Annotated in this window: 43 protein-coding genes, 1 tRNA gene and 1 pseudogene (2 of these 45 cut by a window edge); 16 read left to right on the top strand and 29 right to left on the bottom strand. The window is 67.0% G+C overall.

The genetic code is table 11. The annotated features are described in order from the left end of the window. Together BSF38_RS10760 and BSF38_RS10755 are read right to left on the bottom strand one after the other, a co-directional pair. Window positions 1–3,049: the 5' portion of an efflux RND transporter permease subunit gene (locus BSF38_RS10760; RefSeq protein WP_076345472.1), read on the bottom strand. It extends 836 nt beyond the left edge of the window; 3,049 of the gene's 3,885 nt are visible here — the first part of the coding sequence; its start codon is at window positions 3,047–3,049; the stop codon falls past the left edge of the window. Continuing rightward, window positions 3,046–4,365 carry an efflux RND transporter periplasmic adaptor subunit gene (locus tag BSF38_RS10755; RefSeq protein ID WP_076345470.1) on the bottom strand — a complete coding sequence of 440 codons (1,320 nt, stop codon included), beginning with the start codon at window positions 4,363–4,365 and terminating at the stop codon, window positions 3,046–3,048. Before BSF38_RS10755 ends, BSF38_RS10760 begins: the two co-directional genes overlap by 4 nt. Before the next feature lie 460 nt (window positions 4,366–4,825). Here BSF38_RS10755 and BSF38_RS30340 point away from each other — a divergent pair, with 460 nt between their 5' ends. The 3 genes from BSF38_RS30340 (at window position 4,826) to fabF (ending at window position 8,485) form a co-directional block, all read left to right on the top strand. Next, entirely contained in the window at window positions 4,826–6,799 is a 1,974-nt protein-coding gene (locus BSF38_RS30340) for a S53 family peptidase (RefSeq protein ID WP_145952066.1), read from the top strand. A gap of 114 nt (window positions 6,800–6,913) precedes the next feature. Continuing rightward, window positions 6,914–7,096, top strand: a complete 183-nt coding sequence (locus BSF38_RS10745; RefSeq protein ID WP_076345466.1) for a carbon storage regulator — start codon at window positions 6,914–6,916, stop codon at window positions 7,094–7,096. Between the two features lie 105 nt (window positions 7,097–7,201). Next, window positions 7,202–8,485, top strand: a complete 1,284-nt coding sequence (gene fabF, locus BSF38_RS10740) for a beta-ketoacyl-ACP synthase II (RefSeq protein ID WP_076345464.1) — start codon at window positions 7,202–7,204, stop codon at window positions 8,483–8,485. On the opposite strand, the gene BSF38_RS10735 is transcribed toward fabF, so the two are convergent. The 12 genes and pseudogenes from BSF38_RS10735 to BSF38_RS10680 form a co-directional block, all read right to left on the bottom strand. Beyond that, the gene (locus tag BSF38_RS10735; protein WP_076345462.1) at window positions 8,446–9,063 is read right to left on the bottom strand and encodes a TetR/AcrR family transcriptional regulator; all 618 of its coding nucleotides are present in this window, start codon (window positions 9,061–9,063) and stop codon (window positions 8,446–8,448) included. The genes fabF and BSF38_RS10735 overlap by 40 nt on opposite strands. Window positions 9,064–9,200: 137 nt before the next feature. After that, on the bottom strand, window positions 9,201–10,274 hold the full coding sequence (locus BSF38_RS10730; protein WP_076345461.1) for a tetratricopeptide repeat protein: 1,074 nt from the start codon (window positions 10,272–10,274) through the stop codon (window positions 9,201–9,203). A gap of 77 nt (window positions 10,275–10,351) precedes the next feature. Next, on the bottom strand, window positions 10,352–10,798 hold the full coding sequence (locus BSF38_RS10725; RefSeq protein WP_076345459.1) for a hypothetical protein: 447 nt from the start codon (window positions 10,796–10,798) through the stop codon (window positions 10,352–10,354). A gap of 115 nt (window positions 10,799–10,913) precedes the next feature. Further along, window positions 10,914–12,632 (bottom strand): porin, encoded by a 1,719-nt coding sequence (locus BSF38_RS10720; protein ID WP_076350750.1) that lies wholly within the window; start codon window positions 12,630–12,632, stop codon window positions 10,914–10,916. 121 nt (window positions 12,633–12,753) lie between these two features. After that, window positions 12,754–13,692, bottom strand: a complete 939-nt coding sequence (locus BSF38_RS10715) for an urease accessory protein UreD (protein WP_145952065.1) — start codon at window positions 13,690–13,692, stop codon at window positions 12,754–12,756. Beyond that, window positions 13,650–14,303, bottom strand: coding sequence for an urease accessory protein UreG (ureG, locus tag BSF38_RS10710; protein WP_076345455.1), 654 nt, complete (start codon window positions 14,301–14,303; stop codon window positions 13,650–13,652). Before ureG ends, BSF38_RS10715 begins: the two co-directional genes overlap by 43 nt. A gap of 106 nt (window positions 14,304–14,409) precedes the next feature. Continuing rightward, on the bottom strand, window positions 14,410–15,096 hold the full coding sequence (locus BSF38_RS10705) for an urease accessory protein UreF (RefSeq protein WP_076345453.1): 687 nt from the start codon (window positions 15,094–15,096) through the stop codon (window positions 14,410–14,412). 16 nt (window positions 15,097–15,112) lie between these two features. After that, window positions 15,113–16,833 (bottom strand): annotated as a pseudogene (gene ureC, locus BSF38_RS10700) (urease subunit alpha). 58 nt (window positions 16,834–16,891) lie between these two features. Beyond that, entirely contained in the window at window positions 16,892–17,269 is a 378-nt protein-coding gene (locus BSF38_RS10695) for an urease subunit beta (RefSeq protein ID WP_076345451.1), read from the bottom strand. Between the two features lie 64 nt (window positions 17,270–17,333). After that, a complete protein-coding gene (locus BSF38_RS10690; RefSeq protein WP_076345449.1) occupies window positions 17,334–17,636 on the bottom strand; it encodes an urease subunit gamma in 303 nt (100 codons plus the stop codon). Window positions 17,637–17,816: 180 nt separating this feature from the next. Beyond that, the gene (locus tag BSF38_RS10685) at window positions 17,817–18,530 is read right to left on the bottom strand and encodes a carbonic anhydrase (protein WP_076350749.1); all 714 of its coding nucleotides are present in this window, start codon (window positions 18,528–18,530) and stop codon (window positions 17,817–17,819) included. A gap of 278 nt (window positions 18,531–18,808) precedes the next feature. Continuing rightward, complete coding sequence (locus BSF38_RS10680; protein WP_076345447.1) at window positions 18,809–20,452, bottom strand: OprO/OprP family phosphate-selective porin; 1,644 nt, start codon at window positions 20,450–20,452, stop codon at window positions 18,809–18,811. 349 nt (window positions 20,453–20,801) lie between these two features. Here BSF38_RS10680 and BSF38_RS10675 point away from each other — a divergent pair, with 349 nt between their 5' ends. Further along, complete coding sequence (locus tag BSF38_RS10675; protein ID WP_076345445.1) at window positions 20,802–21,518, top strand: MgtC/SapB family protein; 717 nt, start codon at window positions 20,802–20,804, stop codon at window positions 21,516–21,518. Between the two features lie 27 nt (window positions 21,519–21,545). Here the strand turns inward: BSF38_RS10675 and BSF38_RS10670 are convergent, their stop codons facing one another. Next, window positions 21,546–22,262 (bottom strand): hypothetical protein, encoded by a 717-nt coding sequence (locus BSF38_RS10670; RefSeq protein WP_083712862.1) that lies wholly within the window; start codon window positions 22,260–22,262, stop codon window positions 21,546–21,548. 235 nt (window positions 22,263–22,497) lie between these two features. On the opposite strand from BSF38_RS10670, the gene BSF38_RS10665 reads away from it, so the two are divergent. Beyond that, window positions 22,498–24,534, top strand: a complete 2,037-nt coding sequence (locus BSF38_RS10665) for a S46 family peptidase (protein WP_237170840.1) — start codon at window positions 22,498–22,500, stop codon at window positions 24,532–24,534. Window positions 24,535–24,732: 198 nt separating this feature from the next. On the opposite strand, the gene BSF38_RS10660 is transcribed toward BSF38_RS10665, so the two are convergent. After that, window positions 24,733–24,818, bottom strand: a tRNA-Leu gene (locus BSF38_RS10660). Between the two features lie 225 nt (window positions 24,819–25,043). Here BSF38_RS10660 and BSF38_RS10655 point away from each other — a divergent pair. Together BSF38_RS10655 and BSF38_RS10650 are read left to right on the top strand one after the other, a co-directional pair. Next, the gene (locus tag BSF38_RS10655; protein WP_076350747.1) at window positions 25,044–26,399 is read left to right on the top strand and encodes a Gfo/Idh/MocA family protein; all 1,356 of its coding nucleotides are present in this window, start codon (window positions 25,044–25,046) and stop codon (window positions 26,397–26,399) included. 97 nt (window positions 26,400–26,496) lie between these two features. Then, the gene (locus BSF38_RS10650; RefSeq protein WP_237170838.1) at window positions 26,497–27,264 is read left to right on the top strand and encodes a 3-keto-disaccharide hydrolase; all 768 of its coding nucleotides are present in this window, start codon (window positions 26,497–26,499) and stop codon (window positions 27,262–27,264) included. Between the two features lie 252 nt (window positions 27,265–27,516). On the opposite strand, the gene BSF38_RS10645 is transcribed toward BSF38_RS10650, so the two are convergent. After that, entirely contained in the window at window positions 27,517–28,437 is a 921-nt protein-coding gene (locus BSF38_RS10645) for a dihydrodipicolinate synthase family protein (RefSeq protein WP_076345439.1), read from the bottom strand. 1,281 nt (window positions 28,438–29,718) lie between these two features. On the opposite strand from BSF38_RS10645, the gene BSF38_RS10635 reads away from it, so the two are divergent. Beyond that, on the top strand, window positions 29,719–30,189 hold the full coding sequence (locus BSF38_RS10635) for a GNAT family N-acetyltransferase (protein WP_076345435.1): 471 nt from the start codon (window positions 29,719–29,721) through the stop codon (window positions 30,187–30,189). A gap of 168 nt (window positions 30,190–30,357) precedes the next feature. Beyond that, window positions 30,358–31,203, top strand: coding sequence for an IS5 family transposase (locus BSF38_RS10630; protein WP_076342952.1), 846 nt, complete (start codon window positions 30,358–30,360; stop codon window positions 31,201–31,203). A 3-nt stretch (window positions 31,204–31,206) separates the two neighbouring features. On the opposite strand, the gene BSF38_RS10625 is transcribed toward BSF38_RS10630, so the two are convergent. Further along, complete coding sequence (locus BSF38_RS10625) at window positions 31,207–31,539, bottom strand: hypothetical protein (protein WP_076345433.1); 333 nt, start codon at window positions 31,537–31,539, stop codon at window positions 31,207–31,209. Window positions 31,540–31,639: 100 nt separating this feature from the next. Next, window positions 31,640–33,019 carry a Gfo/Idh/MocA family oxidoreductase gene (locus BSF38_RS10620; protein WP_076345432.1) on the bottom strand — a complete coding sequence of 460 codons (1,380 nt, stop codon included), beginning with the start codon at window positions 33,017–33,019 and terminating at the stop codon, window positions 31,640–31,642. A 506-nt stretch (window positions 33,020–33,525) separates the two neighbouring features. Between BSF38_RS10620 and BSF38_RS10615 the strand changes: the two genes are divergently transcribed. The 3 genes from BSF38_RS10615 (at window position 33,526) to BSF38_RS10605 (ending at window position 36,449) form a co-directional block, all read left to right on the top strand. Next, a complete protein-coding gene (locus BSF38_RS10615; protein WP_076345431.1) occupies window positions 33,526–35,028 on the top strand; it encodes an aldehyde dehydrogenase family protein in 1,503 nt (500 codons plus the stop codon). A gap of 245 nt (window positions 35,029–35,273) precedes the next feature. After that, complete coding sequence (gene msrB / locus BSF38_RS10610; protein ID WP_076350746.1) at window positions 35,274–35,717, top strand: peptide-methionine (R)-S-oxide reductase MsrB; 444 nt, start codon at window positions 35,274–35,276, stop codon at window positions 35,715–35,717. Window positions 35,718–35,819: 102 nt separating this feature from the next. Further along, a complete protein-coding gene (locus tag BSF38_RS10605) occupies window positions 35,820–36,449 on the top strand; it encodes a GbsR/MarR family transcriptional regulator (protein WP_237170836.1) in 630 nt (209 codons plus the stop codon). Between the two features lie 562 nt (window positions 36,450–37,011). Here the strand turns inward: BSF38_RS10605 and BSF38_RS10600 are convergent. The 6 genes from BSF38_RS10600 to BSF38_RS10575 form a co-directional block, all read right to left on the bottom strand. Then, window positions 37,012–39,267 (bottom strand): protein kinase domain-containing protein, encoded by a 2,256-nt coding sequence (locus tag BSF38_RS10600; protein ID WP_076345429.1) that lies wholly within the window; start codon window positions 39,265–39,267, stop codon window positions 37,012–37,014. 384 nt (window positions 39,268–39,651) lie between these two features. Next, complete coding sequence (locus tag BSF38_RS10595; RefSeq protein ID WP_076345427.1) at window positions 39,652–41,280, bottom strand: hypothetical protein; 1,629 nt, start codon at window positions 41,278–41,280, stop codon at window positions 39,652–39,654. After that, window positions 41,277–43,766 carry an ABC transporter substrate-binding protein gene (locus BSF38_RS10590; RefSeq protein ID WP_076345425.1) on the bottom strand — a complete coding sequence of 830 codons (2,490 nt, stop codon included), beginning with the start codon at window positions 43,764–43,766 and terminating at the stop codon, window positions 41,277–41,279. The genes BSF38_RS10595 and BSF38_RS10590 overlap by 4 nt, the downstream gene beginning before the upstream one ends. A gap of 20 nt (window positions 43,767–43,786) precedes the next feature. Continuing rightward, the gene (locus BSF38_RS10585; protein WP_076345423.1) at window positions 43,787–47,317 is read right to left on the bottom strand and encodes an outer membrane protein assembly factor BamB family protein; all 3,531 of its coding nucleotides are present in this window, start codon (window positions 47,315–47,317) and stop codon (window positions 43,787–43,789) included. Window positions 47,318–47,384: 67 nt separating this feature from the next. After that, a complete protein-coding gene (locus tag BSF38_RS10580) occupies window positions 47,385–48,341 on the bottom strand; it encodes a hypothetical protein (protein WP_076345421.1) in 957 nt (318 codons plus the stop codon). Further along, window positions 48,338–49,957, bottom strand: a complete 1,620-nt coding sequence (locus BSF38_RS10575; protein WP_145952063.1) for a HEAT repeat domain-containing protein — start codon at window positions 49,955–49,957, stop codon at window positions 48,338–48,340. Before BSF38_RS10575 ends, BSF38_RS10580 begins: the two co-directional genes overlap by 4 nt. A gap of 419 nt (window positions 49,958–50,376) precedes the next feature. Here BSF38_RS10575 and BSF38_RS10570 point away from each other — a divergent pair, with 419 nt between their 5' ends. The 3 genes from BSF38_RS10570 to BSF38_RS10560 are packed head-to-tail and all read left to right on the top strand — an operon-like array spanning window position 50,377 to window position 53,862. Next, complete coding sequence (locus tag BSF38_RS10570) at window positions 50,377–51,894, top strand: circularly permuted type 2 ATP-grasp protein (RefSeq protein WP_076345417.1); 1,518 nt, start codon at window positions 50,377–50,379, stop codon at window positions 51,892–51,894. Between the two features lies 1 nt (window position 51,895). Beyond that, a complete protein-coding gene (locus BSF38_RS10565) occupies window positions 51,896–52,852 on the top strand; it encodes an alpha-E domain-containing protein (RefSeq protein WP_076345415.1) in 957 nt (318 codons plus the stop codon). A gap of 29 nt (window positions 52,853–52,881) precedes the next feature. After that, a complete protein-coding gene (locus BSF38_RS10560) occupies window positions 52,882–53,862 on the top strand; it encodes a transglutaminase family protein (protein ID WP_076345413.1) in 981 nt (326 codons plus the stop codon). A 7-nt stretch (window positions 53,863–53,869) separates the two neighbouring features. On the opposite strand, the gene BSF38_RS10555 is transcribed toward BSF38_RS10560, so the two are convergent. From BSF38_RS10555 to larC, 4 genes are all read right to left on the bottom strand, one after another. After that, a complete protein-coding gene (locus BSF38_RS10555) occupies window positions 53,870–55,090 on the bottom strand; it encodes a glycosyltransferase (protein ID WP_076345411.1) in 1,221 nt (406 codons plus the stop codon). Continuing rightward, window positions 55,087–55,587, bottom strand: a complete 501-nt coding sequence (locus BSF38_RS10550; RefSeq protein ID WP_076345409.1) for a hypothetical protein — start codon at window positions 55,585–55,587, stop codon at window positions 55,087–55,089. The genes BSF38_RS10555 and BSF38_RS10550 overlap by 4 nt, the downstream gene beginning before the upstream one ends. Continuing rightward, on the bottom strand, window positions 55,571–56,065 hold the full coding sequence (locus tag BSF38_RS10545) for a hypothetical protein (RefSeq protein WP_076345407.1): 495 nt from the start codon (window positions 56,063–56,065) through the stop codon (window positions 55,571–55,573). The genes BSF38_RS10550 and BSF38_RS10545 overlap by 17 nt, the downstream gene beginning before the upstream one ends. A gap of 75 nt (window positions 56,066–56,140) precedes the next feature. Next, a complete protein-coding gene (larC, locus tag BSF38_RS10540) occupies window positions 56,141–57,346 on the bottom strand; it encodes a nickel pincer cofactor biosynthesis protein LarC (RefSeq protein ID WP_076345405.1) in 1,206 nt (401 codons plus the stop codon). A 224-nt stretch (window positions 57,347–57,570) separates the two neighbouring features. Here larC and BSF38_RS10535 point away from each other — a divergent pair, with 224 nt between their 5' ends. Continuing rightward, window positions 57,571–57,671, top strand: the 5' end (the start) of a protein-coding gene (locus tag BSF38_RS10535; protein WP_145952062.1) for a hypothetical protein. Its footprint extends 415 nt past the window's final position; only the first 101 of its 516 coding nucleotides appear in the window; its start codon is at window positions 57,571–57,573; its stop codon lies beyond the right edge, outside the window.

The raw sequence follows: 57,671 nt of genomic DNA, 5'->3' as shown, positions 1-57,671 counted from the left end.
GTTCGTCGATCGCCTTGATCGCCTCGCCGGTGCTCAGGCCGGGCAGGACGCCGCCGGTGATCGGCGCGGCGGTCGAGAGGTTGTATCGGGTCAGGAACACCGGACCGCCGATGTCGCGGACGTCGACGAGCGTGCCAAGCGGAACCATTCCCCCCCACTTGTTTCGGACCTGAAGCAGATTGACGTCCTCGACGCGGTCGCGGAACTGGCCGTCGGCCTGAAGGTTCACCTGCCACGACCGGCCGAACGCGTTGAAGTTGCCGACGTAGAGCGAGCCCAGATAGATTTGCAGCGTGTTGTTGAGGTCTTCGAGCGGGACGCCGAGCGACTCGACCTTGGTGCGGTCGATCGCCATGAACAGTTGCGGCGTGTTCGATCGGAACTGGTTCGACAGCCCGACCAGGCCGGGGAGCGCGGCGAGCCGCTTGGTCAGCGAGTCGGTTTGGAACTGGAGCGCCGGCAAGCCGAGGCCGCCGCGGTCTTCAACCATCAAGCGGAACCCGCCGGCGACGCTCAGGCCGGGGATCGCCGGCGCTCCGAAGGCGACCACCTGCGCTTCGCGGATCTGCTTCGCCCAGACCTTGCGGAGCCTCGCCATGATCCCGTTGGCGGTCAGTTCGGGGCTCTGGCGCTCGTCGAACGGGTCGAGGATCACGAACATCGATCCGAAGTTCGAGCTGTTCGCTGTCTGTACGAACGAGATCCCCGAGATCGCCGTGACGTGCGCCACGCCGGGCGTCTCGCGGGTCACCTTGTCGAGCTTCGCCATGACCTCGTTGGTCCGCTGGAGCGACGCCGAGTCGGGCAACTGAACGTTGACGATCAGCCGACCCTGGTCCTGCTCGGGAATGAAACCCGTCGGCGCGCGGCTGAACGTCAGGAAGGTCACGTACAGCAACCCCGCGTAAACCAGGCAGACCAGAAAACTGCCCCGCAGCAGTTTCTCGACCGCCCAGCCGTACGCCGACGTCCCCATCCCGAAAGCCTTGTTAAACAGCCGGAAGAACCAGCCGAGCGTCGTGTCGAGCAGCCACGTCAAGGGGTCGCGCCGCCCTCCTTCGCCTTTGAGCAGGATCGCGGCCAGGGCCGGGCTGAGGGTCAGCGAGTTGAACGCCGAGAACAACGTCGAAACGGCGATCGTCACCGCGAACTGGCGGAAGAAGCGGCCCGTGATGCCGCTGATCATGGCGCACGGGATGAACACCGCGCAGAGGACCAGCGAGACGGCGACCACGGGGCCGGTCACCTCGTCCATCGCCTGCCGCGCCGCGTCGCGCGGCGACAGGCCCTTGGCCAGCCAGCGCTCGACGTTCTCGACGACGACGATCGCGTCGTCGACCACGATCCCGATCGCCAGCACCAGCCCGAACAGCGAGATCGTGTTGAGGCTGAATCCGAGCACCGCCATCACCGAGAAGGTGCCGATGATCGCCACCGGCACCGCGACCAGCGGGATCAACACCGCGCGCCAGTTCTGCAGGAAGACGAGGACCACCAGGGCGACCAGTGCGACGGCCTCAAGCAGCGTGTGAATCACCTCGGCGATCGACTCGCTGATGAACGGCGTGGTGTCGTAAGGGATCGCGTACTCGATCCCTTCGGGGAACCGCGTCCTCAGCTCGCGCATCTTGCTCTTGATCTGATCGGCGACGTCGAGGGCGTTGGTGTTGGGCAACTGGAAGAGGGCGATGCCCACCGACGGCTGGCCGTCGAAGATGCAGGATTGGTTGTAGTTCTGCGCTCCCAGTTCGACGCGGGCGACGTCGCGGAGCCGGACGACGGCGTCGGAAGGGTTGCGCTCGGTCGTGCCGATGCTCGGGCCGCTGGTTGATCCGAGCGCCCCGCCGATGCGCTGGTCGCCCGTCGCAGGCTGGGCCGAATTACCGCCGGTCGCCCCCGCGCCGGGCGTCGCGCCTCCGCCGGTGTCGCCTCCTCCCCCCGCGCTCCCTCCGCCAGGGGTTGCGCCGCCGCCGGGGGCGGTCGCGCCCCCCGAAGGCATCACGCTCGTCGGACCGGCGGGCAGGATCGCCGCGCTGCTGCTCGCCGTCGAGGTCGTTCGCGAGCCCCCCACCGCGCCCAGCCGCGGTAACGGACCGACAATCGGCGTCCCCAGGCTTGACGCTCCGGCGACTGCCGAGCCGCTCGTGGATTCTATCTGCAAGATCGTCGCCAGCAGCGACGGGCCTTCGGGGGCGGTCGACAGGCTCGCGGGCGTCGGGCCGGTTCCCGCCGTTCTCGGCGTCGAGGGCGACTGCATCGCCAGGCTGCGCGGGGCCGCCCGATCGACCTTCACGATAATCTCGCCGAACTCCTCGGGCTCGGTCAGTCGGCCGAGGGTGTGAATCGGCAACTGGAGCGACTGCCCCGAGTGCGAGGGGGGCTGGCCCGTCTGGCCCGGGGCGGCGGCCTGGTTCTGCGAGCGGACCGCGTTGGCGACCTCCATCGCCGTCATGTTCTTCGAGGCGAGCTTTTGCGGATCGAGCCAGGCGCGAATGCTGTAATCGCGAAGTCCGAGGTAGGCGACGTCTGAAACCCCCGGCACGCGCAAGAGTTCGTCCTTGACGGAGATCGTCGCGAAATTACTGAGCTGGATGTCGTTGTAGCGGCGGTCGGGCGAGAAGAAGTTGATGATCATCAGGATGTCGGGCGTCTTCTTGCGGATCGTGATCCCCTGGTTCTGGACCGAGGTGGGGAGCTGAGGCATCGCAAGCGCCACCCGGTTCTGTACCATGACCAGCGCGGTGTTCAGGTCGACGTCGATGTCGAACGTGACCGTCAGGGTGTACGAGCCGTCGTTGCCCATCCGCGACGACATGTACAACATACCCTGGACGCCGTTGACCTGCTGCTCGATGGGGGCGGCGACGGTGTCGGCGACGACCTGGGCGCTCGCCCCGGGGTAGTTGATCGCGACCTGGATCGAGGGGGGCGTGATCGGCGGGAACTGCGCGACGGGCAGCGTCCAGAGGGCCAACGCGCCCGCCAGGGTGATCACGATCGACAGCACGGTCGCGAAGATCGGCCGATCGATGAAGAAATGCGAGATCATGGACGACCCGCCTGCGCGCCCGACCTCGCCGGCTCGCGAGCCTCCTCCTTCGGGGCTGGCTTGGCCTTCTCCTTCGGATCCGGCTTGGCTTTCTCCGACGGGGCGGGCTCCTCGACGGCGGACGGCGGATTCTCGGCGGACTCGGTTGAATCGAGCGAGGGCATGGCCATCGGCTCGGGTTTGACAGCCGTTTTGGGTTGGACCTGCTGCAAGCCTCCCACGACCACCCATTCGTCGGCGGTCAGGCCCGACGTGATGACCCGCAGGCCGTCGTCCTGAAGCGAGCCGGTCGTCACCTTACGATACTGCGCGACGTTCTTCTCATCGACGACGTATACGTACTTGATTCCCTGATCCGACGAGATCGCCCGATCGATCACCAGCACGGCGGGATGAGGCTGGCCGATCGGCAGCCGGATGCGGACGAACATGCCCGGCGAGAGGAGCCGCACCCCGGTTTGAGGCTTGGGATTGGCGAACACTCCGCGCACCAGGATGCTCCCCGTCGTCGGGTTGAGCTGGTTGTTGACGAAATCGATCTCGCCCTCATGCGGATACCCCGGCTCGCCCTGCAACCCCATATAGAGGGGGAGGCGGATCCCGCTGGCCCGTGATTTCAGGCGTCCCTCGTTGATCGCCCGGCGAATGCGGAGCATCGTCGGCTCGTCGAGGTCGAAGTAGGCGTACATCGGGTCGAGCGAAACGATCGTCGTCAGCAGGGTCTGGTCCTGATTGACGAGGTTTCCGAGGGTCAGGTAATACCGGCTGATCATGCCGGCGATCGGCGAGACCACCCGCGTGAACTCGTGGTTCAGGCGGTAGACCTCCATGTTCTTCTCGTAGGCTTTCACGCGGGCGTCGGCCTCGTCGAGCGCCGCGACGTCCTGGTCGAGCTGCTGGTCGCTGACCGCGTTGGGCGTAATTCGATTGATGGCGCGGTCGCGTGCATACGTGGTGCGGGCTAGCTTGAGCTGCGCCTGGTAAAGGTTGACCTGGCCCTGCGCCTGGTCGAGCTGAGCCTGATAGGGCCGGGGGTCGATCTCGAACAGGAGGTCGCCGGCCTTGACGTCCGAGCCCTCGGTGAACGGCATCTTCACGAGGTAGCCGGTGGTTCGCGGCCGGATGTCGACCGACTGGACGGCCTCGGTCCGTCCCGTGAAATCGACGTAGTCGGTGATTTGCCGCGTGATCGGCTTGCTCACGGGGATGGCGGAGGGCTCGGCCGGGGCCGGCCGGGGCGTCCGACGCGCGCATCCGCTCAAGGTCGTGGACAACAGGACGCCGACCAAAAGCGGACTCAACCTGATTGCCTGCATGACGAAATCCGGGTTCCTTCAAGCGTTTGCGACACCGATGCCTCGATCCGCCCGACGATTCTCATCTTGGATTCGCGGAACTCGCAACGCAATTCCCATGCCTCGGCCCGGCGTGGCCAGGGGCCTTACAACCCGCGCAACCCGTCGGCGCGGCTTATTCCGAACGGCGCAGGCCTTGGCGTTACAAATCGTTACAGAGAATCGCGGCCGGCTGCGCGCGCCTTTTCGGGGCTACAACGATGGAATGGTAGAGTCGATTAAGATATTTTCAACATCGCTTCGCATTTGAGCTTCGACACCCTAGTCCCGAAGGAGGCTCACCCCCCCTCCTGTATGTGCGCCCTTGACGTTCTCCTCGAGTGTCTTGTGAGTCAACAACCGCGTTCTTCAACTCTTTCGGCGCGTGCCTTCAGGTGCCCGCGACGACCCACACCACGGATTCACATCAAGGATTACCGCGATGATACGTCATCGAACCCCCAGCGCCCCGTCTCTCCGCCCGCGCCGGACGCGTCGTATCGCCCGCCTCTGCGTGGAATCGCTCGAAACCCGCGCCTTGCTCTCGACGATCGATACGCTCGGAACCATTCTGCCGGCCGTCGCCTCGGTCATCGCCGCCGAGGGATGGAATAGCCCCGGCGGACAGCCGACCGGAGCGGTGACCAACACCAAGCCTGTCGCAACAGCGCTGACGCCATCGCAGATTTTGACCGCTTACGGCTTCAGCAAGTCGGCCACGGCGGGCGCCGGAACGACGATCGCCATCGTCGACGCGTACAACGACCCCAATATCAAGGCCGACCTCGCGACGTTCGACGCCACGTACGGACTCGCCGCGGCTTCGCTGACGGTTGTGAATCAGCAGGGCCAGACGACGAACCTGCCTGCCACGAGCCCGGATTGGTCGCTCGAAATCGCGTTGGACGTCGAGTGGGCGCACACCGTCGCTCCGGCGGCGAAGATCGTGCTCGTAGAAGCCTCGTCGACGAGCGCCTCGGACCTTATGACGGCCGTCCAGACCGGGGCCAGAATGGCCAACGTCGTCTCGATGAGCTGGGGAGGCAGTGAGTGGTCGGGGCAGAAGGCTTACGACACCGCCGCTTACTTCGCCAATCCGAACGTGACCTTCGTGGCGGCCTCGGGCGACGACGGCGGCGCCTATGGAGCCGAATGGCCGGCGAGCTCGCCGGACGTCGTGGCCGTCGGCGGCACCACGCTTTCGGTCTCCTCCTCGGGAACCTATCTCGGCGAGACCGCCTGGAGCGCCTCGGGCTCGTGGTGGACAGGTTACTCCGGCAGCACCGGCGGCGTGAGCGCCGTCGAGACGTTGCCCTCGTATCAGTCGTCGGCCCTGGGATCGAATTACGCGACCGGTCGAGTCGTCCCCGACGTCTCGATGGACGCCAATCCCAACACCGGCGTCTCGGTCTACAGCTCGGTGCCGGGGCTGAGTCAGTCGGGATGGTTCCAGGTCGGCGGCACCAGCGCCGGCTCTCCGATCTGGGCGGGGTTGGTGGCGACTTCCGACCAGGCCCGCGCGGCTTCCGGGATGAGCGCGCTCAGCTCGACTCAGACCTTGAGCCTGTTGTACAGCCAATACGGCACGACCGCGTCAAAGGCGACGACCTACGCGGCGGACTTCCACGACGTCACCAGCGGCGTGAACTTCGCCGGCTATGCAACGACCGGTTACGATAGGGTCACCGGCCTGGGATCGCCCATCGCCAGCGCGATCGTCGCGGCGGCATCGAAGTACGCCAAGACGACGATCACCACGCCCACCACGCCGACCCAAACTGTGATTCGCGTACGACTCCTCGTTCATCGCCATGACGAGACCGAAACGACGACCAGCAATACGAGCGTCACAGCCTCGGTCGTCGTGGTCGCGGCCCCGAGCCCGACGAACATCGCCACGCTGACCGGCGCGTCGGACGCGGTCGGCGCCCAGGCGCTGACCTCCACGACCGCCGCCGTCGCCTCGGACGCGGCCGGTCGAGCCCTGCCGAACCAGGCCGTGGCGGCGGCGACCGAATCGCTCGCCATCGCCTCGCCGGTCGGCCAGGAGGCTCTGACCGTCTCTAACAAGTCGGGAGTCGCTCCCGGCGCGACCACCGAACCCGCGGCTGCTCCCGTTCGCGGCGACTTCTTCTCGCCGCCGATCCTCGATCCGACGACCCCTATCGAGGTCTGGGACGAGGCCCTCGCCGGCTTCAAGGACGAGGACGTCGACGGCCTGGCCAAACCGCAACCGTTCATTCCTTGGTCGGCCTACGAGGAGGTCGAGGACGACTTGTCCGACGCCGGGCCCTGCCTGCTCGGGGCCGTGGGAGTCGCCGCCGTCTTCTGGATGAGCTGGAACCGTCGTCTGGGCCAGCGGGACGACGATCGTCGGTTCCGCCCGTCCGTCTTCCCAACGCCGTCCGATAACTGAGACCCGAACCCGCGCCCGAGGTGTGTCGGGGATCGTCGTTCCGACCCGAACCCGACACGCCTCGCAAGCCGACCACCACTCTCTTCTAAGGGTTTCGTCTCAAGGAGGTTCGTCATGCTCGTGCTGTCTCGCAAGAACGGAGAACGGATTCGGATCGGAGAAACCATCGTGCTGACCGTGCTCCGCATCCGGGGCGGCAATGTCCGGATCGGAATCGAGGCGCCTCACAACACCCACATCAAGCGAGACGAACTCCTGATGCTGCCGCCGCCCCCCAACGACGCCGGCCTCGGCTGAGACCCGACCGCCCACGATCGAGCTCGGTTGACTTGAAAGTACGTCCGTCATACAATCCGGCGGCGTGATCGGGCGAGCGGGTTTCGGGGCTTGGGGAGTCGTGCGATGGAACGACGAGTCGTCGTGACCGGGATGGGGATGATCACCCCCGTGGGGGGGGACGTCGAGTCGTCGTGGCGGGCGTTGTGCGAGGGGAGGGGAGGGATCGGGCCGATCACGCTGTTCGACGCGTCGACGTTTCCCACGCGGATCGCGGCCGAGGCGGGGGGCTTCCGCCTGGCCGACTACCGTTCCGACTGGGCCCGGTGGGTCGACCACAGCCGGACGTCGCAGTTCGCGCTCGCGGCGGCGACGATCGCCGTGGAGCACGCGGGGTTGAACGAGGCCCGGCTGGATCGGGAGCGGTTCGGCGTCTATCTCGGCTCCGGCGAAGGCCAGCAGGATTTCGGTCGGTTCGTGGATCTGGTCAATCGGACCAGTCGCGACGGCCGGGTCGACACCGAGCGGTTCACGAGCCTGGGCGTTCGCTCGCTCCATCCGATCCGCGAGGACGATCAAGAGCCGGGGAAACCGGCGGGCCATCTCGCGGCGGTCTTCGGGGCCAAGGGGCCGAACATGACTTGCCAGACCGCCTGCGCCGCGAGCGCCCAGGCGATCGGCGAGGCGGCCGAGCTGATCCGCCGGGGACACGTCGACGTCATGCTCGCGGGGGGGGCGCACAGCATGATCCACCCGCTCGGCGTCACGGGATTCATCCTCCTGACGGCGATGTCGACGCGCAACGACGAGCCCGCCCGGGCAAGCCGGCCGTTCGATCGCGACCGCGACGGCTTCGTGCTCGGCGAAGGAGGGGGCGTGATGGTCCTTGAGGAGCTGGAGCACGCCAGGGCTCGCGGGGCGACCATCCACGGCGAGGTCGTCGGCTACGGCTCGACGGCCGACGCCTTCCGCCTGACCGACAGCCACGACGAGGGCCGAGGCGCCATCGCCGCCATGCGCGAAGCGCTCGACGACGCGGGGCTGAACCCCGAGGACGTCGGCTACATCAACGCCCACGGCACGAGCACGCCGTCGAACGATTCGATCGAGACCCTGGCGATCAAGCGGGTCTTCGGCGACGCGGCGTCGCGGATTCCGATATCAAGCACCAAGAGCATGACCGGCCATCTCGTGTCGGCCGGCGGGGCCGTCGAGGCGATCGCCTGCCTGCTGGTCGTCCGCGACGGCGTCATCCCGCCGACGATCAACCTGGAGAACCCCGGCCCCGAGTGCGACCTGGACTACGTGCCGAACCAGGCTCGCGAGCGGCGTGTGGACGCCGTGCTCTCGAACAGCTTCGGATTCGGCGGTCAGAATACGTCCTTGGTCTTCCGGCGGTTCGCCGGCTGAGGCGGGTCGTCCGTATCGGCGAGCGAGCGCTCGGCCAGGTCGCGGCAGGCCGACAGAATGCGTTCACCGAGCGCCTCGTCCTGGACCGACCGGGCGACGCCGAGCCCGCCGACGCACAGCGCGACGATCGCCAGCGCGCGGTCTTCCGAGCCGCCGGCGCTGCGCTCGATCCGGGCCGCCAGGCCGCGGACGATTTCCTGGAAGCTCGCCTTCACCGGCCCGCCCGCCCGCGCGATCTCGGAGACCAGGGCTGGCAGCGGGCAGCCGTCCTCGGGCTTGTCGCGGTGCGACGCGCTCAGATAGCTTTCGAGGAACGCCTCGACCCATTCGCGGTCCGTCGCGTCGGAGCGATCCGGCTGCCGCGCGGCGGGGGGGTCGGCGGCGGTGGGCGCGAGCATCGCCGCGAAGAGCGCCTCCTTGGAGGCGAAATGGGCGTAGAAGCCGCCGGCCGTCAGGCCCGCCTCCTCCATCACCTTGTCGACGCCCGACGCATGATAGCCGTGGCGTCGGAAAACCCTTCCCGCGGCCTTCAAGATCCGCGCCCGCGTCTCTTCCTTACGGCCCGCCCCGTATCGCATCCGTCCACGCTCCGCTTTACCCCCATCGACGACCCGCGCTCGTCCATCGATTGTATGGCGATCGTCATGGGAAGCAAGGGCGAGAACCGGGCGCCTTGGCGGCGCCCGGTAGGAGAGGGGGGGCGGTGGCTCGACGCTCAGTTCTTGGGCGTCGCGGGGCTCTTGGCCGATTCGCGGAGGGTTTCGGCGCGGGCTTCGATTTTCTCGGCGTCTTCGTCGTGGCCGATCTTGCGTAGCACGGCGGCGTAATCGTCAAGGGCCGTCGCAAGCTGGCCGGGGTCGCCGGCGTGTTCGAGGATGCCGACGGCCCGCTTGGAGTGGGCTTCGGCCTCGTCGAGATTCTTGCAGACGCGGCTTAGCTCCGAGCAGCAGCGGGCGGCATGGGGATGATCCTTCCCTAGGTCGGCCTCATACAGCGCCAGGGCCTGCTTGAGCAGTGACTCAGCGTCGGCCTTCCCTTCGGCGGCGTGCAGCCAGCCGAGCACTTCCAGGCTCGCCGCGACGTCCGGGTGATCGGGCTTGAGGGCCTTCTTCCGGATCGCGAGCGCGCGGTCCAGGAGCGGCTCAGCCACTTCGAACTTCTTCTCGTCGAAATAGAGGACGCCGAGGTTGTGTAGGGTGGCGGCGAGGTCGATCGATTCGGCGCCGGCCGTCTTCTCGCGGATGGCGAGGGCCCGCTTGTAGAGGGCCTCGGCTTTATCGCGTTCACCCAGCACATGGTCGACCGCCGCCAGGTTGTCGAGGGCGGCCGCGACGTTGGGGTGTTCGGGACCGTCGAGTTTCTCGGCGACGGCCAGATACTCGGCGTAGATCGGCTCGGCCTCGGCGACCGAACCTTCGGCGTCGAGGACGCCGGCGAGCGTGTTGAGGCTGTCGGCGACGTCGGCGTGCGCTTCGCCGTGGATTTTCTTGCGAATCGCCAGGGCGGCCTTCGCGAAGGCCTTGGCCTCCGCGTTCTTCCCCTCGGCGGAGAACACCCAGGCGAGGTGGTCGAGGGTCGTCGCGAGCCGGGGGTCGGATTCGCCGAACGATCGCGCGTCGGTTTCCGCCGCCTTGAGTTGGGTCTCGGCCTCCTCGAGTCGGCCGGCCTTGTAGGCGTTCCAGCCGGCGTCGTGCTCGGTCTTCCAGTCCTCGGCCCGCACCGTCGCGGCCGGGAGGACGCAGCCGCCGAGCAAGGCCGCCGCGATCCCGATTCTCGTCATCGATCTCATGCCGATTTCCTTTCCCGGCGCTAGCGCCGGAGAGAGTTTCTCTGTGATGCCGCGCGTCGTCTCTCTGGGAGGAAATCTCAGCTTCTGGACTTGAGCCAGGGCCGATGAAGCGGAACTCGGCTGCCAGTCGCCCAGTTGCGGGCGCCGGGGCCGACGGTCTGAGGCCTTCGCGCGGCGACTTGCACGGGCGCCGCCGCGGTCGCGGCCTGGAGGCCGGGAGTGACGTAGTAGCCGAAGCCCTGGGCTCCGGCTCCGTAGAAGTACGGGGCGGGCGCCGCTGCGGGAGCGGCCTGGGCCTGCGAAGGGGCGAACTCGAAGGGGAGAGGGGACGAGTTCGCGCTCGCCTCGCCCGAACGGGCGATGAAGGCAAGACCCACAAGGCCGCCGAGCAGGAGAATTCCCGCCGTAGGCCCGATCTTCGACACTTGACGCATGAAGTCGAACGCTTCCTCGGGATCGAGGTGGGACGTCAGTCCGGCGGCGGCGCGATCCCGGCCCGCCCCGCCTGACGGAGTCGGGCTCATCCCGATTCGTCGCGTGCCGCGCGACGATCGATGAGCCTCGATTGCTCCGTCAGAATGATCGCCGATGGCGATCGAGGCGACAAGGCGCGGGCCTGGATTTCGTCCGGAGTCCGGCTCAGAAGAACATCGCGAACCGCATCCAGACGGTGCTGAAGGTGTCGATCGGCGCGGGGCCGTTGAGCGGGATCGCATTGTTGAGGCCGTTCCAGAGGTAGTCGAAGCTGAGTCGGGTGTACTTATTGGGCCACCAGTTGAGGCCGACCATGACCGAGTCGAGGCGGTTTGTCGAAGTGGTCGGGTCGGCGAATCCGCGGGCGAAGTCACCGGTGCCGGTGTTGACCATTGCGTACTGCGCGGCGATCTGCCAGGCGCCGGGGCCCCATTCACCGCGGCTGGGGATGAACGGGCGGAGCGGGGTGACGGTCGAGTAAGCCTGGAAGCCGCTGCCGCTGAAGTCGCGCTCTCCGGTCAAGAAGTACGAGGCGTTGACGTAGAACGCCCGCTGGGTCGAGCGGCCGCTGGTCACACCGTCGGTGAGCTGACGACTGAAGTTCATATACTCGGCGAGGAAACTGAACCGGCCGAACCAGAAGATGTGCGGCGCGATCCGACTCCGCAGGCCATTTGCGCTGACGTTACTGTTGTACGTGAAGAACGGCACGCCCGATGCGTTGATGAAGGCCGAGTTCGTGGTCGGCTCCCCCGCACCGTTCAGGAACGATACGTTGCTCTGTTGGAGGGAGTAGTGCTGCTCGCCGACCGAGCCGCCAACGCCGCCGCCCAGCCCGTTCAGGGCGGTTGTGGAGTTCTCGAACGGCTTGAACGTAACGGCGCCGTTGTACTCCACGTTCCGGTTCAGGTCGTAAAAGAAGCTTGTGCCTGAGTTGCCGATCCCTGACCAGTACTGCATCCGCTTGTTGAACAGGTTGCCGGTCGCCATAACGCCCAGTTGACGCTTACCGGCGAACTGAAACACCGGCGAGTTGGTAATCACGGGCTCGAGCGCGGGTGAGAACGCGTAATACTCATAAAGCGGCGGCGACAGCCCCTTGCCCGCGCGGAGGGTCAGCCAGTCGCCGAAGCTGTACGACATCCACATATCGAGCAAGTTGAACTGACCGGCGAACCCCTGGGTGCCGATCTGGTATTTCCAGTCCTTGGTGATGTTGCCGTACAGAAACGTACGAGCGAAGGGCACGAAAAAGCCCTGGAACGACGTCGGCATGTTCTGGCGGTCGAAGAACGCGCCGTCGATGGTGATCTGGTTGGTCAGGTTGAGGGTGAACTCGTCGTTCTCGTCGCCGATGTGGAAATAGCCGCCGCCGCCAAGGGCGCCGGTGCCCTTGCCGTTGTATCGATAGCTCCCTTTGAGCGGGAAGTTGTCTCCGGCTCCGGTCTTCCTCTTAGCGTCATGAAACGATTGGGTAAGCGGCACGGGGAAGTCCCCGACGCCTGCGTCTTCGTCCGTAGTCTCGCCCTTGCCTTCGGGCCTCCCTTGGCCAGTCCCTTCCTGAAGATCGTAGCCCGGAGACGATGGTTCCGGCGCGTGCTGGACCGGAGGGGCGGGAGTCGACTGATAAGCCCGAATGGTCGACAGTTCGCCCTGGAGCCGGCCGACGTCGGCCTTGGCCTCTTTCACCTCGCGGCGAAGCTCTCGAAGCTCCTTGAGCAGCTCCGAGTCGGCGCTGACGCTCGATGCGGGCAGTGGGGGCGCAGTGGGGGCCTCTTGGGCGAGGCTCACACGGCCCGCAATCAGGACGATGGCAAGCAGGCTCGCAAGCTTGGTTGGTCGGCGGCGGCCGATCAGGGTTTTGCGGGTATCTCCGTCTGGCATGATGTCGGCCCCCACTCATCTGAATAATCGATGAAATCGATACAGCGTCGATATTCAGATCGGCGAAACGGGGGCTTGACACCAGAAAAGTTGACTTTTCTTAAGGCTTCCACACGCTGGGTCAGCCGGCTGGCGGCGAGAACCAGTGATTGGGCGCGAGGCCCCCCGACTCGACGAGCCAGGGACGGCCGCCGGGGCCGTCGGTCCAATAGCCGGCGACTCGTAGCGCGACGTTCGCGAGGTCGGTCGTCACGGCCGTCGGCGGGCCGCACCATCGCACGCAGGTGACGTCGACGTCGAGCGGGAAGACCGAGCGCAGCAGGCCCGGTCCGGCCGCGGGCAGGGCGTCGGTTTCGGGCGTCGGCCCGGCGATGATCAGGTTGGCGGTCGCCAGGTTGCCGCCGAAGTACCAGTGGGCTTCCTCATCGGTCCAGGGGCCGTCCCATCGGAACCGGTCGCGATAGATCAGGCGGCCCTCGCGACGGACTTCCAGATCCTGGACGATCCGATCGAACTGGAACCGCTCGGAGAGCACGCCGCGGTCGTAGCGGCCGGGGAGCCAGACGTCGCCCCAGACCAGCCGGGCGCGCGGCGCGAGCTCGACGCGGGCCCGCTGGTAGTAGCGGCAGCCCTGGAAGGGAATCGCCGGGCCCGGCATGACGACGAGGCAGGCGTCGTCCTCGACCGTGACGGCCCATTGCTGGGTCGAGTAACTGTCCAGGGCCGGATGGATTCGCGAGGCCGACTGTCCCGTGACCAACGCCCGCGCGCCGGCCCTCGCCGTGAGCTCGACCAGGTGGGCGTCGCCGTCCATCAGGCCGCCGGTGAGGTTGATCAAATAGAGCAACGCCGCCGGCTCGGTCGGGAACGCGAACGGAGGGAAGATCCGCATGGGGATCTGCTGGTAGCGGGTGCCCAGGCGGGTCTCGTCGCCGGTGCGGATCAGCTCGATCCGCGCGCCGCCCACGCGGGCGGCGGGGTTGTGGATCGACTCAAGCCCGAGGAATTCGGGGGGCGTCAGGAACTCTTCCCGTGTGATGCGAGTTGCTCGCGCACCCACTGGACCACCTCCTCGACGCCTTCTTTCTTGCGGATGCTCACCATCATGAACGGTCGCTCGCCCCGCATCTTCCGGGCGTCGCGATCCATCACCGCCAGGTCGGCTCCCACGTGCGGCGCCAGGTCCGTCTTGTTGATGATCAACAGGTCGCTGGAGCAAATTCCCGGCCCCCCCTTGCGGGGGATCTTGTCCCCTTCAGCAACATCGATGACGAAAATGAAGCGATCGGCCAGCTCGCGCGAGAAGACGGCCGTGAGGTTGTCGCCGCCGGATTCGACCACGACCAGCTTCAGGTCGGGGAACTGGCGCTGGAAGTTGGCCACGGCGCTCAGGTTGGCGCTGGCGTCGTCGCGGATGGCGGTGTGCGGGCAGCCGCCGGTCTGGACGCCGACGATCCGCTCCACCGGCAGCACCCCGCTGCGCGAGAGGAACTCGGCGTCCTCGTGGGTGTAGATGTCGTTGGTGATGACGGCGAGGTTGATCTCGGGCCAGAGGGCCCGGCAGAGCGCCTCGACCAGCGCCGTCTTGCCCGAGCCGACCGGCCCGGCGACGCCGAGGGTGAAGACCTTGCGCGTCGGCCCCGCGTAGCGGGCCGGGCCGGGCCTCCCCATGTGGTCGTGGGAGTGGGAACCGTCGGGGTCTTTGTGGAACGCCGCGCCCCATCGCCCGGCGCGTCGCCGCGTCGCCGCGGGCCCGCCCGACAGTTCGGGCGGCGGATCAAGAACGGAACATGCGTGCGTAGAGTCGAGTCTGTTCATCGCAGAGAATCTCATAAAACGGGCAACCGCCGCCGGCGGTTTCCGGGGCGCGGTTGACGAGGTCCGCGGCCATGGTTCGGATGTCGCCGTGGAGGTAGGCCAGGATCTGTTGGCCGTGGGTGTGGCCGACGGGGACGGCCCGGACCCCAGCCCCCACCATACCCATTACCGCCTGGTGCAGGTAGACCGTCAGGACGTCCTCGGGCTCGCCGCCGGCCAGGGCGCCGAGCAGGCCGAAGGCGACCGGATGGTGCCACCTGGGCGGTTCCTCACCCTCTCGGGCGGGTTCCACGAATGGCGCGAGGCCTCCGGAGCACCACGCCCAGGTCGTCCCCAGGGCGAGGAGCTGCTCCCCCATCTCGCGGCTGGCGCGGCGGGTCGAGGGAGGCATGATCGAGGCGTCGGCCAGGTTGTTCAACGCGCGCAGCTCGGCGGGGCTCCCCGCGCGGGCGGACCGGCAGCCGGAAGCCGCCAGGACCCCCTCGAAGGGGCCCAGCGACGTCCGGAGCCAGTGTCGGGTCCAGCGCTCCAGGCTCTCGGGGTCGTGGACCAGGCCGCGGGCGATCGCCGCTTCGAGGCCCCACGAGTGAGTGTAGCCGCTGATCGGCAGCGCCGAGTCGGCGATCTGGAGCAGGGAAAGGTTCATCGTCCAGCGTCCTTCATCAGAAGAGGAAATAGCGCTGGGCCATCGGTAGCTTGTCGAGCGGATCGCTGCCGACTTTCTCGCCATCGACCCACACCTGATAAGTGTCGGGATCGACCTTGATCTCGGGCGTCGCCTCGTTCCGCCGCATGTCCTTCTTGCCGATGTTGCGGCAGTTCTCAACCGCGACGACCTCGCGTTGCAGGCCGTAGCGGTCGACGATGCCGGCTTCGATCGACGCCTTCGAGACGAACGTCATGCACGATTTCGAAAGCGCCCGGCCGTAGGCGGCGAACTGGGGCCGCATGTAGACCGGCTGGGGCGTCGGGATGCTGGCGTTGGGGTCGCCCATCTGGGCGTAAACGATCATCCCCCCTTGATCACCAGGAACGGCTTGACGCCGAAGTAGGCCGGCTCGTACAGCACCAGGTCGGCGAGCTTGCCCCCCTCGATGCTGCCGACGTGGCGGGCGATCCCCTGGGCCACCGCCGGGTTGATCGTGTACTTGGCGACGTACCGCTTGACCCGCTCGTTGTCGTTGCGGGCGCTGTCCGATGCCATGGCGCCGAGCTGCACCTTCATCTTGTGGGCGGTCTGCCAGGTCCGCATTACGACCTCGCCGACCCGGCCCATCGCCTGCGAGTCGGAGCTCATCATGCTGATGATGCCGCGGTCGTGGAACACGTCCTCGGCGCCGATCGTCTCGGCCCGGATGCGGCTCTCGGCGAACGCCACGTCCTCGGGGATCTTCCGCGACAGGTGATGGCACACCATCAGCATGTCGAGATGCTCGTCGATCGTGTTCTTGGTGAACGGCCGGGTCGGGTTGGTGCTGGAGGGCAGGACGTTGGGGCAGCCGGCGATCTTGATGATGTCCGGCGCGTGGCCGCCGCCGGCGCCCTCGGTGTGGAACGTGTGGATCGCCCGGCCGGCGATCGCGGCGATCGTGTCGTCGATGAACCCGCACTCGTTGAGAGTGTCGGTGTGGATCGCGATCTGGATGTCGAACTCGTCGGCCACCTTGAGCGCGGTGTCGATGACTTCGAGGGTGGTGCCCCAGTCCTCGTGGAGCTTCAGGCCGCAGGCCCCGGCGCGGATCTGGTCGCGGAGCGGCTCCGCCAGGCTGCCGTTCCCCTTGCCCATGAAACCGAGGTTGACCGGCAGCCCCTCGGCCGCCTGGAGCATCCGCATGATGTTCCACGCGCCCGGCGTGCAGGTGGTCGCCCACGTCCCGGTGGCCGAGCCGGTGCCGCCGCCGAGCATCGTGGTGATCCCCGAGGCGACGGCCGTCTCGACCTGCTGCGGGCAGATGAAGTGGATGTGGCTGTCGATCCCTCCCGCCGTGCAGATCATGCCTTCGCCGGCGATGACCTCGGTTCCCGGCCCGATCACCAGCCGGGGGTCGACGTCGTCCTGCGTCAGCGGGTTGCCGGCCATGCCCACGGCCACGATCCGCCCGTTGCGGATGCCGATGTCCCCCTTGACGATCCCCCAGTGGTCGATGACCACCGCGTTGGTGATCACGAGGTCGCAATGCTCGGGGCTCATCGGCTCGTCGAACGGGCATTGCGACTGGCCGTCGCGGATCGACTTGCCGCCGCCGAAGACCGCCTCGTTGCCCGGAGTGGTGTAATCCTGCTCGATCTCGATGATCAGCTCGGTGTCGGCCAGTCGAATCCGGTCGCCGGTGGTCGGTCCGTATTTGTACGCGTAAGCCTGTCGAGTCAGCCGCAAACTCATGGGATGGGTCTCTTTCCTTTGGAGATGAGGAATGCGAGGGGGGACGCCAGGCCGTGGCTCATTTCTGGGGCTTGTGGCCGTACTTCTGGTCCATGCACCGCTTGATGCTCATCTGGCGCGTGTAAGGATCGTCGAGGCGGCCCATCACCAGGCCGTTGAACCCGTACACCACCCGTCGGCCGCCGTAAGCGACGAGCTGGACGTCCTTGACGTCGCCGGGCTCGAACCGCACCGCGGTGCCGCTCGGCAGGTCGAGGTGCATCCCATACGCCTTCTCGCGGTCGAAGACCAGCTCGCGATTCGTCTCGAAGAAGTGGTAGTGCGCGCCGACCTGCACCGGACGGTCGCCGGTGTTGTTGACCGTGATCGTGATGTTCGGCCGGCCCGGATTGAGCTCGATGTCGTCGCCGTCGAAGAAATACTCGCCCGGAATCATGTGCGGACTCCCTGAAAGCGCGGAAGGATGTGGGGGGCTACCGTCGAACTCGGCTCGAAACGGCTCAGCGGATCGGCTCGTGGACCGTGACCAGCTTGCTGCCGTCGGGGAACGTCGGCTCGACCTGGATCGAGTGGATCATCTCCGGGACGCCTTCCATCACGTCGTTGCGGCCGAGGATCTCGCAGCCGGCGCTCATGATCTCGTCGACCGACTTGCCGTCGCGCGCCAGCTCCAGCAGTTGAGCCGTGATGTACGCCGTGGCCTCGGGGACGTTGAGCTTCAGCCCCCGCGCCTTGCGCGCCGCGGCGACCTGGGCGGCCGTGAAGATCAGCAATTTGTCGCGTTCTTGCGGTGTCAAGTGCATGGCAAGGACTCCAGGATTTGGGATGGGTGGCTGAAGGACGCTGGGAGGCCGCCGGACGGGGCGAACCGGCGCGACACGACGCGGTCGCGCCTGAATTCGTATTAATCTTAATCTACCAGTGAGTTGGTCCGATGCCAGGGGGCAGTCAATTTGCCGGACGAGCGTCCGTCGGAGCCGTCCTCAACCGAACACTTCGACCACGCCGGTGGCCAGGTCGTACACGGCGCCGACGATCTTCACCTTCCCGGCCCTGACCAGCTCGGGGACGATCGGCCCGGCGGTCTTGAGCTTGGCGACGGATCGCAGGACGTTGGCCTTGGTGACGTTCTCAAGCTTGTCGCCCGATGCGCCCGCGGCGTCGGCGACGGCCGGCTTGATAAGTTCGACCAGACCGTCGATCGAGCCGGGAAGGGAGTCGCGGGCGTCGACGTGCTGGATGGCGGCCTTGACCGCGCCGCACTTACTATGGCCCAGCACCATGACGACCCGGACGCCCAGCTCGGCCACCGCGAACTCGATGCTCCCCTTCACGACCGCCCCCGCGCCGTCGACGACGTTGCCCGCGATCCGGACCACGAAGAGGTCGCCCGCCCCCTGGTCGAAGATCAGCTCGGGCGCGACCCGCGAATCGGCGCAGCCGATGATCGCGGCGACCGGCGCCTGGCCCTCGGCCATCGCCGCGAAGTCGCTCGGCCGCCGCCGGGTGAGGAGCGAAGTCTGACCCGAGGCGAACCGCTTGTTGCCCTCCCGCAGAAGGGCGAGCACGGCGTCGGGGTCGGGGGCCGGTTGCGCCGCCGCCTTCAAGTCGGTGGAACCCGATGAGAGCGCGACGCCGGCCGCCAGGCCCACTTGCTGTACGAACCGGCGTCGAGACGGGGAATTCGGGGATCGCATGGTCAAGCTCTCCATGGGCGGATTCGAGGCTCGGTCGGTTCACTCGACGCGAGTCGTATTGGTAAAGGATCCGCGGGCGACGCCGCGATTCCGGGGCGGACGCGTCGCCGAGCCCCGAGCGTGGTGAAGGCGTTCCGGACGATCGCCCGGGGCGCGCCGCGAAGTGACGTTGCGGCCTGGCCGCCCTCGGACCCTGCGTCCAGGCGTCCCCAGTGACAACCCGCCGACGCTCTATATAGCATGCACCGGCGGCCGGGTAAAGAAGGGACTCGCCCGCCTCAAAAATAGAGCTGGAACCTCATCCAGAACATATCGGCGCTCTTCTGAAGGCCGCCGGGGCGATACTGGACCGGGTCGCCGAATTCGCCGTGGAGCCAGAACATATAGACCTTGAGATATTCATTCAAGTACCAGTTGAGGCCGATCTCGGTCGTGTCCGCCTGATTGGACCAGAGACTCGGATCGGCGAAACCGCCGGTGAAGATCTGCTCGCCGAGCCGCAGGTCGCTGTATCGGCCGACGACTTCCCAGGCGCCCACGCCGCGGCGCTCGCCCTTCGACGTCGGGAACACCGGCCGCAGCGGCTTGAGCCGCGCCCTGCGGTCGACGTGCTCGCCCGTCAAGAAGTAGCCTCCTGTCAAGTAGAACCCCGAGAACGGCACCCGCACCGGGCTCGGCCGGTTCGCCGACGCATACCCGCCGTAACCGTACTGCCACTCGCCGATCAGAGACAGCCCTTTATAAAAGTAGGCCGAGTGGACCGAACCGAGCAGTCGCTCGCCGCGCTCGACGACGTCGCGGTTCAAGATCAGGAACGGCGTCGTCCCAGGCCCGGGGACGTCCGCGTTCGGCGAGCCGCCGGCGATCCGGAACGACTGGGGCACCGCCGCCTGGTTCTGGTATCCGTACGCGACCGAACTGCCGATGTTCCAGAACCTGGCGAACTTCAGGCTTTCTGATTCCTGGAACGGCCGCGCATTGAGGTAACCGACGAAATCCGCGGAGTTGGAGAGGCTCTCGAACGAGTTCCGCGAGCCGTTGAAGACGCCCGCCGCATAGTCGAGCCGCTTGTCGAACAGATAGCCCCATCCCATCATCCCGAACTGCCGGTTCAGCGACAGGTTGGTCGTGAACAGCGACCGCTCCGGAGTCGGCAGCCAGTAATTCGAGATCGCGTACTGGTCGTAGGGGAGCGGCGTGAAGAACCGGCCGATCCGGACCTCGAAGCGGTCGTCGAAGTGGAGATTGACGAAGGCGTTCAGCAAGTTGAAAGCGCCGAAGCCGCGGTTGATCGCCAGCTCGTACTCGATCGCCTTGGTGATGTTGCCGTTGAAGAAGATCCGCTGGCGGGGCAGGAAGATGCCGCCGTTGGCCGGGACCTGATCGCTCTGCGCCCAGATCCGGGCCTCGATCTGGGACTCGTAATGGACCTGGAGCCGGAATTCCTCGTCCTCGGTCTGCCACTGGAACCCGGGGCCGAACGTACCCTTCAGCGGCAGCCTCCTGGATTCGGCGGCGTTCGTGGGCGCGTATCCCGGCGCGGCGGTGAACGGATCGAACTGGCCCTCGGTGTAGTCCGGGACCGGCGTATCGGGGTCGGTATCGGCCGCCCTCGCGTCGTTCCTCATCGGTCCCGGGATGGCGACCTCGGCGTTTGAGCTGGCCTCCTCGCCCGCGTCCGCCGGCCTCCCCGACAGTTCACCGATCTTCTCGCGGAGCTGCCTCATCTCCTGCTCGTGTGCGCGCGTGGTCCGCGCCAGCTCGCTCGCGAGCTTCCGGTTCATCTCTTCCATCACCATGAGCCGCTGGGCGAGCTGTTCGACGGTCATCGGCGCGGCGGGTGCGGGCGTGGGAGGGACGTCCTGCGACCGCGCGTTCGGCCCGAGCGCGGCCAGGACGCTCGCCAGGCTGAACGCAAACATCCACGATCCTGGCCGTCGCACGCGTGTTCGGCTCCTGTCTCAGGACGGAGAGCTCCGTCATCTTGATCGGCGTCCGAGCCCCATGGCGTTACGAGATGTGGGGACGGCCGTCGTAAATCATTGCCTCGGACGATCCTCCATCGCCCTCGATCCTGATCCGGCCGATCGGGCGTGAAGCCCGGGGCCGGATCATGGCGAGACGATATCCGGCATTGGATTCTTCCACAATTGCATTTCGGTCATGGCTTAACGTCGCGGACTGATGCGGCCGACCGTCCCTTGATCGGGTATCTTCGGCTCACGACGTTCTTGGGTCGGGCGATGATTGGTACGAGGTCGGGGAATTCGTATGTCCACGCATGTTGAATGGTATGAGGTCGTCTTGCGGCTGGCGCTCACCGTCGCGGCTGGCGCGATCGTCGGGGTGAACCGTGGCGAGCATGGGCGGGCGGCGGGGCTCCGGACGACGATGCTGGTCTGCCTGGCCGCCTCGGTGTCGATGATCCAGGTCAACCTGATGCTGGCGACCGCGGGGAGGGCGTCCAGCTCTTTTGTGATGCTCGACTTGATGCGACTGCCGCTCGGCATTTTGACTGGCATGGGATTCATCGGCGGCGGGGCGATCCTCAAGCGGGGCGACGTCGTCCTGGGCGTTACGACGGCCGCCACGCTCTGGTTTGTGACCATCCTCGGACTTTGCTTCGGCGGCGGCCAACTCGTTCTGGGCGTCGCCGCGCTGGCGATCGGAATGTTGGTGCTGACGAGCCTCAAGCGATGGGAGTCGCACATGCTTCAGGATCACCGGGGTGTTCTGTCGTTGACGTCGTCGCTGAGCGGGCCGACCGAGGACGAGGTCCGCGGCGACATTGTCGGCCAGGGGTTCTCGATCAAGTCCTCGGAGGTTTGTTACGACAAGGCCGACGAACGCTGGATGCTTCGCTGCGAGCTGAAGTGGCGGGCGCGGGCGTCGGAACCGCGACGGATTCCCGTGAGAGAATGGTCCGAGCGCCCGGGAGTCGTGAAGGTCGAGTGGACGGCTCTCGAATTGCCGGAGGCGTTGCGGTAGCGTCGCGACCCGGAAGGACGGTCGAGGTCAACGGCCGTCCGCGCGCTTCACGACGAGGTCGTCGAACATCCCGGTGTCGTCGAACGAGCCGAGGCCGATCCGCCCGTGTGGGAAGGTCTTATCGTGGGTCGTCATGACGGGCTTCGTCATGTCGTCGAAGTAGACCTCGATCAGGCCGCTGCCGGGCTCGCGCTTGAGGCGGACGTCGTGCCAGCCGTCGGTCCACGCCGTCCCCTTCGTTCGGTCTTCGGCGATCGAGACGCGAGGCTTGCCGTCGACCAGGAAGATGCTGTTGGCGTGCGGGTCGGCCTCCTTCGCGATGTGGACGTAATAGAAGTGCGAGGGGTCGACGTAGCCGAAGATCAGGCAGAGGTCGCGATGGCCGTAGTCGCGCGTGGTCGAACGGGCCTTCACGTCCAGCGTGAACCCGCCCAGGTCGGCCTCGCGACGCAGCGCCATGTTGAACGGCGACCGGACCGGCGGCTCGTATTTGCTGGCCTGGAAGAGTTCGAGGACGCGGTTGTCGCGATCTTTCTCGCGAACGATCCGCCAGGCGGCCTTGTCGGTGAAGTCCCAGCCGTCGGGCGTCTCGCGCTCGAAATCGTCGCGGACGACGACGCCTTTGGGATCGGCCGCGTCGGCCTTTTGCCCTGGCGACGGCGACGGGCTCGCGGCCGCGAGCGCGGCGACGATTCCCATTGCGGCGGCCCGTCGCGCCCAGCTCGGTTGCGGTCGGTCGATCATCGAACTCTCCTGTCAGTACGGCTCGTTCCCGGTCCACTCTAGGACTTTGACCGCGACGGGCGGCTCGATCAAGGGGCTCTCGGCTTGACAGTCTTCGGCGCGGGGTCTGAAGATGTCGGGATCGGCTCGCCGCCGCGATCGGCGGCCGGCCTCGTTCCTCCGGGGAATTCAGGGGTTTATTGATATGAACCGTCGATTGCTTCCAATCGTCTTCACGTTAGGTCTAAATTTCATCATGTCATTCACTGTGACGCGCGGCGACGAGGGGATGTGGGTCTTCAACAACCTGCCTTTGGAGACGCTCAAGGCGCGCCACGGGTTCACGCCGCCGGCCGGCTGGGCGGAGCATCTGCGGTCGTCGGCCGTCCGGTTCAACAACGGCGGTTCGGGCTCGTTCGTGTCGGCCGACGGCCTGATCATGACGAACCACCACGTCGGCGCCGACACCCTGTCGAAGTTGAGCACGGCCGACAAAGACTATTACCGGCTCGGCTATTACGCGCAGACCCCCGAGCAGGAGGCCAAGGCGCCCGACCTCGAACTGAACGTCCTGGTGGCGATCGAAGACGTGACCGCGGCCGTCAACGCCGGCGTGAAGCCCGAGATGGACGACGCGGCCGCCGCAACGGCCCGGAGGAAGGCGTCGGCCGACATCGAAAAGGCGTCGACCCAGAAGACCGGCCTGCGGAGCGACGTCGTCACGCTCTACCAAGGAGGACGATATCATCTCTACACGTATAAAAAGTACACCGACGTCCGCCTCGTCTTCGCTCCCGAGTTCGACATCGCCTTCTTCGGCGGCGACCCCGACAACTTCGAGTTCCCCCGCTACTGCCTCGACGTCTGCTTCTTCCGCGCCTACGAGGACGGCAAGCCGGCGAAGATCGCCAACCACCTGAAGTGGAGCGCCAACGGCAGCAAGGACGGCGAACTCGTGTTCGTCGCCGGGCACCCCGGCCGGACCGACCGGCTGAACACGATGGCCAGCATCGCGTATCTGCGCGACCTCGGATTTCCGAGCCTGCTCGACTGGCTCCACGCCAAGGAGGCGTTCCTGCTCGACTTCGGCCGTCGCGGGGATGAGGAGTTCCGCCAGTCGAAGGAGGAGTTGTTCTCGATCCAGAACAGCCGCAAGGCGCGGCTGGGCGGTTTCAAGGGGTTGCAAGACCCGGCGTTCCTCGCCAAGAAGCAAGAGGCCGAGAACGACCTGCGCAAGAGCGTGGCCGCCGACCCCAAGAAGCAGGCGGCCTACGGCGAGGCCTGGGATCGCATCGCCGAGGCTCAGAAGGCGATGGCCGCGATCGCCAGGCCGCTCGCCCTTCTGGAGCGCGGACGGGCCATCGATTCGCAGCATTTCGGGATCGCCCGCGAACTCGTGAGGCTCGCCGAGGAGAAGCCCAAGCCGAACGCCGACCGCCTGAAGGAGTATCGCGATTCGGGCCTGGCCTCGCTCGAACTGGAGCTGTTCTCCGAAGCGCCGATCTATCCCGATTTCGAGAAGGCGAAGCTCGCGTTCTCGCTCGGCTACTGGAAGCAGATCGAGCCCAACGACCCGCTGCTCGCCCGGGTTCTCGACGGTCGCACGCCGGCCGAGGCGGCGGCCGCGCTGGTTTCGGGCACGAAGCTGGGCGACGTCGCCGTGCGCCGCAAGCTGGCAGAGGGAGGCAAGGAGGCGATCGAGAAGTCGGACGACCCGATGATCAAGCTGGCCCTCCTGGTCGATCCCGAGTCGAGGCGGCTCCGCAAGGAGCGCGAGGACAAGGTCGAGGGAGTCGAGGCGGCGAATTACGCCCTGATCGCCAAGGCTCTGTTCGAGGAGCGGGGCGACTCGGTTTATCCCGATGCGACGTTCACGCTGCGGCTGGCTTTCGGCGTCGTCAAGGGCTACGAGGTCGACGGCGCGGCCGTCCCGCCTTTCACCGTCGTCGAGGGCGCCTTCGAGCACGCCAAGGCGCATGGCGAGAAGCCGCCGTACGCGCTCCCCAAGTCGTGGCACGAGGCGCGCCGGGCGGAGCGGTTGAATCTCCAGACGCCGTTGAACTTCGTCTCGACGGCCGACATCATCGGCGGCAATTCCGGCAGCCCGGTCGTGAATCGCGACAATGAGGTCGTGGGCCTGATCTTCGACGGTAACGTCCAATCGCTGATCCTCGACTTCGGTTACGACGACAAGACCGCCCGCGCCGTCTCCGTCGACTCGCGAGGCATCATGGAAGCCCTCCGCTCCGTCTACCGCGCCGACCGCCTGGTCAAGGAACTCACCACTCCTTGAGCCAAACACTCGGCTAAGGGGACGTCGCCGCGTCGGCGGCGACGTCCCATAAAGGGAATGTACTACGAGACCGCGGAGAATTAAGCGGTTTTCCGGAGCGAAGGGGCGAGGCAGGGACGGATAACCGGGACGACCGACCAACCGGCGCGCACGAAAAAACCCCGGTGAAGACCGGGGTTTTTTCGTTGACGTAAAGAATGCCGGAGACAGGACTTGAACCTGCACCCGCCGTGAAGCGGACTAGCCCCTCAAGCTAGCGTGTCTGCCAATTCCACCACTCCGGCGAGGGGTGACGCCCTTGAGCGTTGAGAAATCATTCTGGGGTTTGGGCGGCGGAAAGTCAAGCCTAGGCGGGCAAAGTTCGGCGGGATGTGTCCATTGGACGTCGGGTTGGGGGCAGGGGGTTGAAATGGCGGTCAGGCGGGGGCATCCTGGCACGAGTGGCGCCGCGCCCGGCGGAGCGAGCGATCGGACCGATCTTCAGGAGCCTTGCCGTGAAACAGCAGTCGATGGACGCCCAGGCGGGTCAAGGCGGCGGGACGACGCGCCGGCGGTTCGGGCTGGAACTGGCCGGGACGGCGGCGGCGGTGTTCGCGGCGCCGGCGGTGCTGCGGGGCCGCAACCTCAACGACAAGATGAACATCGCGATCATCGGGGCGGGGGGGCGCGGGGCGGCGAACCTCGACGGCGTCTCGTCCGAGAACATCACGGCCCTCTGCGACGTCTTCGAACCGGCCGTCGAGCAGGCGGGCTCGCAGTTTCCCAAGGCCAGGCGGTTTCGCGATTTCCGTAGGGTTTTCGATCACTCGGCCGAGTTCGACGCGGTCGTGGTGAGCACCTGCGAGCACACGCACGCCTTCGCGACCCTCCCGGCGCTCCAGCTCGGCAAGCACGTCTACTGCGAGAAGCCGCTGTCGTACAACGTCTGGGAGGCCCGGGTCATCCGCGAGGCCGCCGAGAAGGCCAAGGTCGCCACCCAGATGGGGACTCAGATCCACGCCGGCGACAACTATCGTCGCGTCGTGGAATTGATCCAGGCCGGCGCGATCGGACCCGTGACCGAAGCCCACGTCTGGGTCGGCCGGGCCTGGGGCCGGCAGTCGGCCGAGGACGCCCGGCGCAACCAGGACATCGTCCATGTCGAGGAACGTCCCACGGGCTCGTCGCCGATCCCCAAGGGGCTCGACTGGGACCTCTGGCTTGGCCCCGCCCCCGCGCGGCCGTTCCACGAAGTCTACTTCCCCGGCCCCAAGTGGTATCGCTGGTGGGACTTCGGCAACGGCACGATGAGCGATCTGGGAAGCCACTGGATCGATCTCCCGTTCTGGGCGCTCAAGCTCAAGTCGCCCGCGACCATCGAGGCGTTCGGCCCGCCGCCGCACCCCGAGATCGCGCCGGCGTCGATGAAGGTCGTCTACGAGTACGCCGGGCACGACCAGGCGCCTCCGCTGACCCTCACCTGGTATCAGGGCGCCGACAAGCCTAAGGCGTTCCATGACGGGACGATCCCCAAGTGGGACAGCGGTGTTCTGTTCGTCGGTTCCAAGGGGATGCTCCTGGCTGATTACGGCCGCCTGAAGCTGCTCCCCGAGAAGGAATTCCAGGGTTTCATCGCTCCCGCGCAGGTGTTCCCCAAGTCGCTGGGCCACCACGCCGAGTGGATTCACGCCTGCAAGACCGGCGGCAAGGCTCTGTGCGATTTCGCCTACTCCGGCTGGCTCACCGAGGCGAATCATCTGGGGAACGTCGCCTACCGAACCGGCAAGAAGCTCGAATGGGACGCCGCCAAGCTCCAGGCCTCGAACGCCCCGGAGGCCGAGCCGTTCCTCCGACGTGAATACCGCAAGGGCTGGAAGCTGGCCTGAGCCGGGTCGAACCGTTGAAGTCCATGGTCCGCCCAGTCCTTTCTTGATTGCGGAGCAACCGCCGATGTGTTGGTTTAGTGGATTGATCGCCCTTTCGATGCTCGTCGGTATGTCGTCCCCGTCGTCGGCTCAGTCGACCGCCGAGCCGGCGAAGGGGCGCTGGACGAGCCTGTTCAACGGCAAGAATCTGGACGGCTGGGTCATGAAGCTCAAGGGGAGCGACCTCGGGGAGAACTACAAGGACACGTTCCGGGTCGAGGACGGCGTGATCCGGGTCTCCTACGACAAGTATGAGAAGTTCAACGGCGAGTTCGGGCACCTGTTCTTCCATCAGCCGTTCTCCAAGTACAAGCTGCGGATCGAGTACCGGTTCGTCGGCGAGCAGTGCCCCGGCGGTCCGGGCTGGGCGTATCGCAACAGCGGGGTCATGATCCACAGCCAGAAGCCCGAGACGATGAGCAAGGATCAGGAGTTCCCCGTCTCGATCGAGGTCCAGTTTCTGGGAGGCGCGGAGCGGGGCACCCGGCCGACGGGCAACGTCTGCACGCCGGGCACCCACATCGTGATGGACGGCAAACTGATCACGCAGCACTGCAACGACTCGAAGTCGCCGACCCTTCGCGGCGACCAGTGGGTGACGATCGAGGTTGAGGCCCACGGCAACGGCACGATCAAGCACTTCGTCAACGGCGAGCTGGTCATCCAGTACGAGAAGCCGCAGCTCGACCCCGACGACCGCGACGCGGCCAAACTGCTCAAGGCGAACAACGGCGAAAAGGCCCTTTCCGGCGGTTACATCGCCCTCCAGGCCGAGACCGCCCCGGTGGAGTTTCGCAAAATCGAGATCATGCCGCTCGACGACTGAGTCGGGCGTGGGTTCGGGTTGACCGTGAGCAACCGCCAATTATGGGTTCCGAAAGAAATTCACCACGGAGGACACAGAGGAGACGGAGGTAAACGATTCGATCGGTAATACGGATGACACCGTCGCGCGGGAGAACGAGGTTGAAGATGAGCGGCAGGCCCACATCCCTTCCCCCCTTCGTGTCCTCTGTGTCCTCCGTGGTGAGCCGAATCCAGTTTTCGCGGTCATCGTTCAGCCGTCGCGGACGGCCCGTTACTCCGGCTTGTTGAGTGGACGAGGGAAAACGTCGAGGGGCTCAAGGCGTTCCCAGAGGGCCACGCGCTCAGCGGCCGTGAGCTTGCCGAGCGGCGTTCGCACCGGGCCGCAGTCGACGCCGAGCATCGCCATGACGGCTTTCGACGCGGCCAGGAAGCCGAACTCGGCGAGGGTCTTGATCAGGGTGATCGACTTGGCTTGCTCGGCGCGGGCGGTTGCGAGGTCCCCCTTGTCGAAGGCCGCCTGAATCCGGTGGTAGACCGGGGCGGCGAAGTTGTATGTGCTGCCGACGGCCCCTCGAATCCCCAGGCAGAGGCCGGCGAGCAGGCACTCGTCGGACCCGAACAGGACGTCGAACCCGCCGTCGTCGAGCCGGACGCACTCCTGCAGCTCCAGCATGTTGTCGTTCGAGTACTTGAGCCCCTTGAGCGTCGGGATTCGGAACTTCGCCTCGTGGAGGAATTCGGACATCGGCAGCCGGACGCCGGTCATGGCCGGGATGTCGTAGAAGTAGAACGGCAGCGGGTCGGCCTCGGCGGCGATCGGGGAGCAGAACTCGACGAGGTCGTGGATGGTGGAAGGCTTGAAGAAGCTCGGCGCCATCACGGCGACGGCCTCCGCGCCCGCCTGCCGGGCGTGGGCCGCCAGCTCGATCGCGTCGGCCTGGCAGTTGTGGCCGACATGCACGGCTACCCGCATCGTCCCCTTGCCGGCCTTGATCCATCGTTCGGTGAGGGCCTTCCGCTCGGCCACGGTCAGCGACGCCCACTCGCCGGTCGTCCCCCCCACGAACACCGAGGTGATCCGCGACTCCCGCAGCAGGTCCGCCTGTCGGTCGACGGCCTCGACGTTGAGCCGGCCGTCGGCGTGAAACGGCGAGTGGCAGGCGGGGACGAGTCCGGTCAGCGGTCCAGGCATGGGAAGCGGCTCCGTTTGGGCTCGATTTCCGACGGTCGCGACTGAAAGGGCCTCGGCGACAAGGCCCGGAACTGCGCCGTCTAGATGATGAGGTTCCAGTCTACAGGCCGCCCGGAACCCGGAGAATGGTCGTCGCCGCGACTCAATAATCGGTTCTGCGGTCTTCGACGATTTTGCGCATCGCGCGGCTTTTTCCTTCCTCCCCCGCCCCCAACGCGATTGGCTTTGTTCGCTCCATTTTCGGGGCGAAACACACGGCCGACGCCCCGCCGGCGCGAGCCTTTGAGATTGGGTTCGATCGCCGCGGAAACGGGGCTGACTTCGCCCGTTGTCGGCCTGTGGACGAGGCCCTCGGCGATCGGCTGGATTGGCTTCGTTCGCTGTCTCATGGAGGTCGTTTGTGTGGTTACAAGTCCTGATTCCATAGCGGGTTACGCGATTACGGTGCGTTGGCTTCGTTCGCGCAGAAACGCGGCGATTTCGTCGGGCGAGGCGTCCGGGGCTTCGCCTTGCTCCCCGCGCCCGGCTGCTGGCGGATTGGGTTCGATCGCTCGTTTTTCGAGACGGATCGAGGCGGGCCGATTGGGTTCGATCGCTCATTTTCGAGGTTCGTCGAGGCGGGTGGATTGGGTTCGATCGCTCTGTTTCTGGACCCTGTCGATGCGGCTGATCGACGTCCGAATTGAGAAAGAGCCGAGGCGCGCGAGGGAGCCCTCCAGTATGAATGTACTACAGGTTCGAAGCCTGCTCTGAGAATAGCTCGTGGGACCGACTGCGGGACGATCGAGGAGCGGAATACCAGCCCGCCGCGCCAGCGAGGGGATCGCCTCGGGGATTCGAAAACACTCCCTCGCTGACGCATCAGGCTGCCATGAAATTCCAGTCCGTGGTTTGCCGAAGGGGCGCCCCTACCGGCCCCGGGCGACCGCAGACCCCCATTTTCATCAGGATGGGTGCCGCGATCGATTGCTCTGAAAATAGCCCGTGAGACGATCGGGGAGCGGAATACAAGCCCGAAGCGCCAGCGAGTGAATTCCCCGCTGGCCGACCGGAAATTCACTCGCTGGCGCTTCGGGCTTCCATTCGGAGGCCGCCCGCGAGGTTGGACGTCCCAAAGGCGTCATGGCGGTTGCCATGAAGAATCCAGTCCGTGGTTTGCCGTAGGGACGCCCCTTGTGGGTGCCCGATCCGGATCGGCGACAGCGGCGACTTCCGCCATTCGGGCACCCACAAGGGGCGCCCCTACAATGGGTTATCCACGCAGCAAGTCGAGGTTGAAACATGAGCCGGACGATCACTCGGTCCACCGATCCCGAAGAGTTGCAAACACTCCGAGCGTTGTTCCAGGAATACGTCGACTCTCTGGGCATGGATCTTAGATTTCAGCACTTCGAGCAGGAGTTTGCCGATCTCCCCGGCCGGTACGCGCCACCGTCGGGCTGCATCCTGCTGGCGATGGAGGATGACCAGCCTGCCGGTTGCGTGGCGTTGAGGCCGCTGGCCGACGGCGCCTGCGAAATGAAGCGGCTCTACGTTCGCCCCCAGCACCGAGGGACCGGATTAGGTCGCGCGCTCGCGGAGCGAGTGATCCAGGAAGCACGAAACATCGGCTACGATCGCATCCGGCTGGATACGATCCCTTCGATCATGAGTGGAGCCGTCGCCATGTACCACGCGCTGGGATTCGAGACGATAGCCCCTTACTGTGACAACCCGATTCCGGGAGCCATGTTCCTGGAGCTGCGATTATAGCCGATCACGTTTCGACTGCCGGCGTTGGATCGGCGACCTGCGGTGAGCTTGCGCACTGACTTTGTGGCCGTACCGAATTCTAAGAGGCTATCCCGTAATTCTAGAAGATCGTAAACTCTTGTCCTCCCAGGAGGTTCGCAGGATTCATCGCCGCAGGAGCACCGTTCGATGCGTAAGCCCTACCCGTCCGACCTGACCGACGAACAGTGGGCGATCGTCGAGCCCTTGATCCCCGTTCCCCAGGTCGGACGGCCCCGGACCAACGACATGCGGGAGGTGCTCAATGCCATCCTCTACCTCAACCGCTCGGGGTGCCAGTGGGATATGCTGCCGCACGACCTGCCGGCCAAGAGCACCGTCTACAACCACTTCGCCCAGTGGCGGGACGACGGCACATGGCAACTCATCCTGGACGCCCTGCGCCGCCAGGTCCGCACGACGGCCGGGCGGGAGCCGTCCCCAAGCGCCGGGAGCATCGACAGCCAGACGGTCAAGGGGACCGAGACAGGGGGCGAACGGGGCTACGACGGCGGCAAGAAGCTGACCGGCGTGAAACGACATATCATCGTGGATACGCTGGGGTTGCTGCTGGTCGTGGCGGTCTCGGCGGCGTCCGCCGACGACGGGACGCACGCCCCCCAGGTGCTGGGGCGGCTGACGGCCGAGCATCGAAGCCGGTTGGCGTTGGTCTGGGGCGACGGCAAGTATCGCAACCACCACCTCGACGGCTGGCTGGCGGAGGCCTCGGCCGGGTACAGGATCGAGGTCGTGGAGCGGCCGCCGGGAAGCCAAGGGTTTGTGAAGCTGCCGAGGCGCTGGGTGGTGGAGCGGACGTTCGCCTGGCTGGGGCGGCATCGGCGACACAGTCGGAATTACGAGCACCACGCCGAGAGCAGCGAGTCGATGATCCGCATCAGCTCTATTCATCGCATGCTCAAGTTCTTGAAGCCCGATCGCTCAAGGCCGGCGATCCCGTTCAAGTACCATAAAAACCAGGACATCATTACGGGATAGCCTCTAAGAAGGCAGGAGATCGAGGGCGAAATATAAGGCAAGGATCAGCAGCACCGGCCTGATCACAACGCATATCCAGACTGGGATGAGGTTGAGCGACTGCTTTCGTGCGATCCGTATGTGTATCGACAAGGCTGTGATCGCCACGAGAAACACGATGAAATCTACAAACGCCTCAGCCCCCATGCCTGCCCGTCCCACGGCAATGACATGGTCGAATGAGTCCCTCCCGTGCTTGAAATCGTAATACAGTTTGACCTCCCACACGGTGAGAGCGATGCTGCACACGATCGGCAAGAGGCGCAGAAATTCATGAAGGATACGCCGTTTCTCCATGCGCCTTTATGCCCAGGACTTGAAACAAAAAACGTCCCGCCCGGCGGTCGGCCGGACGGGACGTGCGATGTTGCCAGTGAGAAGCTCGAACCGGTTCGGCTCAGCCGAACTCGCGGTCACGGACGATGCCGGGCTGCGGGATCGGGTACTTGCCGTTGGGAAGCGTCTGGAGCGGCGCGGCACCGGTCATGGTGAGCTTCTCAAGGTCGGGGGCGAACTCGTGGGTGCAGTTGAGCATGTCGTCGAAGGTGACGAGCTGGCCGGTGTGGGCGGCCATGCGGCCCATCGAGGTGACGAGGCTGGCTTCGACGCCCCGCTTGACCTCGTTGTACGAGTGATCCTTGCGGATCGCATCGATGAGGTCGTCCCATTCGAGCTGGTAGGGATTGGCCTCGGGCTGGGCGGCCGACCAGACGAGGTCCTTCTTGGAGTTGAGCTTCTGGCCCTTGTAGATCCGGCACTTGGCCGGCGAGTGGGCGGCGGTCGAGATCACGGCCGAGCCCTTCGAGCCGTGGGCGTAGCTGGCGAACTCGGACTTGCAGCCGTCGAGGTTGCGGCCTTCGAGGAAGAACTTGCTGCCGTCCGCGAAGGTGTACTCGACCGAGTAGGTGTCGAAGTTCTGATCGATGAAGTCGCCGCGGTAGGTGCGGGCGCCGGAGGCGGTGGCCGAGACCGGCCAGGCGTCCTTCATCCAGCAGCATTCATCGATGTTGTGGATCAGGAAGTCGCTGTAGGCGCCGCCGCTGGCCCACAGGAATCCGTGGAACATCTTGATCTGGTAGAGCAGCTCGCTGATGTCGTTGGGCTTGGGGGGGACGTTGGCCGAGCCGACGGGGCCGGTCTGGCGATAGGCTCGCAGGGCGATGATGTCGCCGATCTCGCCCCCCTTGATCCGGTCGTACAGCTCATGACGGGCGCGACAGTGGCGACACATCAGGCCGACGCCGACTTTGAGGTTCTTGGCGATCGACTTCTCGGCCAGTTCAAGCATCCGGCGGGAGGTGGGGCCGTCGACGGTGACCGGCTTCTCCATGAAGACGTTCAGGCCCTTTTCGATGGCGTACTGGAAGTGGAGCCAGCGGAAGGCCGGCGGGGTGGCGAGGATCACCACGTCGCCCGGCTTGAGGCAGTCCATGGCCTTCTTGTAGCCGTCGAAGCTGATGAACTTACGCTCGGCCGGGACCTCGACCTGCTTGCTCTCCTTGAAGGTTTTCTCAAGCTGGTCGTAGCTGTCCTTGAGCTTGTAGTCGAAGACGTCGGCCATGGCGACCAGCTTGATCGGGCCGTTCTTGACCGACAGCGCGTTCTCGGCCGCGCCGGTGCCGCGTCCGCCGCAGCCCACGAGCGCCACCTGGATGGTGTTCGATTCGCCGGCGTGGACCAGCGGGGCGGCCGCCCCGCCGATGGCCGTGGCCGACGCGATCATGCCACTGGTTTTGAGGAAGTCTCGACGCGAGGCGTTCGACTGAGGTTCGGTCATGGGCTTGCTCCAATTTTGCGAGTCACACCCGGAACGGACTATCCAAAAATCAACCGAGGCGCGCGGCGACGGGGCCGGCGCAAGGTCCGCGAGCCTCTATCGGCTTCCGCCGAATCTCGGTTGATGGAGAGGTTCCATACGAGCCACGACTCAGGTGGGTGGGTGGGCCGGAAAGATCAAGCGGCGCCGAACCCTTCCAGACTCCATGAAACCGCCACGGCCAAGGTGAAAACCGGCCGAACGCTTCGGGAGGGAAGCCAGTCGCCGCCATTTAACAATTCTTGATCATAACAAGAGCGACCCGGTTGTCCACCAAGAATGATCGATTTCTCATCGACGGATACGCTCCTCGGCATCGAAAAGTTCGTACGCGTGGCGTCGGCGGAACATCACTTCCGCGTCTCCGCACCGCCGATCATTCTGCTATGCTTGTCGACGTATCCGAGGCCCGGCGGGACCGGCGCCGCCCCAGGACCTCGGGGGATTTCGCGAGGGGAGAGGAAGTCATGTCCGTGACGATCGACGACGTTCTGGCAACCCGAAACCCGGCTTCCGGCGCCGAGGTCGGCCGGGCCGCGGCGACGTCGCCCGACGCGGTCGCCGCGATCGTCGGTCGCGCCGGCGACGCGCAGGCCGGATGGGCCGCGCGGCCCTGGAACGAGCGCCGGATGGTGCTGGCCGACTGGTGGCGGATTCTCGGCCGCGACGCCCGCGCGTGGTCGGACCTGATCCGCGACGAGATCGGCAAGCCTGCGACCGAGGCGATGGCCGGCGACCTGATCCCCACCCTCGACGCGCTCCGATGGACCGTCAAGCGGTCCGGCAAGCTGCTCGCCGACGAGCGAATCGGGCCGTCGTGGCAGCGCTGGCTGCTGACGCCGACGGGCCGGCTGCGATGGACCCCTTACGGCGTCGTCGGGATCGTCGGCACCTGGAATTACCCGCTCTTCCTCAACGCGGCCCCGATCGCCCAGGCGCTCGCGGGGGGCAACGCGGTGGTCTGGAAGCCGTCGGAGCTGGCGATCGCTTGCGGCGAAAAGCTCCAGCAAAGCCTGGAGGAAGCGGGAACGCCGCCGGGGCTGGTCGCGGCCGTTTACGGCCGGGGCGAAGTGGGTCAGGCGCTCCTTGAGTCGAACATCGACAAGGCGATATTCACTGGCGGCGTTGAGACCGGACGGCGGGTGCTCTCGACCCTCGCCGGCCGGGGGATTCCGGCGGTCGTCGAGCTTTCCGGCTTCGATCCGGCGATCATCCTGCCGGACGCGCCCGTCGAGAGCACCGTGCGCGCGATCGTCTGGTCGGCGTTCGTGGGATGCGGCCAGACCTGCGTAGCGGTGAAGCGGATCATCGTAGTCGGCGACGCCCGCCCCTGGGCCGAGGCGTTCGCGGCCGAGATCCGCAAGCTGAGGGTCGGCGATCCGGCCGAGCCGGGCGTCGACGTCGGGCCGATGATCAACGATCCGGCCCGCGACCGGTTCGACCGGACGATCCGCGCGACCGTCGAGGCGGGCGCCGAGGTCCTCGCCGGCGGCGAACCGCTCGACCGGCCGGGCTCGTTCTACGCGCCGACGCTCCTCTCGGCCCGGTCGCCCGAGCCGGAACGAGCGCTCGAAGGGGCGTTCGGGCCGGTCGTGCTGATCCGGGGCGTCGACGACGCCGAGGCCGCGATCGCGGCGGCCAATTCCAGCAACATGGCTCTCGCGGCAAGCGTCTGGGGCCGCGACAGGCGCGCTGCGCGCGCGATCGCCCGGCGGATCGAGGCTGGCATGGTCTGCGTCAACGAGGCGGTTGCGCCGACGGCCTCGGCCTCGGCCCCGTTCGGCGGCTTCAAGTCGAGCGGTTACGGGCGGACGCACGGCGAGCTGGGGCTCCGCGAATTCGTCGCGCCGCAGGTTCTGTTCGAACGAAGCGCGGGGGGCTTCCGGCCCCAGTTATTCCCGTATTCGCGCGGCGGGACGGTCGACAAGTTTCTGGGTTTCTACCGCTGGATGTTCCACCGTCGCGCGTGAAGCTCGAGGCGTTCGCGCGGTCGATTTCGGATGATCGCCGCGATTGCGGCCCGGATCGTGAATACAATGGATGGAACCGAGCCGAGTTCCTCGGCGGCAGGCACGGAGCAGGACCGATGATGACAGGGAACTTGCCGAAGGGCTTCAAACTTCTGGTCGGGGCGACGGTCGTTCTGGCCGGCGCGGCGGCCTTCTGGACGGCCGACCTGACGCAGCAACCTTCAACCGACGGGAGGTCGACGATCATGGCGAACAACGACGCGAGCGAAAAGGCCGACCCTTGGCGCGGCAAGCTCACGCCCGAGCAATACCACGTCACGCGCGAGAAGGGGACCGAGCGCGCCTTCACCGGCAAATACTGGAACAACAAGCACGAAGGCGTTTACAAGTGCGTCTGCTGCGGCGAGCCGCTGTTCGACTCGTCGACCAAGTACGAGTCCGGCACCGGCTGGCCCAGCTTCTGGCAGCCGATCGCCGAAAAGAAGATCGAGACCGAGACCGATTCCAGCCTCTTCATGAGCCGGAACGAAGTCGTCTGCCGCAACTGCAAGGCCCACCTCGGACACGTCTTCGAAGACGGTCCCGAGCCCACCGGCCTGCGCTATTGTCTGAACTCGGCGTCGCTCGACTTCGAGGAGCGAGCCGGCTCGCAAGGCCGGGAACCAGCCGCGAAAGCCAAGCCGGAATAAACGGAAGCCGCGCTCGGGGGAGGTTTCGCCTGCTTGTTCGACCGTTTCACAGGGAGTATGATTTCTGTAGAAACTGTTTTACCAGACAGGGCGGTATCAACCGTGACGCTCACACCGGCCGCGCAGAAATTCGTGCTTCACTGGGGAGAGATGGGGCAGGCCTGGGGCATCAACCGGACGATGGCCCAGGTTCACGCCTTGCTGTTCGTCTCGCCCTCGCCGCTGGACGCCGAGGAGATCAGCAAGCTCCTCGACGTCAGCCGTTCGAACGTTTCGACGAGCCTTCGCGAGCTGATCACCTGGGGCGTGGTGCGTCGCGTCCACATCATCGGCGACCGCCGCGACCGTTTCGAGGCGCTCAAGGATGTGATGGAGACGTTCCGCGTCATCATGGCCGAGCGCAAGCGGCGCGAGATGGACCCGACCATCCTGCTGCTCGAAAACTGCGTCCGCGAAGCCAAGGCGGGGGACGAGTCGGAGCAATACACGCGCGAGCAGCTCGAAAAGATGCTCGACTTCACCCGGATGGTCACCGAGTGGTACAGCCACATCGACAACCTGCCGATCCCCTCGCTGCTCCGACTCTTCCGCGGCGGAACCCTGATCGCCAAGCTCTTCACCAAAGCCGGTGCCCGAAAGGGTCAGATCGGGTTCGACCCAGCCGACTCCGACGAGTCGGAAGCCGAAGCCCTCGTCCGTGCGGGAGCCGAAGCCGACGGGCGCGGGGCGTGACCATCCGTAGACGACGTCACCTCAAGCACCGTGTTGCGGAAAGTCATCAAAACAGACTGCCGCGAGCATGCCTTCCCTCCTTGCGAGACAAGTCAGCCGAGGGTCGGATGAGGGGGTCATGATCGGGGGTTTCTCGAGCGCCTCGGCGATCGAACACCCGTCATCTGCCCCGTTGGGGCAATAGTGTTCGCCGCGATGATTGCTCACGGACGTGCGATGCCGATCGGGTGGCGTGAGATGGTCCGCGTAGTTTTATGGCCAGGGTTGTGGCCCCGGCACGCGCGACGTGGGAGCGGTTCGGCCTCCGATTTGGAGTGCGGGAGCCTGCTCCCGCATGGGCCGCGCGCCAAGCGCGGCGGCAAGCCGCCGCACTCCACGTCGGTATGGGACCGGCCTCACGGAGGCCGGCTAATAATCGGTTCGCTTCCAACGCCGCCTCAAATCTCGCGCCGAACACTATTGCCCTGCGAGGCACCTTCTCCCGTAAAGGGAGAAGGGAATTTGGCACCGGTGCGTCTAAAGTTCTACAGCGCTGCCCTCGGCTATTCGGTTTTGCACGCGATTACTTCAACCCCGTGACCCCGGCGATCTCGTCACGAAATCGCGCGAGTTCGGCGTCGCGAACCATGTCTTTTCCCCGATTCCGGTCCATCCAGGCGATGCTCTGATCGAACCACAGGCGGGCCTGTTCCTTGCTCCCGGTGCGATGATCGAGAGCCGCCAGGAAGAGCCAGTCAGCGGGGTCGCCGCCATTGTTCAGATCCATGGATTTCTGGAAGGCCGCGGCGGCGGACGCGTCGTGTCCGAGACGGTACTGGGCCACTCCAAGGGTGTTCCAGAATCCGGCGATCCTGGGCTCCCATTCGGTCGCATGTCTGATCAGGCGGGCGGCCGCCTCCGCGTCGGAGGTGTTGACGTCGGGGGTGAGAACCAGGGCCCACGCCAGGTCGTTGAGGGGGCCGACCAGGGCCGTCGTGAAGCAAGGCTGCGCGACGGCCGTGTCGGCGATCATCGCCTCGGCGACCGCGAGGGCCCGGCGGAACGTGGCTTCGGCCTCCGGTCCATCGGCGGGGGCCTTCAAGAATCGCGAGTACTCGTACAAGGTCTCGATCAGGCCGGTGCGGAGCCAGATTTGCTCGGGATGCGAGGCCGCGAGTTGTTCGTAGTGGCGGATCGCCTCTCGGTAGTCGTCGCGGCCTTGCGCCCGGCCCAGAGCCATCCGGCAGAAGCCCGCCTGGCGATAGGCCTTGGGGTACACCTCCTTCAGCATCTCGGCGTTGGCGACCAGTTTCGGTACGCGGTCGTAGAACGAGAGCGCCCACAGCAGCACCCGCTTCGCGTCCGCTTCACTCGTGGGGTCGGAACCGATCGACGCGGCCAGGGGGCGCGTGATCTGATCGAGCGCGCCGAGGGAATACTCGATCGCGAGGCGTTCCTCGACGAGCGCCTTCCTGTTGCTGTCGAGCGTGGCGTCGGTGCGCCGCTTGGCCGCCCAGAGGACTGTCGTGCTGACCGTCAGAGTCAAGATAAGGGCCGCGAGCCCGGCCACGACGGCCGGTCGGTGGCGCCGCGACCACTTGATCGCGCGATCGACGAGGCCCGGCCGACGCGCCCGGATCGGCTCATCGTTGAGGAACCGCCGGAGATCGTCGGCCAGCGAGCCGGCCGAGGCGTACCGGGCCGAGGGCACCTTCTCCACGGCCTTGAGGACGATCGTCTCCAGGTCTTTGGGGATCGCGGGATTGATCCGTCGGAGCGGCGCCGGCTCGTCGTCGAGGATTCGCTTGACCAGCTCCTCGCGGTCGGCGGCGTCGAAGGCGGGACGGAGCGTCAACAGCTCGTAGAGGGTCACGCCCAGCGAGTAGATGTCGGTCGCCGCGTTCACCCCGCCGCGCTCGGCGCGGATCTGCTCGGGGCTCATGTAGCGGAGCGTGCCGACGAGGTCGCCCGTCCGCGTCAGGTCGAGGTCTTCCTGAGGGAGTCGAGCCAGGCCGAAATCGGCGATCCAGAGACTCCCTCGGCCGTCGATCAGGAGGTTCGACGGCTTGATATCGCGATGAATGACCCCCATCATGTGGGCGTGCTCGAGCGCTTCGGCCGCCTGAAGTCCAAGCCGGGCCGTCTCCCGCCCATGGGCGCGGCCCGACGATGATTGCCCCGGCGGCCTCGTCCGGCGCGCCCGTTCGCCGGCAAGTCCCGAACCATCGCCTTCCGAGTCGACCGAAGGCTTGGCCGCAAGCTCGCGAATGATGCGCGTCAGGGGCTTGCCCTCGATGAGCTGCATCGCGTAGAAGTGGGCGCCCCGATCGGTCCCGATGCCGAACACCGGGACGATGTGCTCGTGGTGGAGGAGGGCCGCGGCCTGCGCCTCGATCTGGAACCGCTGCCGCTGGCGAGGGTCCATCGACGCGGCCGACGGCAGAACCTTCAGCGCCACCCGGCGCCCGAGGGACCGTTGCTCGGCCTCGTAGACCACGCCCATGCCGCCCCGGCCGATCTCCCGGATGATCCGGAAGTCGCCCAGCACGAACGTGGGAGGTGCCTCCACCGCCGAGGCGCAATTCGAGGTCGATTGGAACATCCAGGCAGCCTCGTCGACGAGATCCATTCCGGCGAGGCACGCGCCCAGCGGCTCGGCGATCGACGCGTGGCGGGCGAGGAACTCACTCCGAGCGGGCGGCTGGCCGCCATCGACAAGGGAAACATACTCCTCCATGGCCGCGACGATCCGGAGGTCCTCGAACCGCGAGAACGTCCCGGTCGAACCCGCATATTCAACGCTTGAGCAGGCTTCGACGTTGGTGGATGACACGAGCATGCCCCCGTTCGGCATCGACCAGGTGATTCGCTGTTGCGTGAAAACGACAGGGACCACGAGTCGAGTGTTCTGCCTCAGAAGTCCGTAAACTTCCAGCTCAGGACACTGAGTCACCAATACAAGTCACGTAAAACCGAGGACCGCGCCGGGGATTGCGCAACGATTTCGAGCCGTACCGGGATCGAGCGGATCGGGGGCCGGGGAGAACTGATGTTCCGAATTCGATGGACACGGCGACGAGCGACGGGAAAGCGGCTCCGGCCGTACTTTAACGAGGTATGCCGAAGCATCCTCAAGTAGATCCGCATAGCGGTCTAGAGGACCCAGAGGGTGACGACCGGAGCCATTCGCAATTTACCAAGCTCCATCCGCGAGCGCCAAGCGCTAAAACGGCACACCCGAATCGTTTTTTGGGGGGGCTTTGGGTACGGATTTGGGGGCGGGTGCGGGCGGCGCGGCTTTGGGGGCGGGAGCGGGAGGCGTCTCCGCGACCGTTGGGGCCTCCGCCGGCGCGGGGCGGGCGGCTTTCTTCTTGGCGGTGAGTTTGGCTGCGTCGGCGACGTCTTTCTTCTTCTTCTGGAGGACTTCCGAGTAAGCGCCGTAGGCCTCGTTGCTGAGGTAGCCGTCGATGAGCGCCTGGAGGTCGCTGAACTGCGCCTGGAGGTTCTTGGTGAGGACCGTGGATTTGGAGGTTTCGTAGGCTTGTTTGGTCGCCTCGTCCTTCATCTTCGTGAGGTTTTCGGTGAAGGTCGCGGGGGCGGGGAGGGCGGCGTATTCCTTGAGCAGGGCGTCGAGGCCGTCCCACTCGTCGCCGTCGACGCGCGACTGCATCATCCGTTCGAGTCGGCCGCGGAGGGCGACCTGGTCGACGACCTCGTCTCGCAGGGCGTCGAGCCGGACCTGGTACTTCGCGGCGAGGGGCAGGGGGTCGACGGCGACTTCGCGCTCCTCGGAGCTTTCGCCGGGCATGATCGGAAACTCGGCCAGAGGCTCCGAACCGCCGGCCAGCAGGCGGAGCTTGACGAGGGCCCGGGTGGTCCCCGGTTCGACGAGGATGCGGCCCGACCGGTCGGTCATGCCGACCTCGCGGGCGACGCCGTCGGGCACCGCGCGCTCGGTCAGCGTGTAGCCGGCGGCGGGGGTCTTGTCGGTCTTGGTGACGAACCGCAGGTGCAAGGGGGAGTCGCCCGCCTTGACGCCGAGCGCCGCGAGCGTGTTCGGACGCGAGATCCGCTGCGTGAGCGGGTCGCGGAACGCGCTCACGATCGCGCAACGAGCCGACGAACCCTCGATCGATTCGGCCACGAGGTAGGTGTAGGCGATCCGGCTGATCCGCACGGAATCGTCCTTCATGCTGACCAGTCGCAGCGGGATGAACGTCGTCCCCTTGACGACGACCGCGCCCAGGTCGCTGGCCGGCGCGAGGGCCGAGCCTCGGACCTTGAGCAGCGCCCGGCCCCCTTCCTGGCCGGTGATCAGGGCCGAGGGGCTGAACAGGTTCCGGGAGATCGCGAACAGCGACCGGGGCAGGTCGCGTCGCGACGGGGCTTTCTGTTGCTGGAGCGGACCCAGCCAGCGGGTCGCGACGTCGTATTCGCGTCCCGAGAAGACGAGGCCGCCGTCCTCGGGGTCGGAATCGACCCAGACCAGCCAGATCTTGTCGAGCGCCGGATCGAAGCCCGTGATCGCATCGGCCTTGAGTCGCGCCAGGCCGTCGCCGACCAGCGGGCTGGGACGGGGGGCGACGGAGATCGACCACGACGCGCCGATGAACCGATGGACCAGATCGCGCCATCGATCGACCAGGTTCTCACGCGAAGATTCATCGATCCGGGCGGACGGGTCGGCGACGAGGTGCAGCTCGATCCGGTACGGCTGGCGGTCGATCGGCTCGGCGTTCACCTTGTCGGCCGGCGTGGTCGCGGGCTTCGCCGGAACGTTCGCCGGCGCGTCGGCTCGGGCGAACGACGGACCGGCGAGCAGCAGCAGAACCGCGAGCAACCTTGCGGTCATTTCGCGTTCCAGGGATCTTTGGCGATCCACGGGGCGACCTCCCAGGTTTCGATGCCTTGATAGAGCGAGCCGGTTTCCTCGGCGGGGCCTTTCAGCCGGTTCCGCCAGGCGTAGTGGGCGGTCGTCTGCCAGAGCGGAAGCACCGGCAGCTCGTCGCGCAGCTCGCGGTCGATCTGGAGCGCGAGCCCCTTGGCGGTCGGCCACTCGGCGGCCTGTTCGAGCTGGAGCAAGAGCTGAAGGATGCGCGGGCTGGCGGCCGACGCGAGCGCGTTGACGGCGGGAGGCGCGTCGTAGCCGGGGCAGATCATCTGGCCGGCGTCGAGCACCGGCTCGTCGCATCGCAGCACGCGGTAGGCCAGGTCGAACCGCCGCCCGGCGCGCAGCTCCGATTCGAGCTGCGATTCGGGAAGCTCGACGGCCTCGATCTGGACGCGCGCCAGCCGGAACGCCTCGACCAGGCGAGGGACGACCGCGCGGACCTCGGCGATCGCCGGGTATTCGAGCTTGAGTTTGATCGGCGCCTTGCCCAGCTCGCCCCGGGCCAGGGTCACCAGGGCCGCCGCCAGCACGGTGTCGTGAGTCAGCGGCTTGACCCCCGGCGCGTCGGCGTAGCCCCCCTTGGGGAAGACGCCGTCGGAGGGGGCGTCGGCGTTCGAAGCCGGGTGTCTGAGCACCGTTTCTTCGAGCAGCGCCTTGCGGTCGATCGCGTACGACAGCCCGCGCCGGAGCATTCGGTTGCGGATCGCCGGGTTGCGGCCGTCGAGCGCGAGGACGTGGACCGCGGGCTGGGCGTAGCGGCCGACCTTCACGTCCGGCGTCGCCGCGAGGGTCGCGACCTGGTCGGCGGGCGCGTGCGCCAGCACGGTGACGTCGCCTCGCAAGAAGGCGGCCAGCGCCGCCGCGGGGCGATCGTAACGGAATTCGCGAATGCGTTTAAGCTTCGCCGCGCCGCCGCCGGCGCTCGATTCGGACCGGGCTCGCAGCTCGATCAACCGGGGCGTCGAGACCGCGCAGTTGAACGGGCCGTTGCTCACCAGGACGCGCTCCCGAGCCGAGACGACCACGCGGCCGTCGAAACCGGCGTGGGCCGAGCCGATTGGCGCATCGAGCCAGAACGCGGGCTTGAGCAGCGGTCGCTTGAGCCGGAGTTCAAGCTGCCCCTCGCCGCTGGGGTCGACGCGGTCGAGCAGCTCGGCCCACCGCGCCTGGTACTTGGCCGGGTTCTGAGGATCGCAGCGGTCGATGAGCGCGCGGGCGACGTCCACGGCCGACGTCGACCGCGAGCCGTCCGACCAGGGGATGTCGGGCTTGATCCGGACGATCAGGCGACGGCCGAGGTCGGTCGATTCCAGGCCGGCGGCGAGCTGGCCGGCGAGCTTGCCTCGCTTCGCCTCGTCGCCGTCGGAGGCGAGCAGCGGCAGGAACAACAGCCGGGCGACCCGCGCGTCGGCCGGGCTCCGAATCCAGGGGCCCAGCGGCGACGGGACGTCGTCGACCGCCACGTCGAGCGTCGGCACAGCCTGGAACTCGCGGACGTACTCGGATTCGAGCCCGTCGGCGGTCGGCCAGATCCGCAGGGCTTCGGTCAGGCCGTCGAGTCGTTCGGGCCCGGAGACCGATCCGCCGGCTTTCGCCCGCTCGCTCGCGGCGGTCGCAAACTTGGTCCGGAGGTCTTTCACCTGCTGGTGCTCGGCCGCGATCGTCTCCAGCTCGTGGAGGATGCGCCTCGCCTTGGGGTAGAGGCCCAGGTCGAACGCGCGGACGATCCGGACGGCGTAGGCGGACGAAATCTGGTCGAGCAGCCCCGGGTAGTCGCGCTTTCGCGCCAGCAGTTCGCGGAGCAGGCGCAAGCCGCGCTCGCCCTCGCCGTCGTGCAGCGCCTGGCGGCCCTCGGCGAAGAGCAAGTCGTTGACGTGGTCGACCAGCCCCGGCCACGCGGGGTTGCGCGACTGGACGCGGAGGTAGTGCTCGAACGCTTTGGTGAACCCGCGCGCCTGCACCAGCCGCTCGCCCTCGGCCAGCAACATATCTTCGAAGTATTCAACCTTCTTGATGTGGGCGCGCTTGACCTTGAAGTCGCGCATGTCGCCGCGGGCGCCCGGCCGGTCCTGAAGCAGGTGGACGGTGATCTCGCGGTCGGCCTCCTTCTCGATCTCGCTCTTGGCCTCGGCCGGCTTGAACTTGCTCGGCTCGCCGGGGAGGCCGATGTTGCCGTCGGGGGGAAGGACTCCCTTGGTCGACCGCTTGCGATCGCGTTCGGCCTGGAGCTTGGCCTGATCGATCACCGGCAGCGGGCGCGGGCTGACGGGCTCGACGCCGACCACCGTGCCGTCGAGGAGCGTGATCCGGTCGAACGGATACGAGCGGAGCAGGTCGGCCGACGCGGGGGGGGCGGCGGCCGGGTTCGGGGCTTCCTCGGCTTGCGACAGGGTTGGAGTCGCGAGGAGCGCGAAGAGGGCGATCGAGAGTCGAGTGGCGGTGTTCATGGTGCGGAGCCTCCTCGCGTTCACGGTTTGGCGCCTGCGGGTCGACCGAGGACGAGCGGTTGGAGCGCGCCGCGGCCCGAGGGGACGAACACGTCGCCTCCCACCAGAGCCAACCCGCCGGCGGGCAGAACGCCGAGATCGACGGTCTCGACTTCCTTGCCGTCGGCGATCGCCAGGCCGTGGGCCTTTCCCTTGCGGTCGAGAATCCAGAGGGCGTCCCCCACGACCAGGGGCGAGCCCGAGGCCGGCGCATCGAGCTTGCTCGACCACGCGCGCTGGCCGTCGCGGCCGAACAGGAGGACGCCGCCGGAGGCGTCGAGCACGACGAGGCGGCCGTCGACGGCCAGGGGGGCGCCGAGGATCGGGGCGTCGAGCTTCCACGAGCCGATCGGGCTGAGATCGCGGGCGGCGAGCGCGCGGACGCGGCCGTCGGCGGTCGCCGTCATCACGGCCGCTCCGATGCACGCGGGGTTGGCGATCACCCCCTGGTCGAGCAGGGTTTCCGCCTCGACGACCAGTCGGGGCGCGGGGGACGGCTTGAGGCCGACGCGGCGGACCCGGCCGCCTTCCTCAGCCAAGAAAACCACGTCGTCGCCGGTCCGGCACGGTGCCAGCCAGCGGCCCCGGCGGTCGCGGTCGAACGCCGGGACGAGGGGCTCGGCGCGCGACGTGCCGGTGTGCGGGTCGATCAGGTAGACCCGGCCGTCCTCGCCGGGGACCAGCAACGCCCGGTTCCAGAACACGGGCGCGGCGGCCAGGGCCGATGGGAGTTCGATGCGGCTCCAGCGGCCGGGCTGCTTCGCGTCCTCGGTCCAGACCGCGTCGGCGCCCGGCCGGGGGGCGATCAGCGAGGCGGCTTCGTCCTTGGCCTGAAGGTTCAGGAGCGTCCCCTCGGGCAAGCGAGCGTCGCCGGGCTTCGGGAGGGAGGATGTGATGAAGCCCCCCTTTTGCAGCGTGGCGCGGGGGAGCCGGATCGGCTGACCGGTCAGGCCGACGCTCGCCAGGGCGTCGCCGTCGGCGATCGCGGTCGGCGACGTCGGCCAGGCCGCGCCGACGACCGTCTCCCAGGCGATCCTGCCGGTCGCGGGATCGACGCCCCGGAGCGCCAGGCCGCCGGTCTCGGGGTCTTGAAAGGTCGGCACGACCCGCCTGGCGGCGCCCTGGATCGGCGCCGAGGCGACGCCGAGCTTGCCGAGCAGGGCGCGGCTGGCGATCTCGCCGCGCTCGGCGTCGAGGTCGAACCGGCCCGATCGTTCGGCGGCGATCCAGATCTCGCGGTCGGTGGCCGTCCAGGCGTAAGCCGGTCCCGACGATTGGGCGTCGGGGCTGAGCTTCGCCAGCGAATGGAACGGGTTGGCGCTCGCGTAGTCGCCGGCCGCGAACGCCTCGATCCCTCCCCGGTCGCCGACCGCCCAGATGGTCGAGCCCGACGACGGCGGCGCGTCCCAGGTCCAGCCGGCGACGGGGATTTCCTGAACGACGCGCGGCTTCGCGCCGTCGTCGTCGAGGACCATCACGCGCCATCGGCCGTCGCTCGGTCGATCGTTCTCGACGACGATCAGGAACCGGCCGAGCCGCACCGGGGCGCAGGCGATCGAGCCTTCCGTGTGGCCGAGGTATTCGACCGCGGCGCAGCCGAGCGGATCGCGGGCGAGGACGAACAGGCAGTCCTTGCGACCGGCCACGTACAGGAACCGTCCCGACTCGTCGCCGGCGGGCGTCCGCGTGGCGGGGAAGCCCATGTCGATCGTGGCCTGAAGCTCGCCCGTCCCGAGCGCGACGACGACCGTCTTGCCGCTGGGGAGCACCTGGAAAAGCTGCTCGCCCAGTACGAGCGGCGGGGCGTCGACGGTCTCGCCGAGTTCGAGCCGCCAGAGCAGCCGGCCGGTTTGCGCATTGCGCCGCGCCAGCTCGCCGTGGCGGGCGTCGAAGACCAGGACGGTGGGGTCGCCGGGCACGGGTTGGGGGACGAACGGGCACGACAGGCCGACGGCCGTCTGCCAGAGCGGAGCGCCGGTGGCCGCGTCGATCGCATAGGCGATCCCGTCGGCCGCCGCGTAGACGATCGCGTCGGCGGCGGGCGGGGCGGCGGGGACGTCGGGCGACGACCGGAGGACCAGGGTCGTCGGCGGGCCGAGCGGCTCGGGACGTTCGGCGACGGCCGCCGGCCGATGGGTGCGGTCGACCTTGACGGCGGCGCGCACCAGGTCGTTGGCGCGGACCATCCGGCTCAAAAGTTCGGCGTCCGTCTTGAGGTCGGCGTATTGATCGACGAGCGCGTCGCGGGCCTTGTAGACCTGGGCCGCCGAGCCTTTCTCGATCGCCTTGTCCATGACCGCCAGCGCATTGGTCCGGATCTGGGCCTTGCGGACCGCCGCGCGGGCCTCGTCCAGCAGGCTGGGGAGCCGCGATTTGGTCAGGAACGCCTGCGCCGACTCGCCGGCGATCCGCGCGTGTAAAGGAATCGCCGATTCGGCCTCGGCCAGCGACTTGGCGTCGACCGACCGCTTCGCCCGGTCGGCCAGCCCCTCGCCGATCCGGATCACCAGCTCGGCCAGCTCGGACTTCTCGTCGCGGAATTCGGCCTCGTCGCCGACCGTGTCGACCATCGCGGCGGCGGCCTCGAGCGCGGCCGACCAGGTGGCGCCGGTCACGGTGACGTACTGGCGGACGTCGGCCAGGGCGCGCAGGGTCCGCGCCTTGGGGACGCGGGGGTCGGTTGGGTTCGCCGTCACGAATGAGTCGAATTCGCGGATCGCGGTCGGGTTGTCGCCGTCCTCCATCAACGAGACGGCGCGGTTGTAGGTTCGCGAGGCGAGGGTCTGGTTGATGATGGTCCGGAGCCAGAAGCCGAGGCCGATCAGCAGGGCCAGCATGACCACCAGGCTGAGGACCAGCGGCGACCGGGCGATGACCTCGCGCCCCGGAGCGTCGTCGGCCGACCGAGCGCGAACGAGACGGTCGCGGAGCCTCGACCAGAGCGCGGCCTTCGGCTTCACGTCGACCTTGCGGCGATGCTCCTTGTCGTCGCTTCGGACGGGCGCCTGGGCCGGCTGAGGCGCGGGCGTTCCGATGTGGAGGGCGTCGAGCAAGGCGTCGTTCTCGAAGAGCGCCTCGCGGCGCGGCGGCATGCTCGGCCTGGCCTGGACCTGGACCGCGGCGGGCCGGGGCGCCGGGGCGACGCCGTCTTCCAGGACCCGCGTGGGCTCCTCGTCGGGGCGCGGTCGTTGAGGGGCGGCGGCCCGGCCGTCGGCCGCGTCGTCGAGCCGGAGGACGAAGATCCGGCACGGCCCCACGGTCAGCTCGTCCCCCTGATGCAGGCTCGTCGTGACGACGTGGCGGCCGTTGACGATCAGGGATTCGGCGTCGGGCGAGGCGTCGACCTTGAACCGGTTCTTGCCCCAGCGGATTCGTCCCTGCACCGGCATGATTCCCGCCCCTTCGACGACGATGTCGCACGAGGCGCTCGAGCCGAACAGGACGGGGTGGTCCATCGCCAGATCGACGAACCGCACGCGTCCCTGGGCGTCATGGACTTCGAGTGTTGCCATGGTGCGAACGTCGACTCCGGGGCGATGCGGGGCGTTGCGGCGATGGAACGATCCGTGACGATAGAGCTTACCGTAAAGTTTCCTGAGCGAGCACTTTGAAGGCGTATGAGTCGCCGTTGGGGATGACGCCGAACCGCGTCACCCGGATCTCGCCCGGCGTCCGGCCGCGGTACCGGCGCTCCAGGTCGGCGAGCTGGTCCTCGACCCCCGGCGGGTAGAACTGAAAGACCGTCCCCTCGCCGACCTCGATGCCCGCCTTGCGGAGCAGGGCGAGGTCCGACGACTTGCGCAGCCGCCCTTCCCAGATGAAGTAGAGCCGGTTCTCGGCGCGGCTGACTCCGGTCCGCTTGGTGGGATTCGCGGCCGAGAAGTTGGTGACGTACGTCAATTGATCCTTGCCCGCGACGACGGCGAGCTCGACCCCCAGCGCGTCGAGCTGGCGGGCGTATTCCTCGGGTCTTTGGCCGTCGGGGAAGATGACGCTCCAGCGATTCTCGCGGCTGACGCCGCCGTCGCCCGGCCCGAATCCCAGGCCGGGGCCACCGGTGCCGATCTTCGAGGCGCGTCGGCCGCTGGCGACGGCGCCGCCGTTGGGCATCGCCGGCCCGATGTCCATCTCGGCGACCTGCTGGCCGGCGTCGAGGGCGGCGTCGAGCATCGCGCCGGGAGTGGTCTGGATCGAGGGCTGCTCGAAGTCGCCGGGGGTCTCCTCGTTGTTCGACGCCTGCGGCGCGGCGTCGGCGCCGGCGACGTCGACCTTCTCGGTCGAGCCCGGCGTGCCGTCGGGACTCCCCCCGCCGCCGCCGAAGACCTCGATGATGTGCAAGGGGGACGTCACCCGCGACGTGTACTCCTGGTTGCTGGCGAAGACCAGGCCGAGCCAGCCGACCACCAGGAACGCGCCCAGCACCACGGCCATCAGGAACGAGGTCACGCGGTCGTACCGCGATTCGCCGAGCACGCGCGGCTCGAAGGGCTTCGGCGGTTCTGCGACCGCGCCAGACGGGACGGCGGAAACGCTCATGACGACGGCCTCCCCGGTTTGGCCGCGTCGGCCTCGTCGTCGTCGGCCCCCGAGGCGTCGAGCGGCCGGACCAGGTCGTACCACTGGTTCCACTGCGCCGCCTCGGCCTGTTTCGCCTGGGCGTTCGTGGGATCGGCGGCGGCCGGCCCGTCGATCCGGCGGCTGATGAGCTGAAGCCCCTGGCGGGCCGTGGCCGCCACGTCGGCGTCGGCGTCCTGGAGCGCGGCGATCAGGTTGGGGACGACGTCGAGGTCGCCGGTGCGGCCGAGAGCCCAGGCGGCCACCTGGCGGACGCCCTGGTCGCGATGGCTCAGCATCTTGCGGAGCCGGTCTTTATGAGGACGGAGCGCCGACGGGCCTTGCGCGTGGTAGCGCTCGATCATGCCGGCGACCGCCTTGTCGGCGTTCTGGATGCGCGGGTCTTCGAGGATGTCGAGCATTCCTTCGACCGCGCCGTTCATCGGCCGGCTGATGATCCGCCCTCCCGCGACCGTCATCGTCGAGAGGTCGCTGGGGAGGAACCGGCCGCCCAGCAGGGTTCCCGCGCCGAGCTTGCGGACCTCGATCCGCTTGAGTGTCTTGGCCGTCGACTTGGTCAGGAAGAGGAGGGCCCACACGGAGTTCATCTCGTCGCCGAATTGACCGCTCCAGCCGCCTCCGGGAGCCTGAGTCGATTGGATGTGCGACCTCCCTTTTTCGAACCAGTCGAGTCGGCCGATCATCTGGCGGTCGGCCAGGGCGCCGATCCGCTCGATGCCGTAGAGGCCGTAGTACTTCGACTTGCCGAAGAGGGGCGCGTTGCCGGTGTTGAAATTGGCGCCGATCCAGCCCAGGCCCTTGGCGATCGCCGCGTTGATCGCCGCCGGGCTGGAGACGACCTGGTAGTCGGTCGTGAGTCCGCCGGTCTCGACGGGCGTCAGGTAGGGGTTGGCCCCTTTCTGGAACTGGCGGTAGTTTTCGAGCTGGCGGCGGCAGATCAGAAGGCTGCCGACGCCGGCGGCGGTCATCGAGACGGTTTCCGGCTCGCCCCCCTGGTCGCGATGGTAGTTCCAGCTCCCCGCCGAACTCTGGACCGACATGTACCACTGGGCGGCGCGGTCCCAGACGGAAGGGGGGACGTCGACGCCGCTGTTCTCGCATTCCCACAGCCCCAGCACGGCGTATTGCGAGATCGAAGTGTCGCCGAACGAACGCGCCGAGTAGTCCCAACTGCCGTTGGCCTTCTGCTTGCCGATCAGGAAGGCGGCGATCATGTCGAGCTGGCCGCCGCGCTCGGAGGGGTCGAGATTGGCCAGGGCCATCGCGATCGCCCCGGCCTCGTAGACGTCGACGCCGCCCGTCTGCTCGGGTGTGTAGCTATTGCTGGAGAAGCGCGAGCGAATCTTGGTCAGGCAGGCCGACAGGGCCGGATCGCCGAACGGGACGTCGGACTTGAGCAACGCCAGCGCAATCATGGCCGACTCGCCGACCGGCCGCGTCGACGCCCTGCCGCGAAGGAATTGAATTCCCGAGGCGATCGCTTGATCCTGCTGCGCGCACGCCGGACGCGGAACGGACGTCGCCAGCAGGGCGGCCGTGAGCCAGAACACGCCGGAGGTCGCGAATCGCTTGAACATGAATGGGACGCACAAAGTGTGTGGGCCGTTTCTCTGATCCACTTAGTTTATTCTACCTGTTCGCAATGGGTTTACGAATCCTGTCCCAACTTTTGGACTTCCACGGATTCCTCGACGTCGCCGGCGGTGGGGAAACCTTGCCACGCGCGATCCTTCGCTCTGGTCATGGGCACGACGGCGTGCTACAACTACGAGTGAGATCAGTAGCCTTCGAGCGATCGAGGGCGGAGGCGACTTGCCGCATCGAACGACAAGCGTTCCCGAACCGCATCCCCGACGTCGGGCTTGTCTTTGCTGGACCGGCCGAGCGACGGCTACGGATCTCACCTCCTCTCCCACCTCTCAGTTCGCTTGTTGCCACGGGCCGATGGTTCGTGGGATTCATACTCCGCGCCCTCGCGCCCCTCTGGCGGCACTCTATGCAAGCGCCCCACGCCGATGAAAAGGCCGTGTTGTTCGGCCGTTACAAGATCTCGGCCTACGACGAGATGTTTGGATCCGAAGGCGCCCCGCGCGCCCATTACGCGCCGCTGTTCGACCGGCTGGTCGACATGGGGGCCGCCGAGATCGAGAGGCGGCACAAGGTGGCCGACCTGACGATGCGACACCAGGGGATCACTTTCACGGTCTACGGCCGCGATCAGGGGGTGGAACGGATCATCCCCTTCGATCCGATCCCCCGACTCGTCTCCTCCAGCGAGTGGGACCGCATCCAGCGCGGGCTGACCCAGCGGGTGCGGGCTCTCAATCTGTTTATACGAGACGTCTACCACAATCGTTCGATCTTCAAGGATCGGGTGATCCCGGCCGAGCTGGTGTTCGGGGCGTCGGGCTATCGCCGCGACTGCGTCGGCCTTCGGGTTCCGAAGGATATTTACATCCACGTCTCGGGCATCGACTTGATCCGCGACGATCGCGGCGATTACCTCGTCTTGGAAGACAACTGCCGGACCCCGTCGGGCGTGAGCTACGTGCTCAAGAACCGTCAAGTGATGAAGCAGCTTTTCCCCCTGCTGTTCGAAGAGTACAACGTTCGTCCCGTCGACGATTACACTGACAAGCTGCTCTCCGTCCTCCGCCACATTGCGCCGGACGGTTGCGACGAACCGAGCGTGGCCGTTTTGACCCCCGGCATGTACAACTCGGCCTACTACGAGCACAGCTTCCTGGCGCGTCAGATGGGGGTCGACCTGGTCGAGGGCCGGGACCTCGTCCTGGACCGGGGGCAGATCTTCCGTCGCACGACGCGGGGGCTCCAGCGGGTCGACGTGATTTATCGCCGGCTCGACGACGAGTTCCTCGATCCGCTCGCGTTCCGGCCCGACAGCGTGCTGGGCGTCGCCGGTTTGATGGGCGCCTATCGCGCCGGAAACATCGGGCTGGCCAATGGGCTCGGGACAGGAATGGCCGACGACAAGGGGATCTATCCGTTCGTCCCCGACATCATTCGCTACTACCTGAACGAGGAGGCGATCCTGGGCAACGTCGAGACGTTTCGGCCGACGATCGCCTCGCACAAGCAGCACATCCTGGCCAACCTTGAGAAGCTGGTCGTGAAGGCGGTCGACGGATCGGGGGGCTATGGGATGTTGATCGGCCCGGCGTCGACCCGCGAGCAGCGCGAGGATTTCGCGAGGAAGATCGAAGACAACCCGCGCGGCTTCATCGCCCAGCCGACGATTCAGCTCAGCCGGCATCCGACCTTCGTCGACGGCCGGCTCGACGGCCGCCACGTCGATCTGCGGCCGTTCGTCCTGTACGGAGAAGAGATCTTCGTGCTCCCCGGCGGTCTGACGCGGGTGGCGTTGCCCGAGGGGAGCCTGGTCGTGAACAGCTCGCAGGGGGGCGGCACGAAGGACACCTGGGTCTTGCACGACGCGCCGTCGTCGTCCTTCAGCCCGAGCCGCGCCGCTTCGGCCCACGACGGGAGGGCCTGAGATGCTGAGTCGCGTCGCGGAAAGCCTCTACTGGATGAGCCGCTACATCGAGCGGGCCGAGAACGTCGCCCGACTGCTCGACATCGGGCTGGATCTCGAACTCGACTCCGCCGAGATCGGGGTGGACGAGGGGTTCGCGCCGGTCGAGATCGCGCTGACGATCCTCGCCTGCCGCGAGGCGTTCCCCGCCGAGAAGAACCGTCGGTCGCGGGACGCGGTGCTCCGGTTCTTGACCTTCGACCGGAGCAACCCGCAGTCGATCCTGAGCATGATCGCCCGCGCCCGGGAGAACGCCCGGGGGACGCAAGAGTCGATCGGCGTCGACGTCTGGAGCGAGGTCAACCGCTTGTACCTCTTCCTCGGCGGCTCGCGCGCCCAGCGGCGGTTCGCGCGGGGGCCGTCGGCCCTGTTCGCGTCGATCTCGCACTCGTGCCTGCTCCTCGACGGACTGGTCCAGAACACCCTGCCGCGCGACGAGGTCTACCACTTTCTGCAACTGGGCCGGCATCTTGAGCGGCTCGACGTCTTGTGTCGCATCCTCCTCGCCAAGTGCCCGAGCCTGACCGGCGAAGCACCCGGGCCGGAAGTCTCGTTTCAGCTCGTCCGCTGGACCAGCCTTCTCCGGAGCTGCTCGGCCTATGGAGCCTACCTTCGCAGCGAACGCGAGCGGATCGAGCCCGAGGGAGTGATCCGGTTCCTCGTCCTCAATTCGGATTTCCCCCGATCGATCCGGTACGCCGCCGCGCGTTGCCAGGACTCGCTTGAAGCGATTTCCGGGGGCGACGACGACGCCTACGGGTGCGAGGCCGAGCGGATTCTGGGCCGGCTGGAGAGCGATCTGCGGTACATCGACGTCCCCGAGATCTTCGACCGGGGGCTGCTCAAGTTCCTCGGCTCCTTGCAGGGCACCTGTTACAAAGTCAGCGATCAGATCCAGCAGTCGTTCTTCCTCATGTGAACCGAGTCGAGTGAGGCGCAGGAATCATTATGTTGCTCCGCGTTCAGCACGAGACCAAGCTCAGCTATTCCAACAACGTCTCGGAGACGGTTTTCGAGGTGCGCATGGCGCCGCCGTCGGACGAAGACCAGACCTGCCTCGACTATCGGTTGCGGATCAAGCCGTTCGCGCCGGTGACGGTTTATCACGACGGTTTCAGTAATCGGGTCGACCTGTTCAACGTCTTCACGCCGTACCGCGAGCTGCTGATGCGGGCGACGAGCGTGATCCGTACGCATCGCGCGCCCGGCGGCCCGAAGCTGGCCGAAGTCGCGTTCAAGCCCGACCACGACGAGTTCCACGCGGCCGAGGCCGTCGAATGCCGCACGCCGAGCGCGCTGGTGAATCCCGGACCGGAGATGTCGAGCTTCCTCGCGAGCCTGCCTCGCGCCGAGGGCTCGGTGCTGGAGGTCGTCCAGCGGCTGTTCCAGGCGACCCGCTCACGCCTGGTCTACGAGAAGAAGGTCACCACCGCGCGGACGCCGGTCGGCGAGGCGCTTCGGCTCGGCCGGGGAGTCTGCCAGGACTTCGCCCACCTGTTCATCGGCGCCTGTCGAGGGATCAATCTCCCCGCGCGGTACGTCAGCGGCTACATCCACGAGCCGGGCGAGATCGCCACCCACGCCTGGTGCCAGGTCTGGGCGGGGAGGAACGGCTGGGTCGACGTCGACCCCACCCGGGGTCAGATCGTCGACGACGACTACGTGAAGATCGCCCTCGGACGCGACTACCTGGACGTGCCCCCGAATCGCGGCATCTGGCGGGGCGACGCCGACGAGACGATCGCCGTCGTCGTCAAGGTCGAGCCGATCCAGCGGGTTCCGACCGATTGGAGCGAGTCGTCCGACGGCCAGACGACCCCCTGGTCGACCGCGTCGTGGATCCAATCGGAACGTCAGGCCCACCGCCTCAAGCCTTCTCAGATGCAGGCGATCGGCTACCGGCAGCAGCAGAGCCAGCAGCAACAGTGATTGAGCGTTATCCCTGGGCCGGCGAGCCGGAAGCGTCGGCGGCGGGGGCGGCGATGGGCCCGTAGCTGGTCCCCCGCCAGGTGACGCGTCCGGTCAGGCACATCTGGATGGCGCGGATGAGGATCAGGTCGGACACGATGTTGCCGACCGGGAACCAGTGGGTGTAGCGAGATCGCGGAACCGAGGCGTTGTAGATCACCCGGAAGACGGCGTACATGAGCGCGTGGTGGACCAGGCTCAGGCCCAGCAGCCACGCCGGAAACGGGCCGGGGGAGCCCGTCGCCAGCAGGACGAGCGCGATCAGCAGGACGACGTGGCCGCTCTGGCAGAAGATGATCGGGTCGAGCAGCTTGACCACGAGCCGCCAGGTCTTGCGATCGTGGGCGTCGTAGAGTATCCGGCTCCAGCCGCGGACGAGCTGGCCGAGAGTCGCGTACATCCGGCACGAGACGAGGCCCTTGGTCATCGCCACCCGGATCGGCATGCCGAGGTTTTTCACCTTGTAGGCCATGCCAATGTCCTCGACGAACCGGTCGCGAACCGCCGCGTGGCCGCCGGCCGCGTCGTAGGCGCGTCGCGAGATCAGGATCGACTGGCCGTTGGCGAACGCCAGCTTCGACCGATCGTCGTTGACGCGCTGGACCGGGAACGACTGCATCAGCACGATGCCCCCTAGCGGCTGGATGACCTGCTCCCAGAACGTCTCGCAACGCAGTTCGGGCAGCAGGCTGGCCATCTCGGCCTTGTTGCTTCGCGCGTACTCCATCATCACGCCGAGGAATTCGGGCCGGTGGTCGGTGTCGGCGTCGAGGAACCAGAGCCAGTCGCCCCGCGCCTGGTCGGCCAGCTTCTGCAACACGTACGTCTTGCCGGTCCAGCCCGGTTCGAGGTGGTCGTTGTGGACCACCTGGATGCGCGGGTCGCGGGCGGCGAACTCCCGGGCGATCTCCAGCGTGCGATCGGTGCTCCGATCGTCGACGACGAGGATCTCCATCCTCGGGTACTTCTGGGCCGAGACCGACGCGAGGCAGTCGGCGAGGGAGGCTTCCTCGTCCTTGGCCGGGATGATCGCCGACACCAGGGGCGGGTCGGTCGGATCGAGCGTCGGCGAGTCGGGCGTGAGGAACTGGAGCCGGCTGAAGATGTACTTGAGGACCACGTAGCGGATCGGCCAGATCGCGATGACGACCGCGTAGATCCAGAGAATCGTCGACTGTGTGCGGCTCATCGTGCTTCGGTGATTCCAGCAGGAGTCATGGGCTCGGAGAAGTCTTCCAGCTCGATCGACTTCGGCAGGGCGAGGATTCCCAGGACGAGCGCGGCGACCCAGAAGATCACGACGCTCTCGAAGCGAGGCTCGATCGTCAGGCCGTAAACGAGGCCGAGGGCCGCGGCCAGCCCGCCGACGGCCGCCGCGCCGACGTGCGACTTGAAGAACCGCTCGGCACGGGTTTCGGGGGGGCGGAGGCGGTCGCGAGCCCCCATGATCCGCCGCGTCAAGTGGCTGAACGCGATGACGCCGATCAAGCCGCCGTACAAGGCTCGGCGCCAGCCCTCGACGTCGCCGACGATCAGCTTCCAGTCGACGTAGCGGAGGATCAGCCCGGAGGCCATGATCATCAGGCCGACGACCACCAGGATGTTGAGGACCCACGATCGGGTCCGTTCCAGGCACCGTAGCGAGGTGGGATCGAGTTCGACGGACGACTCAGGTGGCTCGTGCATGGTCCCCCACGTTTCGCGTCGCCAGATACTGACGATAGAGCCCGACGATCAATTCGACCTGGCCGATCGGCCGGCCGGTGGCTTCGGCGATCTCGGTGGGATCGCGACCGGCTTCGACGAGCGCCCAGACGTCGCCATGCTTCTGGGCGAGGTTGTCCGCATCGTCACCCTCGGCTTCGCCCTGATACGAGAGGTCGGGCACCGCGATCAACGACGGCGCCGCCTCCGTGTGCTTCAGCACTGTCGGCGCCGGAGCCTCGGCGCTGCCGGCCGTGGGGCGGAGATCGAGATGGGCGATACGCTGCTCGAGCCTTCGCAGATCGAAGGCGAGCTGGATCAACCGCTGTTCGGCCGTGGCCCGGGCGCGGACGATCTGGTCGAGGCGACGGATCAGGAACAGGCACGACGCAGCCGACAGCAGCACGAGCAAGAAGTTGCACGCCAGGCTCGCGGACAGCCAGAAATCAGGATGGTTCACGGCGTTCCTCCCTGCCGGCGGCCGAATCCTCGGGTCGAGCCCGAAGCGCGAGACGGCCGAAGTCCTCGATGTAATTCACTTGGCGACGGTCTCGCCCGCCTGCTCTCGCTCTTGCCGCTGCCGCTCCGCGTAGGCGGCGTGCGCGGCGTCGTAGACCTCGCGGAGGGCGACGCTCGCGGTGGAGGCGGCGCGGGCGCAGTCGTCGTATTCCGGGCTGAACGTGGGAATCCGGTTTTCGAGCCAGCCGAGCTTGCCGCGAATCATCCCGAACGCGGTGTCGACCTCGACGTTCCGGCGATTCAGCTTGTGCCGCGACACCGGGTAGCGGCGAACGCCGAGCGTGGTCGTCTCGCGGAACAGGATCTCTTCCATGGCCGGGATCTTGGCGTCGTCGCAGAGCACGCTCACCATGACGCCCGGCCGGTTCTTCTTCATCTGAATAGGCGTCACGAAGGCGTCGAGAGCCCCGGCTTCCATCAATTTGAGCGTCGTATAGCCGACGACCTCGCCGGGCAGGTCGTCGAGATTCGTTTCGAGCATCCAGACGCGGTCGCTTGACGCCGGCAGGTCGATCGTGCCGACGAACAGCCGCAGGATGTTCGCCTGATCGGCCGTCTCGCGCGTCCCGGCGCCCAGGCCGATGGCTTCGACGGTCAGGGCCGGCAGCGGCCCGAACCGCTCGGCGACGGTCGTGACGATCGCCGCGCCGGTCGGCGTGGTCATCTCCATCTCGATCGGCGACTCGGCGAGCGGGACCCCCTTGAGGATCTCGGCCGTCGCGGGGGCGGGAAGCGCCATCCGGCCGTGGGCCGCCGTGATCGAGCCTCGGCCCGGCGGCACGGCGCTGGCCTCGAAGCGGTCGACGCCCAGCAGGTCGAGCCCGACGGCCGAGCCGACGATGTCGATGATCGAATCGACCGCGCCGACCTCGTGGAAGTGGATCTTCGAAAGGTCGACGCCGTGCACCCGCGCCTCGGCTTCGCCCAGCTTCATGAAGATCCGCTTGGCGAGGTCTTTCTGACGCGGGCTGAGGCTCCCCTTGTCGATGATCGCTTCGATATGATGCCAGTGTCGATGCGCGTGCTCGTGCGGGGTGACGACCCGGGCGTGGGTCGCCCGGAACCCGCCTCGCTTGACGGTCTCGAACGAGACTTCACCCGGCAGGCCGAGGCTGGCGATCGCCTGCTCGATCGCGCGGCGGTCGACCCCCGCATCCACCAGGGCGCCAAGCGTCATGTCGCCCGAGATGCCGCTGAAGCAGTCAAAATAGCCGACTCGCACGCGCGGGCTCCCCGTCGATATCGAACAATTCGGTCGCCGTTTGAGATCTCATTCTAGCCGCCACATCGACCCTCGCAAGCCTGGAACGATTCCCGGGGCCCCCACCGCCGCCGGCCGCCTCGAAAATTCCGGTCGGATTCGTGGGACGGCCGACTCCGACAAACGTCTTATTGGGTGAAGGGATCAGGGAGACGTCGCAGCACCGTTCACGGGGGTAGCCGCTGATGAGGGAAGCCCGTTACGCTTTGAACGCCGCCTACAACCTCGCCTGTTGGTGCGCGGTCGTCGTCGTCGCGACGGCGCTGGCTTCGTCGCTGTCGCCGCC

Origin of the sequence: Paludisphaera borealis (assembly GCF_001956985.1) — a bacterium.
GTDB classification, from domain to species: Bacteria; Planctomycetota; Planctomycetia; order Isosphaerales; family Isosphaeraceae; genus Paludisphaera; species Paludisphaera borealis.
This window is presented reverse-complemented; position numbering and strand designations above follow the sequence as displayed.

What these genes read in the sequence shown, in the direction of transcription:
- BSF38_RS10755 (WP_076345470.1), bottom strand. Translation starts at nt 4,365, where the DNA reads ATGCAGGCAATCAGGTTGAGTCCGCTTTTGGTCGGCGTCCTGTTGTCC.
- BSF38_RS30340 (WP_145952066.1), top strand. Translation starts at nt 4,826, where the DNA reads ATGATACGTCATCGAACCCCCAGCGCCCCGTCTCTCCGCCCGCGCCGG.
- BSF38_RS10745 (WP_076345466.1), top strand. Translation starts at nt 6,914, where the DNA reads ATGCTCGTGCTGTCTCGCAAGAACGGAGAACGGATTCGGATCGGAGAA.
- fabF (WP_076345464.1), top strand. Translation starts at nt 7,202, where the DNA reads ATGGAACGACGAGTCGTCGTGACCGGGATGGGGATGATCACCCCCGTG.
- BSF38_RS10735 (WP_076345462.1), bottom strand. Translation starts at nt 9,063, where the DNA reads ATGCGATACGGGGCGGGCCGTAAGGAAGAGACGCGGGCGCGGATCTTG.
- BSF38_RS10730 (WP_076345461.1), bottom strand. Translation starts at nt 10,274, where the DNA reads ATGAGATCGATGACGAGAATCGGGATCGCGGCGGCCTTGCTCGGCGGC.
- BSF38_RS10725 (WP_076345459.1), bottom strand. Translation starts at nt 10,798, where the DNA reads ATGAGCCCGACTCCGTCAGGCGGGGCGGGCCGGGATCGCGCCGCCGCC.
- BSF38_RS10720 (WP_076350750.1), bottom strand. Translation starts at nt 12,632, where the DNA reads ATGCCAGACGGAGATACCCGCAAAACCCTGATCGGCCGCCGCCGACCA.
- ureG (WP_076345455.1), bottom strand. Translation starts at nt 14,303, where the DNA reads ATGGGGAGGCCCGGCCCGGCCCGCTACGCGGGGCCGACGCGCAAGGTC.
- BSF38_RS10705 (WP_076345453.1), bottom strand. Translation starts at nt 15,096, where the DNA reads ATGAACCTTTCCCTGCTCCAGATCGCCGACTCGGCGCTGCCGATCAGC.
- BSF38_RS10695 (WP_076345451.1), bottom strand. Translation starts at nt 17,269, where the DNA reads ATGATTCCGGGCGAGTATTTCTTCGACGGCGACGACATCGAGCTCAAT.
- BSF38_RS10690 (WP_076345449.1), bottom strand. Translation starts at nt 17,636, where the DNA reads ATGCACTTGACACCGCAAGAACGCGACAAATTGCTGATCTTCACGGCC.
- BSF38_RS10685 (WP_076350749.1), bottom strand. Translation starts at nt 18,530, where the DNA reads ATGCGATCCCCGAATTCCCCGTCTCGACGCCGGTTCGTACAGCAAGTG.
- BSF38_RS10680 (WP_076345447.1), bottom strand. Translation starts at nt 20,452, where the DNA reads ATGTTTGCGTTCAGCCTGGCGAGCGTCCTGGCCGCGCTCGGGCCGAAC.
- BSF38_RS10675 (WP_076345445.1), top strand. Translation starts at nt 20,802, where the DNA reads ATGTCCACGCATGTTGAATGGTATGAGGTCGTCTTGCGGCTGGCGCTC.
- BSF38_RS10670 (WP_083712862.1), bottom strand. Translation starts at nt 22,262, where the DNA reads ATGATCGACCGACCGCAACCGAGCTGGGCGCGACGGGCCGCCGCAATG.
- BSF38_RS10665 (WP_237170840.1), top strand. Translation starts at nt 22,498, where the DNA reads ATGTCATTCACTGTGACGCGCGGCGACGAGGGGATGTGGGTCTTCAAC.
- BSF38_RS10655 (WP_076350747.1), top strand. Translation starts at nt 25,044, where the DNA reads ATGGACGCCCAGGCGGGTCAAGGCGGCGGGACGACGCGCCGGCGGTTC.
- BSF38_RS10650 (WP_237170838.1), top strand. Translation starts at nt 26,497, where the DNA reads ATGCTCGTCGGTATGTCGTCCCCGTCGTCGGCTCAGTCGACCGCCGAG.
- BSF38_RS10645 (WP_076345439.1), bottom strand. Translation starts at nt 28,437, where the DNA reads ATGCCTGGACCGCTGACCGGACTCGTCCCCGCCTGCCACTCGCCGTTT.
- BSF38_RS10635 (WP_076345435.1), top strand. Translation starts at nt 29,719, where the DNA reads ATGAGCCGGACGATCACTCGGTCCACCGATCCCGAAGAGTTGCAAACA.
- BSF38_RS10630 (WP_076342952.1), top strand. Translation starts at nt 30,358, where the DNA reads ATGCGTAAGCCCTACCCGTCCGACCTGACCGACGAACAGTGGGCGATC.
- BSF38_RS10625 (WP_076345433.1), bottom strand. Translation starts at nt 31,539, where the DNA reads ATGGAGAAACGGCGTATCCTTCATGAATTTCTGCGCCTCTTGCCGATC.
- BSF38_RS10620 (WP_076345432.1), bottom strand. Translation starts at nt 33,019, where the DNA reads ATGACCGAACCTCAGTCGAACGCCTCGCGTCGAGACTTCCTCAAAACC.
- BSF38_RS10615 (WP_076345431.1), top strand. Translation starts at nt 33,526, where the DNA reads ATGTCCGTGACGATCGACGACGTTCTGGCAACCCGAAACCCGGCTTCC.
- msrB (WP_076350746.1), top strand. Translation starts at nt 35,274, where the DNA reads ATGGCGAACAACGACGCGAGCGAAAAGGCCGACCCTTGGCGCGGCAAG.
- BSF38_RS10600 (WP_076345429.1), bottom strand. Translation starts at nt 39,267, where the DNA reads ATGCTCGTGTCATCCACCAACGTCGAAGCCTGCTCAAGCGTTGAATAT.
- BSF38_RS10595 (WP_076345427.1), bottom strand. Translation starts at nt 41,280, where the DNA reads ATGACCGCAAGGTTGCTCGCGGTTCTGCTGCTGCTCGCCGGTCCGTCG.
- BSF38_RS10590 (WP_076345425.1), bottom strand. Translation starts at nt 43,766, where the DNA reads ATGAACACCGCCACTCGACTCTCGATCGCCCTCTTCGCGCTCCTCGCG.
- BSF38_RS10585 (WP_076345423.1), bottom strand. Translation starts at nt 47,317, where the DNA reads ATGGCAACACTCGAAGTCCATGACGCCCAGGGACGCGTGCGGTTCGTC.
- BSF38_RS10580 (WP_076345421.1), bottom strand. Translation starts at nt 48,341, where the DNA reads ATGAGCGTTTCCGCCGTCCCGTCTGGCGCGGTCGCAGAACCGCCGAAG.
- BSF38_RS10575 (WP_145952063.1), bottom strand. Translation starts at nt 49,957, where the DNA reads ATGTTCAAGCGATTCGCGACCTCCGGCGTGTTCTGGCTCACGGCCGCC.
- BSF38_RS10570 (WP_076345417.1), top strand. Translation starts at nt 50,377, where the DNA reads ATGCAAGCGCCCCACGCCGATGAAAAGGCCGTGTTGTTCGGCCGTTAC.
- BSF38_RS10565 (WP_076345415.1), top strand. Translation starts at nt 51,896, where the DNA reads ATGCTGAGTCGCGTCGCGGAAAGCCTCTACTGGATGAGCCGCTACATC.
- BSF38_RS10560 (WP_076345413.1), top strand. Translation starts at nt 52,882, where the DNA reads ATGTTGCTCCGCGTTCAGCACGAGACCAAGCTCAGCTATTCCAACAAC.
- BSF38_RS10555 (WP_076345411.1), bottom strand. Translation starts at nt 55,090, where the DNA reads ATGAGCCGCACACAGTCGACGATTCTCTGGATCTACGCGGTCGTCATC.
- BSF38_RS10550 (WP_076345409.1), bottom strand. Translation starts at nt 55,587, where the DNA reads ATGCACGAGCCACCTGAGTCGTCCGTCGAACTCGATCCCACCTCGCTA.